The 57,671-nt window shown below is 65.6% G+C and carries 48 protein-coding genes, 1 tRNA gene and 1 pseudogene (1 of these 50 running past the window's edge); 20 read left to right on the top strand and 30 right to left on the bottom strand.

The genetic code is table 11. The features are described 5' to 3' along the window. The 20 genes from WC815_09345 to rpmH all read right to left on the bottom strand — a co-directional run. Positions 1-558: the beginning of an ABC transporter ATP-binding protein gene (locus WC815_09345; GenBank protein ID MFA5908966.1), read on the bottom strand. 801 nt of this gene lie to the left of the window's left edge; only the first 558 of its 1,359 coding nucleotides appear in the window; the start codon lies at positions 556-558; the stop codon falls past the left edge of the window. Continuing rightward, positions 555-1,349 (bottom strand): ABC transporter permease, encoded by a 795-nt coding sequence (locus WC815_09340; protein ID MFA5908965.1) that lies wholly within the window; start codon positions 1,347-1,349, stop codon positions 555-557. Before WC815_09340 ends, WC815_09345 begins: the two co-directional genes overlap by 4 nt. After that, positions 1,342-1,758 (bottom strand): F0F1 ATP synthase subunit epsilon, encoded by a 417-nt coding sequence (locus WC815_09335; protein ID MFA5908964.1) that lies wholly within the window; start codon positions 1,756-1,758, stop codon positions 1,342-1,344. The genes WC815_09340 and WC815_09335 overlap by 8 nt, the downstream gene beginning before the upstream one ends. A 3-nt stretch (positions 1,759-1,761) precedes the next feature. After that, the gene (gene atpD / locus WC815_09330) at positions 1,762-3,210 is read right to left on the bottom strand and encodes a F0F1 ATP synthase subunit beta (protein MFA5908963.1); all 1,449 of its coding nucleotides are present in this window, start codon (positions 3,208-3,210) and stop codon (positions 1,762-1,764) included. Positions 3,211-3,308: 98 nt separating this feature from the next. Further along, positions 3,309-4,220, bottom strand: a complete 912-nt coding sequence (gene atpG, locus WC815_09325) for an ATP synthase F1 subunit gamma (protein ID MFA5908962.1) — start codon at positions 4,218-4,220, stop codon at positions 3,309-3,311. Position 4,221: 1 nt separating this feature from the next. Continuing rightward, positions 4,222-5,757: a F0F1 ATP synthase subunit alpha gene (gene atpA, locus WC815_09320; GenBank protein MFA5908961.1), complete on the bottom strand. Its 1,536-nt coding sequence runs from the start codon at positions 5,755-5,757 to the stop codon at positions 4,222-4,224. Between the two features lie 73 nt (positions 5,758-5,830). Next, a complete protein-coding gene (gene atpH / locus WC815_09315; protein ID MFA5908960.1) occupies positions 5,831-6,376 on the bottom strand; it encodes an ATP synthase F1 subunit delta in 546 nt (181 codons plus the stop codon). Between the two features lie 2 nt (positions 6,377-6,378). Next, positions 6,379-6,852: a hypothetical protein gene (locus WC815_09310; GenBank protein MFA5908959.1), complete on the bottom strand. Its 474-nt coding sequence runs from the start codon at positions 6,850-6,852 to the stop codon at positions 6,379-6,381. 219 nt (positions 6,853-7,071) lie between these two features. Beyond that, a complete protein-coding gene (locus WC815_09305; protein MFA5908958.1) occupies positions 7,072-7,497 on the bottom strand; it encodes an ATP synthase F0 subunit B in 426 nt (141 codons plus the stop codon). 108 nt (positions 7,498-7,605) lie between these two features. Next, entirely contained in the window at positions 7,606-8,652 is a 1,047-nt protein-coding gene (selD, locus tag WC815_09300; protein ID MFA5908957.1) for a selenide, water dikinase SelD, read from the bottom strand. Between the two features lie 4 nt (positions 8,653-8,656). After that, on the bottom strand, positions 8,657-9,553 hold the full coding sequence (locus WC815_09295; GenBank protein ID MFA5908956.1) for a ParB/RepB/Spo0J family partition protein: 897 nt from the start codon (positions 9,551-9,553) through the stop codon (positions 8,657-8,659). A gap of 3 nt (positions 9,554-9,556) precedes the next feature. Further along, complete coding sequence (locus WC815_09290; protein ID MFA5908955.1) at positions 9,557-10,492, bottom strand: ParA family protein; 936 nt, start codon at positions 10,490-10,492, stop codon at positions 9,557-9,559. Positions 10,493-10,581: 89 nt separating this feature from the next. Further along, positions 10,582-11,241 carry a 16S rRNA (guanine(527)-N(7))-methyltransferase RsmG gene (gene rsmG / locus WC815_09285; protein MFA5908954.1) on the bottom strand — a complete coding sequence of 220 codons (660 nt, stop codon included), beginning with the start codon at positions 11,239-11,241 and terminating at the stop codon, positions 10,582-10,584. Positions 11,242-11,351: 110 nt separating this feature from the next. Next, a complete protein-coding gene (gene mnmG, locus WC815_09280; protein ID MFA5908953.1) occupies positions 11,352-13,196 on the bottom strand; it encodes a tRNA uridine-5-carboxymethylaminomethyl(34) synthesis enzyme MnmG in 1,845 nt (614 codons plus the stop codon). 720 nt (positions 13,197-13,916) lie between these two features. Beyond that, positions 13,917-15,320, bottom strand: a complete 1,404-nt coding sequence (gene mnmE / locus WC815_09275) for a tRNA uridine-5-carboxymethylaminomethyl(34) synthesis GTPase MnmE (protein ID MFA5908952.1) — start codon at positions 15,318-15,320, stop codon at positions 13,917-13,919. Positions 15,321-15,403: 83 nt separating this feature from the next. Then, positions 15,404-15,847, bottom strand: a complete 444-nt coding sequence (locus WC815_09270; GenBank protein MFA5908951.1) for a R3H domain-containing nucleic acid-binding protein — start codon at positions 15,845-15,847, stop codon at positions 15,404-15,406. A gap of 10 nt (positions 15,848-15,857) precedes the next feature. Continuing rightward, entirely contained in the window at positions 15,858-17,624 is a 1,767-nt protein-coding gene (yidC, locus tag WC815_09265) for a membrane protein insertase YidC (protein MFA5908950.1), read from the bottom strand. Positions 17,625-17,656: 32 nt separating this feature from the next. Further along, positions 17,657-17,920 (bottom strand): membrane protein insertion efficiency factor YidD, encoded by a 264-nt coding sequence (gene yidD, locus WC815_09260; GenBank protein MFA5908949.1) that lies wholly within the window; start codon positions 17,918-17,920, stop codon positions 17,657-17,659. Continuing rightward, positions 17,917-18,279 (bottom strand): ribonuclease P protein component, encoded by a 363-nt coding sequence (gene rnpA / locus WC815_09255; protein MFA5908948.1) that lies wholly within the window; start codon positions 18,277-18,279, stop codon positions 17,917-17,919. Before rnpA ends, yidD begins: the two co-directional genes overlap by 4 nt. A 36-nt stretch (positions 18,280-18,315) precedes the next feature. After that, entirely contained in the window at positions 18,316-18,480 is a 165-nt protein-coding gene (gene rpmH / locus WC815_09250) for a 50S ribosomal protein L34 (protein ID MFA5908947.1), read from the bottom strand. A 232-nt stretch (positions 18,481-18,712) separates the two neighbouring features. Here rpmH and dnaA point away from each other — a divergent pair, with 232 nt between their 5' ends. The 5 genes from dnaA to WC815_09225 all read left to right on the top strand — a co-directional run bounded on the left by dnaA (position 18,713) and on the right by WC815_09225 (position 27,322). Beyond that, on the top strand, positions 18,713-20,110 hold the full coding sequence (gene dnaA, locus WC815_09245) for a chromosomal replication initiator protein DnaA (protein ID MFA5908946.1): 1,398 nt from the start codon (positions 18,713-18,715) through the stop codon (positions 20,108-20,110). 232 nt (positions 20,111-20,342) lie between these two features. Beyond that, a complete protein-coding gene (gene dnaN / locus WC815_09240; GenBank protein MFA5908945.1) occupies positions 20,343-21,452 on the top strand; it encodes a DNA polymerase III subunit beta in 1,110 nt (369 codons plus the stop codon). Positions 21,453-21,488: 36 nt separating this feature from the next. Next, positions 21,489-24,083 carry a DNA topoisomerase (ATP-hydrolyzing) subunit B gene (gyrB, locus tag WC815_09235; protein ID MFA5908944.1) on the top strand — a complete coding sequence of 865 codons (2,595 nt, stop codon included), beginning with the start codon at positions 21,489-21,491 and terminating at the stop codon, positions 24,081-24,083. A gap of 6 nt (positions 24,084-24,089) precedes the next feature. Further along, positions 24,090-26,627: a DNA gyrase subunit A gene (gene gyrA / locus WC815_09230; protein ID MFA5908943.1), complete on the top strand. Its 2,538-nt coding sequence runs from the start codon at positions 24,090-24,092 to the stop codon at positions 26,625-26,627. After that, the gene (locus WC815_09225) at positions 26,624-27,322 is read left to right on the top strand and encodes a hypothetical protein (protein ID MFA5908942.1); all 699 of its coding nucleotides are present in this window, start codon (positions 26,624-26,626) and stop codon (positions 27,320-27,322) included. Before gyrA ends, WC815_09225 begins: the two co-directional genes overlap by 4 nt. Here the strand turns inward: WC815_09225 and WC815_09220 are convergent. From WC815_09220 to rsmI, 4 genes are read right to left on the bottom strand one after another with little or no spacing between them, the layout of a single operon-like run. Further along, a complete protein-coding gene (locus tag WC815_09220) occupies positions 27,319-29,619 on the bottom strand; it encodes a UvrD-helicase domain-containing protein (GenBank protein ID MFA5908941.1) in 2,301 nt (766 codons plus the stop codon). The genes WC815_09225 and WC815_09220 overlap by 4 nt on opposite strands. A 5-nt stretch (positions 29,620-29,624) precedes the next feature. Continuing rightward, on the bottom strand, positions 29,625-31,469 hold the full coding sequence (gene glmS / locus WC815_09215; protein ID MFA5908940.1) for a glutamine--fructose-6-phosphate transaminase (isomerizing): 1,845 nt from the start codon (positions 31,467-31,469) through the stop codon (positions 29,625-29,627). Positions 31,470-31,474: 5 nt separating this feature from the next. Continuing rightward, entirely contained in the window at positions 31,475-32,860 is a 1,386-nt protein-coding gene (gene glmU / locus WC815_09210) for a bifunctional UDP-N-acetylglucosamine diphosphorylase/glucosamine-1-phosphate N-acetyltransferase GlmU (GenBank protein MFA5908939.1), read from the bottom strand. Beyond that, the gene (rsmI, locus tag WC815_09205; protein MFA5908938.1) at positions 32,853-33,824 is read right to left on the bottom strand and encodes a 16S rRNA (cytidine(1402)-2'-O)-methyltransferase; all 972 of its coding nucleotides are present in this window, start codon (positions 33,822-33,824) and stop codon (positions 32,853-32,855) included. Before rsmI ends, glmU begins: the two co-directional genes overlap by 8 nt. Between rsmI and WC815_09200 the strand changes: the two genes are divergently transcribed. Both WC815_09200 and WC815_09195 read left to right on the top strand, forming a co-directional pair. Continuing rightward, on the top strand, positions 33,823-35,481 hold the full coding sequence (locus tag WC815_09200) for a DUF885 domain-containing protein (protein ID MFA5908937.1): 1,659 nt from the start codon (positions 33,823-33,825) through the stop codon (positions 35,479-35,481). The two genes, rsmI and WC815_09200, sit on opposite strands and share 2 nt — an antisense overlap. Positions 35,482-35,485: 4 nt before the next feature. Next, positions 35,486-35,821: an FmdB family zinc ribbon protein gene (locus tag WC815_09195; protein ID MFA5908936.1), complete on the top strand. Its 336-nt coding sequence runs from the start codon at positions 35,486-35,488 to the stop codon at positions 35,819-35,821. Positions 35,822-35,831: 10 nt separating this feature from the next. Here the strand turns inward: WC815_09195 and galU are convergent, their stop codons facing one another. Beyond that, the gene (galU, locus tag WC815_09190) at positions 35,832-36,722 is read right to left on the bottom strand and encodes a UTP--glucose-1-phosphate uridylyltransferase GalU (protein MFA5908935.1); all 891 of its coding nucleotides are present in this window, start codon (positions 36,720-36,722) and stop codon (positions 35,832-35,834) included. A 58-nt stretch (positions 36,723-36,780) separates the two neighbouring features. Between galU and serS the strand changes: the two genes are divergently transcribed. The 12 genes from serS to WC815_09130 all read left to right on the top strand — a co-directional run bounded on the left by serS (position 36,781) and on the right by WC815_09130 (position 52,996). Continuing rightward, a complete protein-coding gene (gene serS / locus WC815_09185; protein MFA5908934.1) occupies positions 36,781-38,073 on the top strand; it encodes a serine--tRNA ligase in 1,293 nt (430 codons plus the stop codon). A 117-nt stretch (positions 38,074-38,190) separates the two neighbouring features. After that, complete coding sequence (locus tag WC815_09180; GenBank protein ID MFA5908933.1) at positions 38,191-40,353, top strand: PQQ-binding-like beta-propeller repeat protein; 2,163 nt, start codon at positions 38,191-38,193, stop codon at positions 40,351-40,353. Positions 40,354-40,361: 8 nt separating this feature from the next. Further along, entirely contained in the window at positions 40,362-41,447 is a 1,086-nt protein-coding gene (locus WC815_09175; GenBank protein ID MFA5908932.1) for a methyltransferase domain-containing protein, read from the top strand. Positions 41,448-41,672: 225 nt separating this feature from the next. Further along, positions 41,673-42,656 carry a 2-oxoacid:acceptor oxidoreductase family protein gene (locus WC815_09170; GenBank protein ID MFA5908931.1) on the top strand — a complete coding sequence of 328 codons (984 nt, stop codon included), beginning with the start codon at positions 41,673-41,675 and terminating at the stop codon, positions 42,654-42,656. A 12-nt stretch (positions 42,657-42,668) separates the two neighbouring features. Further along, complete coding sequence (locus tag WC815_09165) at positions 42,669-44,972, top strand: thiamine pyrophosphate-dependent enzyme (GenBank protein ID MFA5908930.1); 2,304 nt, start codon at positions 42,669-42,671, stop codon at positions 44,970-44,972. A gap of 13 nt (positions 44,973-44,985) precedes the next feature. Further along, the gene (locus WC815_09160) at positions 44,986-45,852 is read left to right on the top strand and encodes a sulfide/dihydroorotate dehydrogenase-like FAD/NAD-binding protein (GenBank protein MFA5908929.1); all 867 of its coding nucleotides are present in this window, start codon (positions 44,986-44,988) and stop codon (positions 45,850-45,852) included. Continuing rightward, entirely contained in the window at positions 45,833-47,227 is a 1,395-nt protein-coding gene (gene gltA / locus WC815_09155) for an NADPH-dependent glutamate synthase (GenBank protein ID MFA5908928.1), read from the top strand. The genes WC815_09160 and gltA overlap by 20 nt, the downstream gene beginning before the upstream one ends. A 30-nt stretch (positions 47,228-47,257) precedes the next feature. Then, positions 47,258-47,347, top strand: a tRNA-Ser gene (locus tag WC815_09150). Positions 47,348-47,689: 342 nt separating this feature from the next. Further along, complete coding sequence (locus tag WC815_09145) at positions 47,690-48,145, top strand: FKBP-type peptidyl-prolyl cis-trans isomerase (GenBank protein ID MFA5908927.1); 456 nt, start codon at positions 47,690-47,692, stop codon at positions 48,143-48,145. A 69-nt stretch (positions 48,146-48,214) separates the two neighbouring features. After that, positions 48,215-49,342, top strand: coding sequence for a 23S rRNA (uracil(1939)-C(5))-methyltransferase RlmD (rlmD, locus tag WC815_09140; protein ID MFA5908926.1), 1,128 nt, complete (start codon positions 48,215-48,217; stop codon positions 49,340-49,342). Continuing rightward, a complete protein-coding gene (locus tag WC815_09135) occupies positions 49,339-51,354 on the top strand; it encodes an O-antigen ligase family protein (GenBank protein ID MFA5908925.1) in 2,016 nt (671 codons plus the stop codon). Before rlmD ends, WC815_09135 begins: the two co-directional genes overlap by 4 nt. Before the next feature lie 25 nt (positions 51,355-51,379). Further along, positions 51,380-52,996, top strand: a complete 1,617-nt coding sequence (locus WC815_09130) for a hypothetical protein (GenBank protein ID MFA5908924.1) — start codon at positions 51,380-51,382, stop codon at positions 52,994-52,996. A gap of 16 nt (positions 52,997-53,012) precedes the next feature. Here WC815_09130 and WC815_09125 read toward each other — a convergent pair whose 3' ends face one another. Together WC815_09125 and WC815_09120 are read right to left on the bottom strand one after the other, a co-directional pair. Next, a complete protein-coding gene (locus tag WC815_09125) occupies positions 53,013-54,329 on the bottom strand; it encodes a methyltransferase domain-containing protein (GenBank protein MFA5908923.1) in 1,317 nt (438 codons plus the stop codon). Positions 54,330-54,368: 39 nt separating this feature from the next. Then, the gene (locus WC815_09120) at positions 54,369-55,121 is read right to left on the bottom strand and encodes an enoyl-CoA hydratase/isomerase family protein (protein ID MFA5908922.1); all 753 of its coding nucleotides are present in this window, start codon (positions 55,119-55,121) and stop codon (positions 54,369-54,371) included. 35 nt (positions 55,122-55,156) lie between these two features. Between WC815_09120 and WC815_09115 the strand changes: the two genes are divergently transcribed. Continuing rightward, on the top strand, positions 55,157-55,888 hold the full coding sequence (locus WC815_09115; GenBank protein ID MFA5908921.1) for an NUDIX hydrolase: 732 nt from the start codon (positions 55,157-55,159) through the stop codon (positions 55,886-55,888). 27 nt (positions 55,889-55,915) lie between these two features. Here the strand turns inward: WC815_09115 and WC815_09110 are convergent, their stop codons facing one another. The 3 genes and pseudogenes from WC815_09110 to WC815_09100 form a co-directional block, all read right to left on the bottom strand. Continuing rightward, on the bottom strand, positions 55,916-56,788 hold the full coding sequence (locus WC815_09110; protein ID MFA5908920.1) for a M55 family metallopeptidase: 873 nt from the start codon (positions 56,786-56,788) through the stop codon (positions 55,916-55,918). A gap of 90 nt (positions 56,789-56,878) precedes the next feature. Beyond that, positions 56,879-57,088, bottom strand: a pseudogene (locus WC815_09105) (thioredoxin family protein). Positions 57,089-57,100: 12 nt separating this feature from the next. Continuing rightward, a complete protein-coding gene (locus WC815_09100; protein MFA5908919.1) occupies positions 57,101-57,532 on the bottom strand; it encodes a hypothetical protein in 432 nt (143 codons plus the stop codon). Positions 57,533-57,671 lie beyond the last annotated feature (139 nt).

Raw genomic sequence — 57,671 nt, 5'->3', positions numbered from 1 at the left:
GCCCTGGTCGCCCACCGCCAGCACCTCGTCCACCAGCAGCACTTCGGGATCGACGTGAATGGCCACCGCGAACCCGAGGCGCATGTACATGCCCGACGAGTAGGTCTTCACCGGCGCGTCGATGAAGTCCTGCATCTCGGCGAAGTCGACAATCTCGTCGAAGCGGCGCTGGATCTGCTTCTTGGTGAGGCCCAGCATGATGCCGTTGATGAAGATGTTCTCGCGGCCGGAGATCTCGGGGTGGAAGCCGGCGCCCAGTTCGATCAGCGCCGAGATGCGGCCGTCAACGACCACCTTGCCCTCGGTCGGCCGGGTGATGCCGGCCACGCACTTGAGCAGCGTGCTCTTGCCGGAGCCGTTGCGGCCAATCACGCCGTAGGTGCAGCCCTTCGGCACCGAGAACGACACGTTCTTGAGGGCCTGGAACGTCTCGTCCGGCTTCAGGTCGCCGAGCAGGCTGCCGTCAAGCAACGCCGACTTGAGCGTGGCAAACTGCCGCCGCCGCGCGTAGCGCCGGTAGACCTTGGAGACGTTGATGACGTCGATTGCCGGCTTCATACTTCTTCCGCGAAGCTATCCCGCAACCGATCGAATACGAAATACCCGGCCAGGAACACCACGATCGAGCCGAGGCCGAGCGCGGCCAGCCATTGCTGGTGGCCGAACGGCCCTTCGAAGAACAGCACTTCCTGGTACGACCGCATCAGGTGGGTCATCGGGTTGATGTTCAACCACCACCGCATGTCGGCCGGCGCCATGTCCACCGAGTAGATGATCGGCGTGGCGAAGAACCACAGCGTCAGGATGTTGCCGAGCAGGTCCTTCAGGTCGCGGAAGTGCACCGTCAGTGCCGACAGGAACAGCGCCAGCCCGGTGGTCAGGACCAACTGCACCAGCACGATCACCGGCAGCCACAGCAACTCCAGCGGATCAACCGGCCGCTGGTAGTAGAGGACAAACGCCGCGAGGATCGGCAGGCCCAGGAAGAAGTGCACCATGTTCGCCAGCACCGTGACGATCGGCAGCACCTCCGCCGGGAACAGCACCTTCTTGATCAGGTTGCCGCCGGCGATCAGCGTGTTGGACGACTCGAGCAGCGAGGAGGAGAACCACGTCCACGGCAGGATGCCGCAAAACATGAACAGCGCGAACGGCTCCATGCTGGGCGGATGGCTCGACGGCAACACCTTGGTGAAGACGAAGGTGTAGATGAAGAGGAGGAGGGCCGGGTTGAAGAACGACCAGAAGAAACCGAGCACCGAGCCGCGGTAGCGCGCCTTGAGATCGCGGACGACCAGCGTCTGGATCAGCCCGCGGTAGCGAACGAGCTTCGCGAGACTGCTAAACACCGCCTCTGCGGCTTTCCGCCTGCAGTTGCTGCAACGTGCGGAGCATGGCCAGCCGCGCACGCTCGAAGTCGATCTCGTGGGGCACGGCGCCCATCACTTCTTCCGCGCGCTTCATGCCGGCCTCGGCGCGCGCCTGGTCGAGATCCTCGGCGCGCTCGGCCACCTGCGCCAGCACCGACACCTTGTCGGGCAGCACTTCCACGAACCCCACCGACACCAGCAGGCTGTGCTTCGCCGTGCCCTGCCGATACGTCATCGCGCCGGTGCGGATCGCGGTGAAGAACGGCGTGTGCCCGGGCAGCACGCCGAAGTCCCCTTCCACGCCCGGCAACGACACCTCGTCCACTTCCTGCGAGAAGGAGTGGTCGGGCGAGACGATGTGCAGCGTGATTTTGGTGGGTAGTGCCATGGGTTACCCCTGCTTCGCCTTGGCGATCACGTCGTCGATGGTGCCGACCAGGTAGAAGGCCTGCTCGGGCAGCGCGTCGTGCTTGCCTTCGACAATTTCCTTGAAGCCGCGGATGGTCTCGGCGATGGTGACGTACTTGCCTTCCAGGCCGGTGAACTGCGACGCCACGAAGAACGGCTGCGACAGGAAGCGCTGGATCTTGCGCGCCCGCGACACGGTGAGCTTGTCTTCTTCCGACAGCTCGTCGATGCCGAGGATGGCGATGATGTCCTGGAGGTCCTTGTAGCGCTGCAGGATCTGCTTCACCGAACGCGCCACGTTGTAGTGCTCGTCGCCGATCACGCGCGGGTCGAGAATGCGCGAAGACGACGCCAGCGGATCCACCGCGGGGTAGATGCCGAGTTCGGCAATCTGGCGCGACAGGTTGGTGGTGGCGTCGAGGTGGGCGAACGTGGTCGCCGGCGCCGGGTCGGTGTAGTCGTCGGCGGGCACGTAAATGGCCTGCACCGAGGTGATCGAGCCCTTCTTGGTGGAGGTGATGCGTTCCTGCAGCGCGCCCATTTCCGACAGCAGCGTCGGCTGGTAGCCGACCGCCGACGGCATGCGGCCGAGCAGCGCCGACACTTCAGAGCCCGCCTGCGTGAAGCGGAAGATGTTGTCGATGAACAGCAGCACGTCCTTGTTCTCGGCGTCGCGGAAGTACTCGGCGACGGTCAGCGCCGAGAGGCCGACGCGCAGGCGCGCTCCTGGCGGCTCGGTCATCTGTCCGTAAACCAGCGCGGCGCGGCTCTTCGACATGTCTTTCATGTCGATCACGCCCGACTCCTGGAATTCCAGCCACAGGTCGTTGCCCTCGCGGGTGCGTTCGCCGACACCGCCGAACACCGACACACCGCCGTGCTTCATGGCGATGTTGTTGATCAGCTCCATGATGATGACGGTCTTGCCGACGCCGGCGCCGCCGAACAGGCCGATCTTGCCGCCCTGCAGGTAGGGCTCGAGCAGGTCGATGACCTTGATGCCGGTCTCGAACATCTTCAGTTCGGTGGACTGCTCCTCGAGCGAGGGCGCGGGGCGGTGAATCGGCCAGCGTTCCTTCGACTTCACCGGCTGGTCCGGGAAGTCGACCGGCTCGCCCAGAACGTTCAGCACGCGGCCGAGCGTCTCGGGACCGACCGGCACCGTAATCGGCGCGCCGGTGTCGATCACGCGCATGCCGCGCTGCAGGCCGTCGGTGGGCTTCATCGCGACGGTGCGCACGCGGCCTTCGCCCAGGTGCTGCTCGACTTCCGCGATGATGTCCACCTTCTCGCCACCGGTTGACCCGTCGTCGAAAATGCGGACCGCGTTGTAGATGGCCGGCAGGTGCCCGCCCTCGTATTCCACGTCGATGACGGGCCCGATGACCTGGATAACCTTGCCGACTTTTTGATCTGCTGCTGCTGTAGCCATATGTTCTCGCTGCCGGTCCGGCTAAAGCCGGACACTACAATCGAACCTGCTGGTCCGGTTTGTGCCGGACATCAATGTGGCGTCCGGCTTTAGCCGGACTACGTTGCCTGGGCTCCCGAAACCACTTCAATAATCTCGCGCGTAATCGCGGCCTGACGAACCTTGTTCATGTAGAGCGTCAGCCGGTCCACCATTTCCTTGGCGTTCCGGGTGGCGCTGTCCATCGACTGCATGCGCGCCGCATGTTCGGCGGCGGACGACTCGAGCAGCGCGCGATTGACCTGTACCGCCACGTGCAACGGCAGCAGCGTGTTCAGCAACTCCTGCGGGTCGGGCTCGAACAGGTAATCCACCGCCGGGGAAGCCGATGCGTCCGGCGTAGCCAAGGCGGAAGCGCCGGAGTTCGTGTCTTCGGCGCGAAGACGGGGAATCGGCAGCAGCTTTTCAATCACGACGCGCTGCGAAATCACCGACCGGAACTCGTTGTAGACCAGGTAAACGGAGCTGATCTCGGGCCCCAGGAATTCCTTGATCGCAGTCGAGGCGATCGCCTGCGCGTGCGCCCACTTCACCTGCTGGAACAGGCCGACTTCCTCGTAGAGCACGTCGAAGCCGCGGCGCATGAAGAAGTCACGGCCCTTGCGGCCGACCAGCGCCATGGCGACGTCGCGGCCGTCGGGCGACTTCGGCTGGTCGATCGAGAACTGCAGCGCCGCCTTGGCGACGTTGGTGTTGAAGCTGCCGCACAGCCCGCGGTCGGCGGTGATCACGATCAGCAGCGTGCGCGCGGCCAGCGGATCGTCGTTCAGCAGCGGGTGCTTCGCGCTGTCGGTCCGCGTCGCCAGGTTGTTGAACACCCGGAGCATCTCCTGCGCGTACGGACGCCCGCGGAGAATGCGTTCCTGCGCCCGGCGCAGCTTCGACGACGAGACCATTTTCATGGCCTTCGTGATCTGCTGCGTCGACTTGACGGCGCGGACGCGGCGGCGAATGTCGATAAGTGACGGCATGCTAGGCCTTCGCCAGGCTGCCCTTCATCGCCACGAAGTGTTCACCGAATTCCTTCAACGCCGCGTTCAAGTCGGCCTTGAGCCCGTCGTCCAGGGTCTTCTTTTCGCGGATCGCCTGCAGCACGTTGCCGTAGCGGGTCTGCATGAACTTGACCAGCTCGTCCTGCGCGGCGCCGACGTCGGCCACCGCGATGCTGTCGAGGAAGCCGTTGACGCCGGCGTAGAGAATAGTCACCTGCTGCTCGACCGCGAGCGGCGCGTACTGCTTCTGCTTCAGCACTTCAACGAGACGGGCGCCGCGGTTCAACTGGTTCTGCGTCGCCTTGTCGAGGTCGCTGCTGCCGAACTGCGCGAACGCCGACAGCTCGCGATACTGCGCGAGGTCGAGTCGCAGCGTGCCCGCCACCTGGCGCATCGCCTTGATCTGCGCCGAGCCGCCGACGCGCGACACCGAGTTGCCGACGTTGATGGCCGGGCGCACGCCCTGGTTGAACAGGTCGGCTTCCAGGAAGATCTGGCCGTCGGTGATCGAGATCACGTTGGTCGGGATGTACGCCGACAGGTCGCCCGCCTGGGTTTCGATGATCGGCAAGGAGGTCAGCGAGCCGCCGCCCAGCTTGTCGTTCAGCTTCGCCGCTCTCTCCAGCAGCCGCGAGTGCAGGTAGAAGACGTCGCCGGGGTAGGCCTCGCGGCCGGGCGGACGGCGGAGCAGCAGCGAGATTTCACGATACGACTGCGCGTGCTTCGAGAGGTCGTCGTAAATCAGCAGCGCGTGCTTGCCGCTGTCGCGGAAGTACTCACCCATCGCCGTCGCCGAGTACGGGCTGATGTAGAGCATCGGCGCCGGGTCCGACGCGGTAGCGGCGACGACAATGGTGTAGCGCATCGCATCGGCTTCTTCCAGCGTGCGCACGACCTGCGCCACCGTGGACTGCTTCTGGCCGATGGCGTTGTAGATGCAGATGACGCCGGTGTCTTTCTGGTTGAGGATGGTGTCGAGCGCCACCGCGGTCTTGCCGGTCTGGCGGTCGCCGATGATCAACTCGCGCTGGCCGCGGCCAATCGGCACCATGCCGTCAATCGATTTGAGGCCGGTCTGCATCGGCTCGCGCACCGGCTGGCGATCGACCACGCCGGGAGCAATGCGCTCGATCGGCGACAGCTTCTTGGTCAGGATCGGACCCTTGCCGTCAATCGGCTGGCCCAGCGCGTTGACGACACGGCCGAGCATTTCCTCGCCCACCGGCACCGAGATGATGCGTCCGGTGCGCTTGACGGGGTCGCCTTCCTTGATCGCCGTGAAGTCGCCCAGCAACACGGTGCCGACGCTGTCTTCTTCAAGGTTGAGGGCGATGCCGAATACCCCATGCGGGAATTCGAGCATCTCGCCCGCCATGGCGCGCTGGCAGCCGTGGACGCGCGCGATGCCGTCACCCACTGAAACCACGGTGCCGGTCTCGGCCACGTCTACGGCGACGGCAAAGCTGCCGATCTGTTCGCGGATGATCTTGGAAATCTCGTCGGCTTTTATGCTCATAAGCTTCTTTGGTCCGGCTAAAGGCGGACGCTACATTCCCACCAATGTGGTGTCCGGCTTTAGCCGGACCTTCCTATTTCTCGACCAACTGCTGGCGCATCCGCGTCAACTGCGTCCTGACGCTTCCGTCATACACCGTGCTGCCGATCTTCGCGACGACGCCACCGAGCAGCTCGGGGTCAACGCTGACCGACAGTTCCACTTTCTTGCCCGTGACCTTGCCGAGGCTCGCGGCCAGTTCCTGCGTCTTCTCCGCCGACAGCGGCGCCGCGCTGGTCACATCGGCGCGCACGATGTTCTGGTGCGCGAGCAGCCGTTCCTGGTAGGCGGCCGACAGGTCCGGGATGAGGTTCAGCTTGCGGCTCTCGGCGAGCAGCACGAGAAGCTTCTTCACCGGCGTGGCCAGGCCCATCTTGTCGGCCACCGCCTCCATCAGCGACTTGCGCGCGGCTGCGGTCACGCCGCTCCGGCCGGCGGCGCTCGCCAGCTCGGGGCTCTCGTGCATCATCGCCACGACGGCCTGCAGATCGCGGTCGACCTGGGCGAGGTCGTTCTTTTCTTCGACGACGACGTCGAACAGGGCCTTGGCGTAGCGGTTGGCGGAGGTGCGTAGCGACATGGCTAGTTCTTCTTCACCTGATCGAGATAGCGATCGACCAGGCGATCCTGATCCGCCGGCGTGGTTTCTTTCTTGATGCGCTCGGTGGCGAGCTGCACCGACAGGTCGGCGGCGTGTTCGAGGATCTCTTTTTTGGCCAGCCGCACCTGCAGGTCGATCTCGCGGCGCGTCTGCTCGAGCAGGCGTTCGCGATCGGCCTCGGCGGCGGCGGCAATCCGCTTCTCTTCCGCGACAATCTCTTCGGCGCCGCGGGTGCGCAGCGCATTCAGCTCGCCCGGCAGCGCCTGGAGCTTCTGTTCGATGGTGGCGAGTTGCGCGGTGGCGGCGGCCTTGAGCGCGGCGGCCTCGACCAGGTCCTTGCGGATGGCGGCGCTGCGCGTGGCGAGGTAGTCCTTCAGCGGGCCGTTGCCGAAGTAGTAGATGACGCCGACGAAGATGATGAAGTTGGCGATGGGCCAGCCCATGCCGAGGATCATGTCGGTGATGCTGTGCTCAGCGGCATGCTCCGCTTCCGGCGCATGCGCTTGTTCCGCCGAAGCCGGCGTAGCCGGCGAAGGCGAATGCTCTCGGGTCGTGGCGAGGGCGGGCGCCGAAAACGCCATCAAAGCGGCGACAAGAAGCGCCGCTGATAGTTTGCGCTTTAATTCACAAGCGGCGAGGAATGTGCTGGTCACTTCTATTTCCGGCCTTGTTGCTTAGGAGGCGCGACCCAGCACACGCGACACGATGGCGCCGGCCAGGTTGTTTGCGTCACGGTCGAGCGTGTCGCGGGCAGCTTGCGATTCCTGCTGCACGCGGGCGGTGGCGGTCTTCAGTTCCTGTTCGACGGTCGCGCGGGTGTTGCCGAGCAGCGTGGCGCGCTTGTCGAGCGCGGCCTTGCGCATGTCGTCCATCTGGCCGTACACCTCGGCGCGCGCGGCGTTGAGTTTCTGGTCGTATTCAGCGGCGGCGGCGGTGGCCTTATGGGCCGCGGAATCCGCCAGCTCGCGGGCGCCGCGAACGGCGCCGCTACGCTGGTCGATCACCTGGAGAATCGGCTTGAACACGAGGGTGTTCAGCAGATACGTGCACAGGAGGAGGAACGCGACGACCCAAAGGGTGGTGATGTCTGGTGTTAACAAACGGTTAATCGTATCACGCGGAAAGTAGGGTGCCTAGGGGGCCTAAGGTGCCTAAGGGGCCTAGGGTTAAGACCTGGACGGCCGTCAGACTTGGGCAAACGCCAGAACTTAGGTGACTTTCAGTCGCGAACCGCCTTCGACCTCGACCACCCCAACAAAACAGGCCGGAACTCCCGCCTTCGTCAGAAGGTCAAGCGCCAGGCCGGCTTGGGACTGGTCCACCGACAGGAACAGTCCACCGGAGGTCTGGGGGTCGAAGATGAGGTCTCTAAGCTCTGCCTTGACGTCCGGACCGAACTCGACGCCGCCCGCGAAGTACTCACGGTTGGTGCCCATGCCGCCGGACTTGTTGCCGCTCACCAGCTCCAGGACCCCGGGGATCAAAGGGAGCGCGGCGGCGTCAAGCGCCAGCGTGACGTGGCTGGCTGCCGCCATTTCGGACCCGTGGCCAGCCAGGCCGAAGCCGGTGATGTCGGTGCACGCGTGCACGCCATCCAAATGAGCAATGGCCTCCGCTGCCGCCCGGTTAAGGGTGAGCATGGACGCCACGGCGTGGTCCACCACCGCGCCCGGGGCGCGGCCGAACTTGATGGCGGTGCCGACAATGCCGGTGCCGATCGGCTTGGTGAGGATCAGGCGGTCCCCGGCCCTGGCGCCGGCGTTGGTGAGGATGCGTTTCGGATCAACGGAGCCGGTCACTGAATAGCCGAACTTGATCTCGCGATCCTGCACGGTGTGCCCGCCGAGCAGCGCCACCCCGGCCTCGCGCAGCTTGTCGAAGCCGCCGCGGAAGATCTGCGCGATGTCTTCGGTCGGCAGGCCGTCTTGAGGGAACGCGCCGATGGCCAGCGCGGTCAGCGGCCGCCCGCCCATGGCGTAGACGTCGCTCAGCGCATTGGCCGCCGCGATCTGCCCGTAGAGATAGGGGTCGTCCACGATCGGCGTGAAGAAATCCACCGTCTGCACCAGCGCCGGACCGCTCTCCCACGCGTACACACCGGCATCGTCCGCAGTCCTGTAGTCAACCAGGATACGTGGGTCGGTTTGAACTGGTATGCCGCTCAGAACCTGAGCGAGCTCGCCCGCGGCGAGTTTGCTCGCTCAACCAGCGCAGCTGACCATCTCGGTCAGCCGGCGCCTTTGTTGTTCAGTCATGTGTTTACTTCCGTGTGTTCTCGGTCAAGTACTCGTACAGTCGCTGCAGTTCGGTTTCGTTGGTGAACGTAATGGCGATCGTGCCGCCCTTGCCGCGGCGCTTGATCTCCACCGGCGTGCCGAGCGAGAGGCGCAGCTGATCTTCGGCCGCGCGCGTGTGCACGTCCTTCTTCGACGCGGCCTTCTTCTCGGGCTCGGGCTCTTTCTTCGCGAGCGCGTGCTTGACCAGCGCCTCGGTCTCGCGCACCGAAAGGCCGCGCGAGACGACGTCGCGGGCCAGGCGCAGCTGGTCGACGTCGGTCGCCAGCGCCACAATCGCGCGGGCGTGTCCCATTGACAGCGCCCCGGACGCGACGTTGCCGCGCACTTCCTCGGGCAGCTTCAGCAGGCGCAGGTAGTTGGCCACCGTCGCGCGGTCTTTGCCGACCTGCGCGGCGATGTCTTCCTGCTTCAAGTGAAATTCGTCCACGAGCCGCTGATACCCGGCCGCGGCCTCCATCGGGTTCAGGTCTTCGCGCTGGATGTTCTCGATCAGCGCCATCTCGAGCAGTCGCTTCTTGTCGCCGCTCGCGACCTCCTTGACGACGATCGGGACTCTTGAGAGCTGGGCGCGCTGCGCGGCGCGCCAGCGGCGCTCGCCGGCGATGATCTGGTAGCGATCGCGGCCGGTGCCGGCGTTGGCGAGCTTGCGGACGACAATCGGTTGAATCACGCCGTTGGCGCGAATCGATCGGGCGAGATCCTCCAGCCGCTCGTCGTCCATGTGGCCGCGGGGCTGGTAGGTGTTGGGCTCGAGCAGGTCGATGTCCACGTCGAGGGACGCGCGCGGCGTGTTCAGCGCGTCGGCGGCGTCGGGAATCAGGGCGCTCAGGCCCTTGCCGAGTGCGGGTCGTTTCTCCATGTCTTAGCCTTCTGCCTTCACGGCCGCGGTCTCGGTGTTCCGGTCGAGCAGCTCGGTGGCGAACGAGAAATACGCCTCGGCGCCGCGCGACCTGGCATCGTAGGTGACCGCGGGCAGGCCGTGGCTGGGCGCTTCAGCGAGGCGCACGTTGCGCGGAATCACGGTGCGGTAGACCTTCTCCTTGAAGAACTCGCGCACATCGCGCGCGACCTGCTGCCCGAGGTTGGTGCGGTCGTCGTTCATGGTGAGCAGCACGCCCTCGATGTCGAGCGCCGGGTTGAGCGAGGCGCGCACGCGGCGCATGGTGGAGACGAGATCGGCCAGACCTTCGAGCGCGAAGTACTCGCAGTGCAGTGGAATCAGCACGCGATCGGCGGCGACCAGCGCGTTGAGCGTGAGCAGACCGAGCGACGGCGGCGAGTCGATGATGATGAAGTCGAACTGATCGCGCAGCGGATCGAGCAACCGCTGCAGCCGGCGCTCGCGATCGGGAAACGAAATCAACTCGATCTCAGCACCCGAGAGATCTCTCGTCGCGGGGATCAGCGAGAGACGCTCGACCGTGGTGGACAGAATGTATTTGTTGGCAACCGCTCTTGGATTGCGATCTGCGTCATCCGCGTAATCTGCGGCCCTGGTTTGATCTGCGTCATCCGCGTAATCTGCGGCCCTGGTTTGATCGGTGTAATCTGCGTTATCTGTGGCCCTGGTTTGTTCTACGTTGTCTTCGGCGTGGTCCCGTGTGATCGCCTCGTAGAGCGTCCCGGCGTCTCTGTGTTCCCCCTTGCGGCCGATGCCGCTGGTCGCGTTGCCCTGGGGATCGCAGTCCACGAGCAGGACGGTGCGCCCGGCAATGGCCAGGGCGGCGGCGAGGTTGATGGCCGTCGTGGTCTTGCCGACGCCGCCTTTTTGATTGGTAACGGCGATGATCTTGGCCATTATTGGTCGATTGCCCTATACAACTAGTTACCGCGGCCGGAACTAGAGATTATCACTTCCTCAAGCCGTAAGCCCCACGCCACAAGTCGTCATACGCGAGTTTTGCTGAGCACAACCAGTTTGCTGTGAAGCGAATCGACGAGCGGATAGGTGGCCATCCACGTCAGCGGTGTGGGCGGAGCAGTTTCCACTGCGCTCGAGCCCTGGCCGCGGAAGAGGAAGATCTTCCCACCTGGCCTCAGGAACGCCTGGAGCGTGAGCAGCGTGCTCTGCTCGACTCGTACGGCTCGAATGGTCACCAGGTCGAGCGCCTCATGGAGCTCGGCGCGCGGGAGGAGCTCTTCGAACCGCGACGTCTCCACTTCGGCGTCGCGAAGGCCGAGGGTCCGCACCGCTTCGCGCAGGAACACCGCCTTCCGCGTTTTCACTTCCACCATTCGCAGGTGGAGGAAAGGGCAGGCGAGCTTCATGGGGATGGCCGGCGAACCGCCGCCGGAGCCAGCGTCGAGCAGTGTGCGCGCGTTCTCCGGCACGTAGCGCGCCGCGACCACTGGCTCTATCAGCAACCGATCCACCGCATCGTCTTCACCGGAGGAGGTGAGCCGGAACGCGGTGAGGTTGATCTTGGAATTCCACTTGGTGAGGAGCTGGTAGTAGGTCTCGAGGCCGTCCATCAGCGTGGCTTCGAGGGTGATTCCGGCCGACTTGGCCCGGCGTTTCAGCCGGTCCCTGAGTTCCCGATTAGCCACACCGGGATTTCAACACAGTTCGCACAGGAGGGCAGGAGTTTTGAGACAGGAGATTAGGAGATCAGTAGAAAACATGTCTCCTGGCCTCCTGTAATTCTCCCAGGCTCCTGTCAAAAGCGATCCAGGTATGCCCCAACAACCGCGACGGCGGCGGGGGTGACGCCCGGGATGCGCTGCGCCTGGCCGAGGGTTTCCGGGCGTGTTTCTGAGAAGCGCTGGACCATCTCCCTGGAGAGGCCTGGCACCCGTTCGAAGGGGAACGCCTCCGGAATCCGCCGGCGTTCGGCGTGCTGAGCCCTGGCAACGGCCTGCTCCTGACGGACCAGGTAGCCCTCGTATTTGACCGTGGTCTCGACCGACGACACGTCCAGAAGGTGGTCCTCAGGGATGGTCTTGATGGCGACTTCCCCGCCGTCCATCAGGCTGCTGAGGGTCAACTCCGGGCGCCGCAGGGCCTGGGCGGCCGGCACCCTGGCGCCACCTTCCACCCGGACCCAGTTCCGCTGTAGATGGTCTACGTTCACGTCGAATCGCGCCTTCCGCGCTGAAAACCTCTCCCAGCGTGCCTCGTCTACCAGACCGATGGCGCGGCCTTTCGGGGTCAGGCGGAGGTCGGCGTTATCGGTGCGAAGCAGGAGCCGGTATTCCGCGCGCGACGTGAACATCCGGTAGGGCTCGAGGCAGCCCTTGGTGACGAGGTCGTCCACCATGATGCCCAGGTAGGCCTCGTCCCGGCCCAGCACAAGTGGCGGCGCTCCGCTGACCGACTGCGAAGCGTTGATGCCAGCCAGCAGGCCCTGCCCGGCGGCCTCTTCGTAGCCGGACGTGCCGTTGATCTGCCCCGCGAAGAACAAGCCGGCCACCCGGTGCGTTTCGAGCGACGACCGCAGTTCCGTAGGCTGGACGAAGTCGTATTCGACGGCGTAGCCGGGCCTGAGCATTTCGGCCGACTCGAGGCCGGGAAGGGCATGGATGAGCTCCCGCTGTGTTTCCGTGGGGAGGCTCATGGAGAAGCCGTTTACGTAGATTTCCTCGACGTCCAGGCCCTCAGGCTCGAGGAAGAGTTGGTGGCGCTCCCGGTCCGGGAAGCGCATGACCTTGTCTTCAAGGGACGGGCAATACCGCGGGCCAATGCCGGCGATCTGGCCGTTGTAGAGCGGCGAAGCGGCGATGTTGGCGCGGACCAGTCCGTGGACCCGATCGGTGGTGTGGAGCAGGTAGCAGTTGGCCTGGTTCACCGGCCGTTCGGTGGCGGTGAACGAGAACGGGATGGGCTCGGCATCCCCATGTTCCACGTGGAACACGCCTGTTTTCACACCGTTCTCAAAGTCGATGGACTTCCTGGCCAGACGTGGCGGCGTGCCGGTCTTCAGGCGCCCCCACCGGACGCCGAGGTCCTTGATGGACTCCGCCAGGTCGCGCGACGGCGGCTCATCCGCTCGTCCGGCCGGCCGCTGCTCGCGGCCGACGTGGATCAGGCCGTTCAGAAAGGTCCCGGTGGTGATGACGAGCGCCCGGCAGCGGTAGACCGTTCCGTCCTCGAGCGCCAGACCGGCGACCCGGCCGCCGTCCATGACAATTCGCCCGGCGCGGCCGATAATCCAGTGGATATTCGGCTCCGCCTCGAGCGCCGCCCGAACCCAGGCGGAATACCGGGGCTTGTCGGCCTGCGCCCGCGGGGACCACACGGCCGGACCGCGGCTGCGGTTGAGCAACTTGAATTGTATGCCTGTGGCGTCGATAGCGCGGCCCATCAATCCGCCCAGCGCATCGATCTCGCGAACCAGATGTCCTTTTGCCGTCCCGCCTACGGCGGGATTGCAGGGCATATGCGCGACGGTTTCTCGACTGAGCGTGCACAACCCCACGCTACGCCCCAACCGTGCCGCCGCCCACGCCGCCTCGACGCCAGCGTGCCCTGAGCCGACGATTATTACATCTAATTCACTTATCATTACTATCTAATTAACAACTTATAGTTATCGATAAGTCGCTGCCATATTTTCTCACGTCGGCGGTGCGCTCGCCGCAGGCCCTGGATTCCCTGCTGACGTCGCGCAGGGCGGCATGGGTTGGCGTTCGCTCTCCTTCGCCGGTCAAACCTCGGTCGGCGAGCTGTGCGCTCCGCCGATGACCAACCAGACCCCGCCGCGGCCAGTTGTGGCCTACCCTCGGTTTGTCTGTCACTAAACCTGCGTCGGCTCAGTCGAACGCTCACGCCAACCCATACCGCCCCGCGCGACGCCAGCGCGATGGGCCGCTCGCCGTCAGCTGGAGCACGAGCGAGAGCGGGCGGGAGGAGGGGCGACCGCGCAGTATGAGATCAGGGGTATCAACAGCGCCCCGACGGGCAGGTTTGTGGCAGACAACCTCGCAGCGAGCGTTAGGGCGTGAGACAGACCGAGCTGCGAGTTGACAGCCCTCTCGAGCGAGTGCGGAAGCTGGCGGCGAGCGGCCCTGAGCGCACAGCTCGCCGACCGAGGTCCGCCGTAGCCCGCCGGATTACTGGGCGGGCGTAGGCGGTTTGACCGGCGAAGGAGAGCGAACGCCGAGCCACACCGCCGCGCGCGACGCCGGGGCACCTGTTGCTCGGGGCGACCTGAGCCCAGCCGTAAGGTCGGAAGCTGATGGCGAGCGGCCCTGAGCGCGCCTCGCTCCCAGAGCGCAGGCGCGCGCTACTTGCCGATGCAGAAGCGCTCGAAGATGTGACGCAGCAGATCGTCGCTCGTGCGGCGGCCCGTGATCTCCTGTAGAGCGTGCCCGGCTTCCTGGAGATCGAGCAGTGGAAACTCCTCGGAGATCTTGCCCTCGAGCGCAGACGCGGCTTGCAGAAGCGCGGCGCGCGCGCGCTCGAGCAGCAGCGTGTGGCGGACGTTGGTGACGGCCGGCTGATCGCGCAACGCGTCGCCCTCGCCTAACACTCGCGCGATGGCGGCGATCAGATCGTCGAGGCCGGCGCCGGTGCGGGCGGATATTTCGACCACATGTTCTGCGGAAACGTCGGCGGCAATTTGGGCGGCGGTCTCGGCGGCACCAAAGTGCCGCCCTTCTGGCGCGGCAGTGAAGAGATCTGACTTGTTTAACACCACCACGCGCGGCTGCGAGGCGGTCTCCGCGAGAATCGTCCGGTCCTCGTCATTCATCGCACGCGAGCGATCCAGGACGACGAGCGCCAGGTCGGCCACGCGCAGTGCCTCGCGCGTGCGGCTGACGCCCTCCCGCTCCACCACGTCGGTGGTCTCGCGCACGCCGGCCGTGTCGATGAGCGCCAGCGACAGGCCGCCGATGTCGGCGCGCTCGGTCAGCATGTCGCGCGTCGTGCCGGGGATGGCCGTGACGATGGCGCGGTCGCTGTTCAGGAGCGCGTTGAACAAGCTCGACTTGCCGACGTTGGGCGCCCCGACGATGGCGACCTGCGCGCCTTCGCGGACCAGCCGCCCTCGCGCCGACTGCATCAGCAACCGTTCGATCTCCCCAATCAGCGTCGCCAGCGACGCCCGCGCTTCGGCCGGGCCCACGAAATGGTAGCCCTCGTCCGGGAAATCGAGCGACGCCTCGAGGCGCGCGATCACATCGAACAGCCCGCGCTCGATGGCGCCAATCGCCTGCGTCAGCGTGCCCTCGAGCTGATCGAACGCCGCCCTCGCCTGGAGCGGCGTGACCGCGTCGATCAGATCCGCCACTGCCTCCGCCTGGATCAAATCGAGCTTGCCGTTGAGAAAGGCGCGCAGCGTGAACTCGCCGGGCTCGGCGAGCCGGGCGCCGGCGTCGATGGCGCGGCGAAGGATGGAGGAGAGGACGACGGGACTGCCGTGCGCCGACAGCTCGACGACGTCTTCACCGGTGTAGGAAGCAGGTGCCGGAAACGAAGTGATGACCACCTGGTCCCCGGTCCGGCTAAAGCCGGACGCCACATTCACCTTGGCGAAGGTGGCGTGGCGGGGCTTGAACGGTTTCTCGCGGCCGACGAGTTCGCCGGCTACTCGAGCGGCGTCGGGTCCGCTGATTCTGATGACACCAAGGCCGCCGCGTCCCGCCGGAGTGGCGATGGCGACGATCGTGTCGCTGGTCGAAAACATCACCAACTCACGAGATTACCAACTCACAAGATTATCAACTCACAAGATCACCAAATCGCCAAATCACCAGATCCCTTGGCTGGTTACTTGACAGAGATGATCACCGTCTTCTCGAACGCGTCGCCGATGCTCTCCGACGTCACCTTGTCCACCTCGGCGACCGCGAGATGGACAATGCGGCGTTCGTAGGGGTTGAGCGGGCCGATCTCCTGCGCCAGGCCGCTGTCTTTCGCCTTGCCGGCCAGGAAGCTCGCCATCTGCTTCAACTCATCGTCCTTGCCCTTGCGGTAGCCCATGCAATCCACCACCAACCGGCGGCCCTCCGAGGCCTCGTGCCGGTAGATGGCGGCGACGATGTGCTGCAAGGCGGCGAGGGCCTCGCCCTGGCGGCGGATCAGGACGTTGCCGTCTTCGCCGTTCAGGTTGATGCGGACGCCGTCGGGCATCTCTTCGGCGGATGCGGTGAGGTCGAGGTCCATCGCGTCAACGACCTTCTGGACGAATTCAGTGATCTCTGCTGTGGCCATAATCGGTTGCCTATTTTGCAATGCGCTTCGCCGGCGCGCCAATCAAATAGTTGGTCGCGTACTGCTGCCCGATGGTCCACACCGTGCTCACCAGCCAGTAAATCACCAGGCCGCTCGGGAACGACAGCGACATGAAGGTGAACATGAGCGGCATGAACATCATGATCTTCTGCTGCGCCGGGTCCGCGGTAGTCGGCGTCATCTTGGTCTGCCAGAACTGGGTCAGGCCCATCAGCACGGGCGTGATGTAGAGGGGGTCTGGCGCCGACAGGTTGGTGATCCAGGCAAAGAAGTTGGCGCCGCGGATCTCGATCGACACCGACAGCATGGCGTAGAACGCAAACAGGAACGGCATGGTGAGCAGCATCGGCACGCAGCCGCTGGCCGGGTTCACGCCCTTCGACTTGTAGAGCTCCATCACCTCGGTGTTCATCTTCTGCCGCTCAGGGTCGGTGACCTTGTACTTGGCGTAGCGATCCTGGATGGCCTTCATCTGCGGCTGGATCTCCTGCATCTTCCTCATCGAGACCACGCTCTTGTGCCGCAGCGGGAACATCGCGAGGTTGATGAGGATGGTCAGGACGACGATGGCCCAGCCCCAGTTGCCGACGTAGCCGTGCACCCACTTCAGGGCGCCGAGCAGCGGCACCGCGAGCCACGAGAACATGCCGAAGTGGATCGACTTCGACAGCTCGCTGTCGATGGCGCGCAGGTCTTCGAAGGCCTTCGGCCCGAAGAAGAACCGCGAATGATCGGGCGGCGCCGGGAAGCGCACCGAGTAGGTCGCGTAGTTGGCGACGCGCGCGGCGTCGGTCGCCATCGGCACGTGCACCGGCGCGTAGTCGATGCGGAACGGCGGCAGGGTCGGCTCGTTCAGCAGCAGCGACGCAAAGTAGTGATCCGAGGTGCCGGCGTAGCGGAACGGCCCTTCCTGCGAGCCGCTGACGGTCGCCGCCACCCGCTCGACCGAACCGTCCTTGTAGATCATCGCCTGCGCCGGCACGATGCTGTTCGGCGAGAAGAACGAGGACGGCGGGCGCTGCGCGATGTCGTCGCCGAGGCCGGGGCCCCAGTGGATCACGGGATTCAGCCGCGCCGGCCCGAGCTGGACCACCGCGCTGAACGTGATCAGGTAGCCGTGCGGCTCCATGACGAACGTCTTGGTGACGCTCAGGCCGTCGGACCCCGCCATCTCGAAGGTGATCGTCTGCGGCGCGGTCGTCGCGTCAACCGGCCCCGAGGCGCTGGCGCGGTAGAAGCCGCCGTTGATGCGCTCGGTGACGGCCGGGTCGTCCACCACCAGCGAGAACGGCTTCACCGCATCATCGCCGACGCCCGACGGCACCAGGTCGAGCGGCGTGCCGGCATCCGACTTGTAGTCTTTCAACACCCAGTGCAACAACCGCCCGCCGCGATTGGTGAACGTGGCGCGCACGGTCGTGGTCTCGACGACAATCTCGCGATCGGCCGTCTCGCCGACGGTGACGGTCGGCCCGGCAGGAGCGGCAGGGGTCGCGTTGCCCATCTGCGCCGCAGGCAGCCCTGAAGGGTTGCCTCCACCGGCGACTGCCGGCGCGGCAACAGCGGCAGGGGCCGACTGATTTGACGACTGCGTGATTGCCGCCATGCTCCCCGGCGCCGGAGCTGCAGGGGCTTGCCCCGCCGTAGCACCCGGCTGAGAGGTAGCGGGGGCGGAGGCGGGGGGCATCACGAAGCGCTGAAACAGGAACAGCACCAGGAATGACAGGGTGATCGCTATGAGAACTCGACGTTCCATCTTGTGATTTCTTGATCTCGTGATCTGGTGATCTAGTGAGCTGGTGATTTGGTGATTTGGTGATCGATCGGGTGATTTGGTGAATGGGGGACGGGATCGTAGCCGTGGCCGCCGAACGGGTGGCAGCGGCACAGCCGCTTGGTGCCCAGCCAGCCGCCGCGGACCAGGCCGAAGCGCGTGATCGACTCCGTCATGTAGTCGGCGCAGCCGGGCATGTAGCGGCAGCTGCCGGCAAAGAGCGGCGAGAGCACGATCTTGTATACGCGAATCAGGGTGAGTGCGATGCGCGCGGTCATGTCACTTTACGCGGCCTGTCCTGAGTCGAAGGGGCCATCCTGTTGAGCAGGGAGCGAAACTCGGCCTCGACGCGGGTATAGGGTGCGGCGAGCATTTCGCGGCGCGGCACGACGACCACGTCCACCGCGCTTTCCGGCTTGTGATGGCGGAACAGCTCGCGAACGAGCCGTTTCGCCCGGTTGCGCTCGACCGCCGCGCCCATCTTCCGGGTCGCGGCAATGCCGAGACGCGCGTTCCCTGCCTCGCGATCCCTCGTGAACATCGTCATGAGGCGGCCGGAACGCTTGAAACCCGTCTTGTAGATGAGTTCGAAGTCTGCCCGCTTCCGAACGTGCTCAGATGGTCGGAAAACGGGCATGGGATCGGCCCACAGGCGAGTCTACGAGACCCGCCCCTACTTCTCGTCGGAAACCGTGAGCCGCTTGCGGCCCTTGGCGCGGCGGCGCTTGAGAACCTGCCGGCCGTCTTTGGTTGCCATACGAACCAGGAACCCGTGCGTTTTCGCTCGGCGCCTGGTGTTTGGTTGAAACGTACGCTTGCCCTTCTTGGATCTCGCCATATTTCTCCTCGGTCGAACCTACGATTATGTTCCGCTAAGTTACTGGCTGTAAAGCCCGGAAGCTGAAACGACCCGGGCGCAAGAGGGCGCGACAACCGAAGCGGTGGCCGCATGTTAGAGTGGGCCTTCGCCCGGAGGCCTCCTCGGGGAGATTTCCACACCTGTGGAAAAGCTTGTGGAAAAGCCCGGCAATCCGAAATACTAAGTCTTTTAGAATCAAGTTCTTGCAGTGATGCTAAGCTCGACCATTTGGGACCAGGTCCTCACCCGTATCGAAGGCCAGGTAGGCCGGCATAGCTTCTCGACCTGGTTCAAGCCCACCTCGCTCATGGTGGACGGCGGGCAGACGCTTTCCGTTCGCGTTCCCAACCTGTTGTTCGTCGAATGGCTCCCCAAGCACTACTCGGTGGTGCTGGCCGAGGCCATGCGGGAAGTGGGGCGGCCGGACGCCAAACTGGTCTTCATTCCGGACGCCTCGACCCAGGCGGCCCCTCCTGACGGGGGACGCCGCTCCCCGGGATCCCCAGCGCCAGACGATGGCGGCGGCAACGCTGCAAGGGCGCCTGAGATGCCCGACGTCAGCGTGGTCAACCGCGAGCCAGAACCGCTTCGCGCCGGCAGCCTGATCCCGCGCTACACCTTCGACTCGTTCATTGTCGGGCCCTCGAACCAGTTCGCGCACGCTGCCTGCCGCGCGGTGGCGGAGACGCCGTCGCGCTCGTACAACCCGCTGTTCATCCACGGCGGTGTCGGCCTCGGCAAGACGCACTTGATGCATGCTATCGGCCACTACGTGGTCCAGCACCATCCCAGCCTGGTGCTCACTTACATCTCGTCGGAACGGTTCATGAACGAGATGATCAACGCGGTGCGCTTCGACCGCATCCTCGACTTCCGCTCGCGCTATCGCAGCGTGGACGTGCTGCTGGTGGACGACATCCAGTTTGTGTCGGGCAAGGAAGGCACGCAGAACGAGTTCTTCCATACCTTCAACGCGCTGCACGACGCGCAGAAGCAAATCGTCATCAGCAGCGACCGTCCTCCCCATGAAATTCCCGCCCTTGAAGAGCGCCTGCGCTCTCGTTTCGAGTGGGGATTGATCGCCGACATCCAGTCGCCTGATCTCGAGACCAAGGTGGCCATTCTCAAGAAGAAGGCCGAGGGCGAAGCGCTGCAGCTGCCCGATCACGTGGCGATGTACATGGCGAGCCGGATCAAGTCGAACATCCGGGAACTCGAAGGCTCGCTGATCCGGTTAATCGCGTATGCCTCGCTCACCAGCAAGCCGCTGACCATCGAGCTGGCGCAGGACGTGCTGCGCAACGTGCTCGATCACGATGAGAAGGCCGTGACCATCGAGCAGATCCAGAAGTTTGTGGCCGACTACTACCAGATGAAGCCGGCTGAAATCCGGGCGCGCAACAACTCGAAGTCAGTGGCCATGCCGCGGCAGATCGCGATGTATCTCTGCAAGGCGCTGACGCACGCCTCGCTACCCGAGATTGGCCGCAGCTTCGGCGGCAAGCACCATTCGACGGTGATCCATTCGATCAAGAAGATCGAAGAAATGCGCAAGAACAGCCCTGAATTCGACCACCAGGTGAAGAACCTGCTGGACCAGTTCAAGTAGCGGGCGCGCTTTTCCACAACACCACCTGTGCACCGTTTGTGCACGCCTGCGGATGGGGCGAAAGACCCCTGTTGCGGCGTCGGAAGTCCCGCACTTTACCCACAGAAGAATCCACAGTTTAAATATTTGATTAGAAAGGGTTTACGCTGGCTGGAAATTTTGTAGACAGGACCTATTTCCTGTATACTTTATTGTCCTTCTCTCTTCCTTATTTACAGAGGTACGCCGCGCCATGGAACTGGTCGCCAGGAAAGCCGATCTTGTGCGGGAACTGCAATTTTTTCAGCAGATCGTCGAGCGCAAGAACACCATCCCCATCCTGGCGAACGTGCTGCTCGAAGCCACGGGCAACGAGGTGACGCTGCTCGCCACCGACCTCGAAGTCGCGCTACGCAGCCGCTGTGAAGCTGCAGTGGCCAAGCCTGGCTCGGTCACGCTCCCCGCGAAGAAGTTCTACGAAGTAGTCCGCTCGTTGCCGGACGGCGACGTCAACATCGAGACCGACAAGGGCGGCACCACGGTAAAGGTTTCGGGCGGGCAGTTCAGCTCGAAAATGCCGACGCTGCCCCGCGAGGATTTTCCGAGCCTGCCGGAAGCCGGCGCGGGCGCCAAGGCGACCATTAAGGGCAAGTCGCTCCTGCAGATGGTGCAGAAGACGCAATTTGCCATCACTGGTGAAGACACGCGGTATTACCTCAACGGCGCGCAGTTCGTGCTCCGTCCCGACTCGATGACGTTTGTCGCCACCGACGGCCACCGGCTGGCGCTGGTGAACGTGCCGCACGAAGGTGCCAAGGGCGACGACATCAAGGCCATCCTGCCGCGCAAGACGCTGGCGGAGCTCGGCCGCCTGCTCGCCGACAGCGACGTCGACGTCAAATACGAACGCGGCGAAAACCACCTGTTCTTCGAGATCGGTCCGCGGCTGCTGATCTCGCGGATGATCGACGGGCAGTTCCCCGCCTACGAAAAAGTCATTCCTAAGGGCAACGACAAGCACATCGAGTTCGAGCGCGACCGGCTGACGCAGGCGGTGAAGCGCGTCGCCATCCTCTCGAACGAACGCTCGCGCGCGGTGAAGATGGTGCTCGACAAGGGCAAGGTCGAGGTCACCTCGAGCAGCCCGGAGTTTGGTGAGGCGCGCGAGCCGATCGCGATCGAATACAGCGGCCCCTCGCTGACCATCTGCTTCAACGCCCAGTATGTCCTCGACTTCCTGGGTGTTGTCGAAACGGAAGTGGTGGCGCTCGAGCTCAAAGACGAGGTGAGCCAGGCCGTGATGAAACCCGTGGGAGCCGACGGCTACGACTACACCTACGTGATCATGCCGATGCGCGTGTGAGCAGCCGGCGCCCCGTAAAGGGGCGCCCTACAAAAAATGTCCCAAACGGAACAACCAGAAAACCAGGCCGGTCTCGGCGGCGCCAACGGCAACGCGAGCAACGGCCACGCCGACTACGGCGCCGAAAGCATCAAGGTCCTCGAAGGCCTCGAGGCGGTCCGCAAGCGCCCGGCGATGTACATCGGCTCGACGGGGCCGGCCGGCTTGCACCACCTCGTCTACGAAATCGTCGATAACTCGATCGACGAAGCGCTGGCTGGTTACTGCACCGAAGTCAACGTCACCATTCACCTCGACAACTCGGTCACGGTCATCGACAACGGCCGCGGCATTCCCACCGACATGCACGAGAGCGGCCGTCCCGCGGCCGAAATCGCGCTCACGGTGCTGCACGCCGGCGGCAAGTTCGACAACACCAGCTACAAGGTGTCCGGCGGCCTCCACGGCGTCGGCGTCTCGGTGGTCAACGCGCTGTCGGAACGGCTCGAGCTTGAAATCTGGCGCAACCACCAGACCCACCAGCAGAGTTACGAGCGCGGCAAGCCGATGAACGATCTCGTCGTCACCGGGACGACGCAGCGCCGCGGCACCAAGGTCACGTTCAAGCCGGACGTGCAGATTTTCGAGATCACCGAGTTCAGCTTCGACACGCTGGCGCAACGCCTGCGCGAGCTGGCGTTCCTGAACGCCGGCCTCATCGTCACGCTCGACGATGAGCGGGAGAGCGGCAAGAACCACCGCTTCCACTACGACGGCGGCATCGCCTCCTTTGTCGAGCACCTGAACAAGAACAAGGGCGTGATCAACGAGAAGGTCGTGTTCATGCACGGCAACCGCGACGGCATCGACGCCGAGATCGCGTTGCAGTGGAACGACGGCTACAACCCGCAGGAATTCTCGTTCGCCAACAACATCAACACGCACGAAGGCGGCACGCACCTGTCGGGCTTCCGCGCGGCGCTGACGCGCACGGTGAACGCCTACGCCAACGGCAACAACCTGACGAAAGACCTGAAAGACGCGACCATCAGCGGAGACGACATCCGCGAGGGCATGACCGCCGTCATCAGCGTCAAGATTCCGAACCCGCAGTTCGAGGGCCAGACCAAGACCAAGCTCGGCAACACCGAGGTCAAGGGCATCGTCGAGGCGATCGTCAACGACAAGCTCGGCGCCTTTCTTGAAGAGAACCCGGCGCTGGCCAAGAAGATTGTCCAGAAGACCGTGGACGCGGCCCGGGCGCGCGATGCGGCCCGCAAGGCGCGCGACCTGGTTCGCCGCAAGGGCGCGCTCGACGGCCTGTCGCTGCCCGGCAAGCTGGCCGACTGCCAGGAACGCGACCCCGCCCAGGCCGAGATTTACATCGTCGAAGGCGAGTCGGCAGGCGGTTCGGCGAAGCAGGGCCGCGACCGGCGCTTCCAGGCCATCCTGCCGATCAAGGGCAAGATCCTGAACGTGGAGCGGGCGCGGCTCGACCGCATGCTCAGCTCCGACGAAATCAAGACGATGATCGCGGCGCTCGGCTGCGGCATCGGCACCGACGATTTCGACATCGACAAGCTGCGCTACCACCGCGTCATCATCATGACCGACGCCGACGTCGACGGCTCGCACATCCGCACGCTGCTGCTGACGTTTTTCTACCGGCAGATGCCGATGCTGGTGGACCGCGGGCACATCTACATTGCCCAGCCGCCGCTGTTCCGCGCCAAGCGGGGCAAGTCGGAGACGTTCATCAAGGACGAGCGCGCGCTCGAGAACTTCCTGGTCCACCGTGCGGTTGATTCGCGCCTGGTCCGCTCGGCCGACGGCATCGAATACAGCGGCGCCGAACTCGAGAAGCTGCTGCACGGCATCATCGCCTACCGCAACGTGCTGTCCACGATCGAGCGCCGCGGGCACGCCCGCGACCTGGTCGAGGCGCTGCTCGATCGCGAGGTCCGCGAGCGATCGTTCTTCGAACAGCAGCCGGGCCTCCAGGGGCTGGCCGACCAGGTGACGACGCCGATCCGCGACGTCACGCTGGAGCGGGACGAGGAACACAACACCTGGTCGCTGCGCATCGACGACCGCGCCTCCGGCTACTCGCGCATCGACAAGATTGGCTACGAGTTCGTGACTTCCGGCGAGTACCGCACGCTGGCGGCCAGTTATTCGGAAATCAAGAACGTGGTCCGCGCCCTGCGTATCGGCCCGGTCGAAGCGCGCGTGACCGCCGGCGCCAAGCCGGTGGAGGACGTCGAGGAGGCCGAAGCCGATGAGGGCTTGAGCGCCGACGAGAAGGACGCGCTCGGCGCCATTGGCCTCACGCCCGGCGCGACACCGCCGCCCGCGCCCGCGGCCAAGGGCGGCCCGGTGGCGATTCGGTCGATCGACGAGTTCATCGAGCACTTCATCACGCTGGGCCGCAAGGGCGTGGCCATCAACCGCTACAAGGGCCTCGGTGAAATGAATCCCGAAACGCTCTGGAGCACGACGATGAACCCGGAGATCCGGACGCTGTTGCAGGTGCGGGCCGAAGATCACACCGAAGCGGATTCGATGTTCACCACGCTGATGGGCGACCAGGTCGAGCCGCGGCGCAAGTTCATCGAAGACAACGCCCTCGACGTCAAGAACCTGGATATTTAACGCCGCATGCCGCAGACCGAGCAGAACCGCACGCCCGTCAACATCGAAGACGAGATGAAACGCTCGTACCTGGATTACGCGATGAGCGTAATCATCGGGCGCGCGCTGCCAGACGTCCGCGACGGCCTCAAGCCCGCCCATCGCCGCGTGCTCTACGCGATGAGCCAGATGGGCCTGGCCTCCAACCGCGCTTACCGCAAGTGCGCGAAGGTGATCGGCGAAGTCATCGGTAATTACCACCCGCACGGCGACCAGCCGGCCTACGACACGCTGGTCCGCCTGGCGCAGGACTTCAACATGCGCAAGACCCTGGTCGATGGCCAGGGTAACTTCGGTTCGGTTGACGGCGACCCGCCGGCCGCCTATCGATACACCGAAGCCAGGCTCGAGGCGCTTGCCGAAAGCCTGATGGAAGACCTCGATAAGGACACGGTCGACTACGTCCCGAACTTCGACGAGACGACGACCGAGCCGACGGTGTTCCCGGCGACCTATCCGAACCTGCTGGTGAACGGCTCGACCGGCATCGCCGTGGGCATGGCCACCAACATCCCGCCCCACAACCTGGGCGAGGTGATCGACGGCGTGATCTGGATCATCGAGAACACGCTGATGGGCGGCGAGGTCACCTTTAGCCGCGAGCAGAAGGTCAAGGAACTGATCCGGCTGATCCCCGGCCCCGACTTCCCGACCGGCGGCAGCATTGTCGGCAAGCGCGGCATCCACGAGGCCTACCTGACCGGCCGCGGCTCGATCCAGGTGCGCGCCAAGACTGAGATCGAGACCACCAAGAAGGGCGATCGCCAGCAGATCATCGTCCACGAGATCCCGTATCAGCTGAACAAGACGCGGCTGCTCGAGCGGATCGCGGAACTGGTGCGCGACAAGGCGATCGAAGGCATTTCGGACCTGCGCGACGAGTCGGACCGCGACGGCATGCGCATCGTGATCGAGCTGAAGCGCGGCGAAGTCGGCGAGGTGGTGCTCAACAACCTCTACAAGCACACCCAGCTGCAGCAGTCGTTCGGCATCATCACGCTGGCCATCGTCGCCGGCCGCCCGAAGGTGTTGAGCCTGCTCGAGGTGATCGAGCACTTCATCGACTTCCGCCGCGAGGTGGTGCGCCGCCGCATCGCGTTCGAGCTGCGCAAGGCCGAGGCCCGCGCGCACATCCTCGACGGCCTGAAGATCGCGCTCGACCACCTCGACGCGGTGATCAAGCTGATTCGCGCGTCGAAGAACCCGCCCGAAGCCAAGGCCGGGCTGGTCACGCAGTTCGGGTTGTCGGAGGTCCAGTCGCAGGCGATCCTCGACATGCAGCTGCAGCGCCTGACCGGCCTCGAGCGCGACAAGATTCTCGGCGAGCTGGCGGAACTCAAGGAGCTGATCGCCCGGCTCAAGAACATCCTCGCCAACCAGCCGCTGCTGCTCAAGATCATCCTCGACGAGCTGCGGGCGGTGAAGGCGAAGTTCTCCGATCCCCGCCGCACGCAGCTGATCGAGGACGAGAGCGAGCTGAGCATCATGGACCTGATCGCCGACGAAGACGTCGCGATCTCGGTCACCGACACCGGCTACATCAAGCGCACGCCGATCACGACCTACCGCACGCAGAACCGCGGCGGCAAGGGCCGCATCGGCATGCGGACCCGCGACGAGGACGTGGTCAATCACCTGTTCGTCGCCTCGACGCACTCGTTCCTGCTGGTGTTTTCGGATCGCGGCCGCGCTTATTGGCTGAAGGTCCACGAAATCCCCGACGTCGGCGCCGACAGCAAGGGCAAGTCGGTGGCCAACCTGGTGCAGATGGAGGCCGGCGAGAAGATTGCCTCGCTGCTGGCGGTGCGCGAGTTCGACGACACGCACTTCATCGTGATGGGCACGCGCAAGGGCACGATCAAGAAGACCGAGCTGTCGGCCTACTCGAACCCGCGCGCCGGCGGCATCATCGCCATGGGCATCGACGAGGGCGACGCCGTGATCGACGTCCAGCTGTCGGACGGCCTGAGCGAGATCTTCATCGGCACCAAGGACGGCAAGGCCATCCGCTTCGCGGAAGGCGACGTCCGCGGCATGGGCCGCACGGCGTATGGCGTTCGCGGCATCCAGTTGCGCGAAGGCGACGAAGTGGTCGCGATGCAGGTCGCCAAGGCGGGCGGCACGCTGCTGACGGTCACCGAAAAGGGCTACGCCAAGAACACCTTGATCGACGAGTATCGCGTCACCAACCGCGGCGGCCTGGGCGTCAAGAACGTCGAGGTGACCGACAAGAACGGTCCCGTGGTGGCGATTACGCAGGTGCACGACAACGAAGAGCTGCTCGTGATCACCGAACAGGGCAAGATCCTGCGCACGCCCGCCAACGAGATTCGCACCATCGGCCGCGCCACGCAGGGCGTGCGCCTCATGGACCTTGAGGGCGAAGACAAGATCGTGTCGGTCGCGCTTGTGGAGAAGGCTGAAGAGGTTCAGAACGGTTCTGGAGAAGTTCAGGACGGTGCTGAAGAGGTTCCGAAGGGTTCTGATCCAGGAGAAACAGAATGAAGAAGCTGGCCGCCGCGCTCCTGCTCGTCCCGGCGACGATGCTCGTGGTCGGCTGCTCGAAGCCGCCCGAGCAGCAATTCCTGACGCAGTACTTCCGGGCCGCGAAGGCCCGCGACAACACCACCGTCGGCCGCATGTCGGCGGTGCAGATCGATCCGCGCACGCAGGGCTCGGTCGACGACTTCTCGATCACCAGCATCGGCGAGGAGCAGCGCACGCCGCTCAGCTTCAAGCCGCTGTTCGAGGCTGAGGTGAAGGCGAGTGAGGAAGAGAACGCCTTCCTCAAGACCAAGATCGAATACCAGAACGCCAACATCAAGGTGATCGAGGAAGTGCTGAAGATCGAGCAGATGAACCCGTCCGCGAAGCTGACGCCCGCGCAGGAGAAGATCAGGCTCGAATGGAACAAGTGGCGCGAGGGCATCTCGGCTCACGCCAGGGCGACGGCGTCGGCAGCCACCGCGATCAAGACCTCCACCGGCCTGGCCGAGGCGTCGCTGACCCAGCCCGGTCAGCCGGCGCTCGACCCGAAGACGTTCGAGGGCGAGACGATCAGGAAAGACGTGGTCGTGGCCGCCACCATGAAGACGCCAGACGGTGCCAGCGCGCAGAAGACGCTGACCATCACCATCGAGCGCGTCGCCGGCAACGGCCGCGAAGGGCGCCCGATTATTACGAAGATTTCCGGGCTCTAAGCTCGCTCGAGCTTCGCGTACTTCGCGCGGAGTGTCTTCGTTCCCACCGTATTGAACCGGACGACCAGCTTCTGGTCGTCCTCCAGATCCTCGACGCTTACCACCGTGCCGGCGCCGAACTGCGCGTGCTTCACGCGCGCGCCTGGGCGTAGCCCCGGCGACTGGTCCTCTTCCTCGTACTTGAAGTTCTGCGTCGGGACCTTTGCGTCATCGTCCTGCCGTCCCGCTCGATAGCCGGCCGCCGGTTGACGGGGACGCCCGTATGGGTTGGCGCGGTACTCACCCCACTGACTGCGTGAACCCGACGAGTAAGACGACTGCACTGCCGGCAGGTCCTGCTCGACCAGATCCAGCGGTATCTCGTCGATGAACCGAGACGCCTCGGTGTTTTGATACTCACCGAAGACGCGCCGCCGGGCGGCGCTGGTGATCACCAACTGCTTTCGCGCGCGCGTGATGCCGACGTAGAGGAGGCGCCGCTCCTCTTCCATTTCCGCCTCGTCCTCGCGCGAGCGCGAATGCGGAAACAGACCCTCTTCCAATCCGGCGAGGACGACGGTCGGGAACTCGAGGCCCTTGGCGGAGTGCAAGGTCATCATCATCACGCGCGGGTCGATTTTGCCCTGTTCCTTGTCGACGTCGGACAAAAGCGAGAGGCGATCGACGAAGCCGCCGAGCGACGGTTCGTGCTCGCGTGACTCGTACTCGCGCGCGGCCGACACCAGCTCCATCAGGTTCTCGATGCGGCCTTCCGACTCTTCGCTGCGGTCGTCGCGCAGGTCCCGGAGGTAGCCGGACTGGTCGAGCACCTTGCCGAGCAGGATCGAGACCGGCTCGTTCCGGGCGACTTCCGCCAGCGCGGTGATCATGTCCTTGAAGGCGCCCAGCGAGGCCCCCTGGCGCGGGGTGAGCCGCCGGCCCTCCACGGCCACCACGAGCCTGGTCCACAGGGAGTTGGTCGCGACCATCGGCGCCAGGCCGGCAAAGAGCGGCGGCAGGTTGGCGTCTTCTTCCGACACGTCCACGGCCTCGAGCGCATCCATGACGCCTTTGCCGATGCCCCGGGTCGGCGTGTTGATGACGCGGCGCAAGGCGATGTCGTCGTGCGGGTTGAGGATCAACTTCAGGTAGCCGAGCGCGTCCTTGATTTCGCGCCGCTCGTAGAAGCCGACGCCGCCGAGCACCACGTAGGCAATACCCGCGGCCCGCAGCGAGTCTTCCACCGCCCTCGACTGCGCGTTGGTGCGGTAGAGAACGGCGGTCAGGGAATTGGCGTCCTCGTGAATTGCGGCCCGCGCCACCTTGGTGATGTATTCCGCTTCGTCCAGCTCGTCGGCGCCGCGGAAGTAGCGAATCTTGTTGCCGCCCTTCTGGTCGGTCCACAGCGCCTTTTCCTTGCGATTGCGGTTGTTGGCAATCACGGTGGAGGCGGCCTTCAGGATCACTTCCGTCGAGCGATAGTTCTGCTCGAGACGGACGATCACGGCCTCCGGAAAATCGGTTTCGAAGTCGAGGATGTTGCGCAGGTCGGCGCCGCGCCACTTGTAGATCGACTGATCCGGGTCCCCCACCACGGCCAGGTTGCGGTGGGCGCCGGCCAGCTGCTTGATCAGCAGGTATTGCGGCCGGTTGGTGTCCTGGTACTCGTCCACCATCACGTACTTGAACCGCCGCGCATAGCGCTCGCGAACCGCCGGGGCCTGGTCGAACAGTTCCACGGTCTTGAGCAGCAGGTCGTCGAAGTCAAGCGCGCTCGCGTCCTTCAGGGCCTTCAGGTAGCCCTCGAACAGCTTGCCGATCTCGCGATCGCGGGGGTTCCAGGTGCCGGCAAAGGTGTCCGGCCCCTCCATGCGGTTCTTCGCTGCCGAGATGCGGCTCAGCACCATGCGGGGCTGATAGGTCGCATCGTCCATGTGGTATTCACGGAGCAACTGCTTGATCACCGATTGCTGGTCGGCGGAGTCGTAGATGGTGAAGTCACGGCTGAGGCCAATGGCCGGGGCCTCGCGCCTGAGCAGGCGCGCGCACAGCGAGTGGAACGTGGACACCCACATCGAACGGCAGTCGGTGTCGAGCAGCTTCTCGACCCGCTCGCGCATCTCCTGCGCCGCCTTGTTGGTGAAGGTCACGGCCATCACCTCGTCCGGGTGCGCCAGCCGCTCCGACACGAGATAGGCAATGCGATGCGCGATCACGCGCGTCTTGCCCGAGCCCGCTCCGGCCAGGATGAGGAGCGGGCCGTCCGTCTGTTGTACTGCTTCTTGCTGAGCAGGGTTTAGCGAGGAGAGAAGATCCAACCCCTCTATTCTACCGTGACACTCTTGGCGAGGTTCCTCGGCTGATCGACGTCGCATCCGCGGCGCACGGCGATGTAGTACGACAAGAGCTGCAACGGGATCGACAGCACCACCGGCATCAACAGCGGACTGGTCGCAGGAACTGCCACCAGCGAGTCCGTCTCCGGGCTGAGCACCTGCTGGAGCGTGGTGTCACCCGCCGTGGTGATGGCGATGATCGAGCCGCCCCTGGCCTTGGCTTCCTGGATGTTGCCCTGCATCTTCTCGAACACGTGGTCGTGGGTGGCCAGCGCCACTACCGGCATCTGCTCGTCGATCAGCGCGATCGGCCCGTGCTTCATCTCGCCCGCCGGATACCCTTCGGCGTGGATGTAGGAGATCTCTTTCAGCTTGAGCGCGCCCTCGAGCGCGATTGGATAGTTGATGCCGCGGCCGAGGTAGAGGAAGTCCGACCGGTTGTGGAACCGGACCGCGATCTCTTCAATCTCCCGGGCCGACTTCAGGGTGTCTTCGAGAATCTGCGGCAGCTGCATCAGCGCCTGGATGTGCGCGCACCGCTCCGCCTTGGTCAGGGTCTCGCGGACTTCCGCCAGCTTCAGCGCGAACAGGTAGAGCGCCACCAGCTGCGTGGTGAAGGCCTTGGTGGAGGCGACGCCAATCTCGGGGCCCGCGTGCGTGTAGATGGTGCCTTCGGCCTCGCGCGTGGCCATGCTGCCGACGACGTTGCAAATCGCCAGGCTGCGGGCGCCCTTGCCCTTGGCCTCGCGCAGCGCCGCCAGCGTGTCGGCGGTTTCGCCAGACTGCGTGATGGCGACGGCGAGCGTCGTGGTGTTGATGATCGGGTTGCGGTAGCGGTATTCGGAGCCGTAGTCCACTTCCACCGACAGCTTGGCGAGTTCCTCGATCATGAACTTGCCGACCAGCGCCGCGTGCCACGACGTGCCGCAGGCGAGCAACGTGATCTTGTCGATGGCGCGCAGGTCCGCGTCGGAAATGGCCATCTCGGCGAGGTGGACCTGGCCGGTCTCCACGGAACAGCGCCCGAGCACGGTGTCGCGCACGGCATGCGGCTGCTCGAAGATCTCCTTGAGCATGAAGTGCTTGTAGCCGGCTTTTTCCGCGGAGATCGGATCCCACGTGACGCGGGTGGGCTGGCGCTCCACGACCGTGCCGTCGAGCGTCATGAAGGTCACGCCCGCCGGCGTGAGCACGGCCATCTCGCGGTCTTCCATGAAGACCACGTTGCGCGTGTGGCTCAGGATCGCCGGCACGTCCGACGCCACGAAGTACTCGCCCTCGCCAATGCCGACGACGATGGGCGGGCCGTTGCGCACCGTCACCAGCTTCAGGGGATCGTCGGCCGACAGCAGCACCAGCGCGAACAGGCCGCGCACGCGCTTCATCGCCCGCAGCACCGCGTTCTCCAGGCCGTCGCCCTGCCATTCCTTCTGGACCAGGTGCGCGACCACTTCGGTGTCGGTCTCGGACTCGAACTTGTGGCCTTCGGCGATTAGCTCGCGCTTGATCTCCAGGTAGTTCTCGATGATGCCGTTGTGGACCACGACAATGCGGCCGGTGCCGTCGCGGTGCGGATGCGCGTTCTCCTCGGTGGGACGGCCGTGGGTGGCCCAGCGCGTGTGGCCCAGGCCATACTCGCCCACCATCGGCTTGGCCTGGATCGAGGCCTCCAGGTTGATCAGCTTGCCGGCGCTGCGCCGGATGTCGATCACGCCGTCGTGCACCACCGCCACGCCTGCGGAGTCGTAGCCGCGATATTCCAGCCGCCGCAGGCCGTCAAGAATGACGGGGACGACGGGTTTGGGACCGATGTATCCAATGATGCCGCACATAGCTGCTACTGACTGCCCTTCTGTTTCCGCCTGACGACCCAACCCGGCTTGTTTTCCTGCCGCGCGCGGCCGATGGCCAGCGTGCCGGCGGGCACGTCCTTCGTCACCGCGGACCCGGCTGCAATGTACGATCCATCGGCGAGCGTGATCGGCGCGACCAGGGTGCTGTTGCTGCCGATGAACACGTTGTTGCCGATCACGGTCTGGTGTTTCTTCTCGCCGTCGTAGTTGCAGGTGATGGTGCCGGCGCCGACGTTGGTGGCCGCGCCGATGGTGGCGTCGCCCAGGTAGGCCAGGTGGTTGGCCTTGGCGCCCTTGCCGATCGCGGTCTTCTTCAGCTCGACGAAATTGCCGATGTGGGCGTCCTCGCCCACCTGCGATCCCGGCCGGATGTGGGCGAACGGACCGAGAAAGGCGCCCGCGTCAATTGTGGAATCCGTGACCACAGTGTGGTTTCGCACACACACCCGGTCGCCGAGCGTGGAGTTGACGATGCGCGACCCGGAGTGGATTTCACAGGCGGCGCCGATCTCCGTGGACCCCTCGAGAAAGACGCACGGATGGATGACCGTGTCGGCCCCCACGACCACGTCGCTGTCCACATAGGTGGTGGCGGGGTCGATGAGCGTGACGCCCGCGGCCATCAACTCTTCGTTCTTCTGCTGGCGAACCATGGCACTGACCTCTGCAAGTTCTGTGCGGCTGTTGATGCCGCGAATCTCTTCTGCGCGCTCGACCGTCCAGGTGGCAACGGTGCGCTTCTGCTTCCGGAAAATGGCGACGAGATCGGGCAGGTAGTACTCGCCCTGGTTGTTCGAGGTGCCGATCGAATCGAGCGCGGCGAACAACGGTTCCAGGTCGAAGGCGTAGATGCCCGAGTTGATCTCGGTGACTTTTCTCTGCGCCGGTGACGCGTCACGTTCCTCGACGATGCGGGTGATGCGGCCGTTGGTGCGGATGATGCGGCCGTAGCCGAACGGCCGGGGCATCTCGGCGGTGACCACCGTGGCGGCGGCCTCCGACTGCACGTGCGTGTCGATCAGCGACTTCAGGGTGTTGCGGGTCAGCAACGGCACGTCGCCGGACAGGAGCACGACCACGCCGGACTTCCCTTCCAGCAACGGGCGGGTCTGCAGGAGCGCGTGGCCGGTTCCGAGCTGTTTCTCCTGAACAACAAACTGAAGGTTCCGGCCGGATCCCAACAACGCCCTGACTTCATTCGCGCCGTGGCCGACCACCAGGGTGATGCTCGCCGGCGCCAGCGCATCCGCGGCCCGCAGGACGCGCTCGATCAGGGTGAAGCCGGAGATGTGGTGCAGGACCTTGGGCACCTGCGACTTCATCCGCGTGCCCTTGCCGGCGGCGAGCACGACGACGTGAATGTCAGCCACGAGTAATCTTGACCCGTTCCAGGGCGTCGTAGACGACCTTTGTAGTGAGGCCCAGGCGTTCCGCCACCAGTCTGGCGGTATCGCGTTTGGTGGCGCCCGCTCCATTTTCTGTCAATTGACCAAATAATTCAGCGATGTCGTCATCCGTAGCCGCAATTGGTGCGTCGTCGGCCCGCAATCCAGGGGGAATGACGAGGGTGAACTCGCCTTGGGGCGAGGAGAAGCGCGCCAGAAGCTCGGCCGGCGTGCCGAATACGCACTCCTCGTGAATCTTCGTCAGTTCCCGGGCGACCATTATTGGTCGTGTGACCAATAAACTAAGCTCCTCGAGGGTCTTCTGCACCCGGTGAGGGGCCTCGAAGAAGACCACGGCCCGGTGTCGACTGGCCTCAACCAGGGCCAGGAACCACAATTTTCTGTCTTTTGCCTTAATTGGAGCAAACCCATGAAAACAAAAGCCTTCCGACTTTATACCTGCCGCTGATATGGCCGCCACGACCGCGCTCGGACCTGGAATGGGCTCCACCCTGAAGCCGGCCGCCCTGACTGCGGCGACCAGAGTCGCACCAGGGTCAGAAACGCCCGGCGTGCCGGCATCCGTGACCAATGCGATGGAGTCTCCGGCCGCCAGCCGGTCCACCAACCTGGCGACCCGGGCCAGCTCGTTGTGTTCGTGGACGCTGAGGACGGGCGTCTCTATCTGATAGTGCCGGAGCAGGTTTCCGGTCCTCCGCGTGTCTTCGGCGGCGACCAGCTGAACAGTTTTGAGAATGCGGAGGGCGCGAAGCGTGATGTCTTCGAGGTGGCCGATGGGCGTGGCGACGACGTACAGCGTGCCCTTCGACTCGCGGCGCGACCCTGACGCGTCGTGCCGCTCGCTCAGGACAGGGCCCTTCATCAGCCGCATTTTATTGTACCATTGCGAGATGGCCGCTTTCCCGTGATCGCGGCCGTTGTCATTCATGCACGCCGCTGAACCACTACCCCACTTCGTCGACGACTATCTTGCCTATCTCTATGAGGTCCACCCGACAGGGGCGACCATGGACGGTGTTCACGTCCATGACGACCTGATCGAGGACTACCGGCGTACGGCCATCGACTCCCACACCAGCGCCCTGTCCGGGTTCGCCCGGCGGCTGGACGCCATCCCGCACGCGGCCTTGCCGCTTCGGGAACAGGTCGAGCACCAGATTGTAGGCGCCAACATCCGCGCCCGGCAGTTCGAGCTGGAGGCGACGCGGTCGTGGGAACGCAACCCGCACGTCTACGCCGACACGCTCGCGTCGAGCCTCGCCGCGCAGGCGATCTTCAACTATGCGCCCGAAACCGACCGGGCCCGCCGCGTGCTGTCGAAGCTCCGCCAGGTCCCGCGCCTGGTGCAGGCGGCGCGCGACAACATCAAGGATCCGCCCGCCATTTTCGTGAAGGTGGGCATCGACACCTGGCGCGGCGCGATGTCGTTCATCGACACCGATCTGCCCCGCGCCTTCTCGAACGTGGACGACATGCACCTGCTCGGCGACCTCGCTGACGCGTGCACCGAGGCGGTGCAGACCATTGGCGCCTACGCCAACGACCTCGAGACCGAGATCCGGCCCAAGGCCAAGGGCTCGTTCCGCCTGGGCCGCGACAAGTTCGAGCAGAAGCTCCGGCTCGAGGAAGGCATCACGCTTCCGGTCGATCGCCTCCTCGCCATCGCGACCCGCGAATTAGTCGCCACCCAGGAAGAATTCCGGCAACTGGCCGGACGCCTCAACGGCGGCGATCCGATCGAGGCGTGGCGCAAGGCGAAGCAGCAACATCCCGCGGCGGGCGAGCTCATCTCCACCGCGCGCGCCCAGGTTGACGAGCTCCACACGTTTCTCTCGCGGAACCCGGTGGTGGGCATTCCCGACGGCGCCGGAATCACGGTGGCGCCCACGCCAGAATTCTTCCGGTGGTCGGGGGCCAGCATGTGGACGCCGGGCCCGTACGAATCCAAGCCATCGCGGGCGCTCTACTACCTGACCGACGTCGACCCGAAGTGGGAACCGGAGCGGAAGCTCGAGCACCTGCGCGACCTGAACACGCCCACGCTCTGGACCATCTCGATCCACGAGGTCTACCCTGGCCACTTCCTGCACTACCAGCACCTCCGCCGCGTCGAGTCGAAGGTCCGCCGTTCGACGATGTTCGCGCCGGCGTCGTACATGGAGGGCTGGGCGCACTACTGCGAGCAGATGATGCTCGAGGCCGGCTTCGGCCGCGGTGACCACTCGCTCAAGCTCGGCCAGCTGGCGGAGGCCCTCGTTCGCCTCGCCCGCTTCATCGTCGGCATCCGCCTGCACACCGAGGACTGGTCGGTGGAGCAGGGCGTGCGGTTTTTCCGCGACGAGGCGTTCCTGGAAGAGGCCAACGCCCGGCGCGAAGCCGAGCGCGGCACCTTCGATCCGACGTATCTTGTCTACTCGGCAGGGAAGATGATGTTGTTGAAGCTACGCCGCGACTGGTACGAGCAGCAAGGCGGCAAGCCCTCGCTGCGCGCGTTCCACGACGCGCTCCTGTCCCAGGGCTCGGCGCCGTTCTGGGCGCTGAGGCGCCTCATGCTTGATGGATCGTCCGACGTGGTGCTGGAGTAACGACATGCCATTGTACGAATACGAATGCAACGCCTGCGCGCACCGCTTTGAAGTGATCCAGAAGTACTCGGACGCGCCGATCGACATCTGCCCGAAGTGCGGCGCGGCGGTGACCAAGCTGTTCTCGTCGCCGGCGATCCAGTTCAAGGGGTCGGGGTTCTACCTGACCGACTACGGTCGCGGCGGCAAGAGCGACATCGGCACGGAGACAGCGAAGGCCGCCAAGGAATCGTCGGGTTCGAGCGGAACGACGGCTGAGACCAAAACCTCGGAAACCAAGACCGAGACCAAGGCCGAAACCAAGACCGAGACGAAGCCGGCCGCAAAACCTGCCGATTGATTTGGCGGAACTAAAGTTCCGCCCTTCTGGTGACCTCTTTCAAATACTCCAGGAAGGGGCCGGCGAGCTCGGGCCGCTTCATCGCGAAGTAGACCGTCGCCTTCAGGAAACCCAGCTTGTTCCCGGTGTCGTGGCGGACGCCATCCACTTCATAGGCATAGATCGGCCGCGTCTGCAGGAGCTTGCGCAGGCCGTTGGTCAGCTGAATCTCGCCTGACTTGTCCTTGGCGGTGTCGTGGAGGGCGGCGAAGATGTCGGGCGTGAGGATGTAGCGCCCGATGATGGCGAGGTCCGACGGCGCGTCTTCGCGGGCCGGCTTCTCGACCAGGTCGGTAACGCGGTAGACGCCCTTGCCGAATTCCGGCGCCGGCACGCCGGCGATCACGCCGTAGCTCGACACCTGATCCATCGGCACCCGTTCGACGGCAAGCACCGGTCCGCCCGCGCGCTCGAACACCGCGATCATCTGCGCCAGCGCCGGCGGCGTCGCGTCAATCACGTCATCGGCGAGGATCACGGCGAAGGGCTCGTTGCCGATGATGGTCTCGGTGACGAGCACGGCGTGGCCGAGGCCGAGCGGCTCGCCCTGGCGCACGTACGAGACGTTGATCAGGTTGGTGATCTTGCGGATTTCCTCGGCCAGGTCGCGCTTGCCGCGGCTTTCGAGAAACGACTCGAGCTCCTTCGAGACATCGAAGTGATCCTCGATGGCGTTCTTGCCCCGGCCGGTGACCAGGATGATGTTCGGCACGCCCGACAACACGGCTTCTTCGACGCCGTATTGAATGGTCGGTTTGTCCACCAGGGGCAGCATTTCCTTGGGCTGCGCCTTGGTGGCTGGGAGAAATCGCGTTCCGAGGCCCGCGGCGGGGAACACGACCTTGCGAACAGCAGCGCTCATAGCCATTAGAATAGTTCACTGGCGGCGCTAAAGTGCCGCCCTCCTGGATACCCACACCATGCTTGACCCCATCTACGTGCGCGACAACATCGAAGCGGTGCAGCAAGGCCTCGGCAACCGCGGGCTCGACGCCAAGGCGGAACTGCAGCAATTGGCGACGTTCGAGACGCAGCGCCGCCGCCTGATTCCGGCCATCGAGGGGCTCAAGCGTGAGCAGAACGCGTCGGGCGACCAGGTGGCGCGGGCCAAGCGCCAGGGCGAGGAAGTGCAGCACCTCTACGAGGCGAGCAAGCTGCGCAGCCAGAAGATCAAGATGATGGAAGTGGAGCTCGACGCGGCCGAGCGCCAGCGCACGCTGATTCTCGAGACGCTGCCGAACCTGCCGCACGCCAGCGTGCCGGTGGGGAAGAGCGCCGCCGACAACGTGGTGGTCAGGACGTGGGGTGATCCGAAGCGGTTCGACTTCGAGCCGAAGGCGCACTGGGACCTCGGCCCGCAGCTGGGCATCATCGATTTCGAGCGCGCGACCAAGATCTCCGGATCGCGGTTCGCCATCCTGATGGGCGCCGGCGCGCAGCTCGAGCGCGCGTTGATCAACTTCATGCTGACCCTGCACACCACGGAGCACGGCTACACCGAGGTGCTGCCGCCGTTCCTGGTGTCGTCGGCGACGTTGTACGGCACCGGGCAGTTGCCGAAGTTCGAACCGGACCTCTTCAAGATCGCCGGCGAATGGGACCTCTACCTCATTCCCACCGCCGAAGTGCCGGTCACCAACCTCTATCGCGGCGAGATCATCGACGGCCGGCTGCTGCCGCTGAAGTACACCGCCTACACGCCGTGCTTCCGCAGCGAAGCCGGATCGTACGGCGCCGACGTGCGCGGCCTGATTCGCCAGCACCAGTTCGACAAGGTGGAGCTGGTCAAGTTCGCGTCGCCTGACACCTCGTACGACGAGCTCGAAAGCCTGACGGCGAACGCCGAGCGCGTGCTGCAGCTGCTCGGGCTGCCGTACCGCACGGTGGCGCTGTGCACCGGCGACATGGGCTTCTCGTCGGCGAAGACCTACGACATCGAAGTGTGGCTGCCGAGCCAGAAGACCTACCGCGAGATCTCGTCGTGCTCGAACTGCGAGGGCTTCCAGGCCCGCCGCGCCAACATCAAGTTCCGATTGGGCGGCACCGGCAAGGCGGAGCACGTGCACACGCTGAACGGGTCGGGCCTCGCGGTGGGGCGCACGCTGATTGCCGTGCTCGAGAATTACCAGCAGGCGGATGGCAGCGTGCGGATTCCCGAGGCGCTCAAGCCCTTCATGGGCGGGCGCGAAGTGATCGAGGCAAAGCAGGGGTGAGCGGGGAATAGTCCCCGCTTTTTCCCGCTCAATCCGAAAAAGGGCCGTAAAACGCGGCCTCGTCACTGGCGCGATCGTTGCACTCCGGAGGAGAGTCCTCTCCAAAGGAGTCGCAATATGCCGCGGACCGTCACCCACATCGCGCGTAGCCTGGCATTACTCGTTGCCGTCTTTGTTCTCGCCGGGCTCACGCCCGGGTTACTCGGACAGACCCCCGCCCCTGGTTTTCCCAGCAAGTCGAACGGCGAGTGGGCGAGCTACAACAGCGACATCACGGGCAGCCGCTACATGCCCTTCGACCAGATCAACGCCTCCAACTTCAACCAGCTCGAGGTTGCCTTCCGGTTCAAGACCGACAACCTGGGCCCGCGCCTCGAATACAAGCTGGAAGGCACGCCGCTCATGGTGAAGGGCACCCTTTACATGACCGGCGGCACGCGTCGATCGGTGGTTGCGCTCAACGCGAAGACCGGCGAGCAGAAGTGGGTGTACAGCATGGACGAAGGCCGGCGCGCGGAAATGGCGCCCCGAGTGCTCTCGGGCCGCGGCCTGTCGTACTGGACCGACGGCAAGGGCGACGAACGGATCATCTACGTCACCATCGGGTATCGCCTGGTGCAGTTGAACGCGCGGACCGGCCAGCCGATTCCGGGCTTCGGCAAAGGCGGCGTGGTTGATCTGAAGGAAGGCGTCCTCTACGGCAAGAAGGTCAACGGCAAGTGGCAGCAGGTGCAGATCCCCCTCGTCGAGGGCGAAATCGGCACCAACTCGACGCCCCTCGTGGTCGGCGACATCATCGTCGTGCAGTCGGCGATGGCCGAAGGGTTGCGCTACGAGTTCTCGAACAATTCCAAGGGCCTCGTGCGCGCCTATGACGCGCGGACCGGCAAGCAACTGTGGCGGTTCGACACCATGCCGGGCCCGGGCGAGCCCGGTCATGAGACGTGGGAGAACGGCTCGTGGCACTGGACCGGCAACACCGGTGTGTGGACAGAGATGTCGGCGGATGCGGAAGCGGGCCTGTTGTACTTGCCCGTCGAGTCGCCGACGATCGACGCCTACGGCGGCAACCGTCCCGGCAACAACCTGTATGCCGAGAGCCTGGTGGCCGTGGACGTGAAGACCGGCAAGAAGAAATGGCACTTCCAGATCACGCACCATCCGCTCTGGGACTACGACCTGACCGGCGCGCCGCTGCTGATGAACGTCACCATTGACGGCAAGGCCCGCAAGATCGTGGGACAGCCGAGCAAGCAGGGCTGGCTCTACGCGTTCGACCGCATCACGGGCGAGCCGATCTGGCCGATGCCGGAGAAGGCAGTGGCGCAGTCCGACGTGCCCGGCGAGAAGACCTCGGCGACTCAGCCCTTCCCGTCCAAGCCCCCGGTCTACTCACGCAACTACCTGGCGACCGACGACGTGATCGATTTCACTCCGGAGTTGCGCGCCCAGGCGCTGTTGAACCTGAAGAAGTTCCGGTGGGAGCAGGCACCGTTTGCTCCATACGTGGTTCCGAATGACAAGGTGTTCGGCAGTGTCCAGGTCGGCAACACGATGGGCGGCGTCAACTGGCCGGGTTCCTCGTTCAACCCTGAGACCGGCGTCTTCTACACGCAAGCCAACAATTCATCCATCGGCACGGGGAGCCTCGGGCCCGAGTACCACGAGAAGATCAAGCCCGAGACCAATCCCGATCACATTGCGATTTGGGAAGCGGCGGGCTTTGCCCAGCCCGGCTTCGAGGCGCCCTCGACCAGTGGATATCGCGCGCCGGCCCAGGCCGGCGGCGGTGGCGGTGGCGGCGGCGGCGCCAACCCCATGAGCACGGGTCTTGGCGGGCTGCCGATCGTCAAGCCGCCGTACGGCGTGATCACGGCGCTCGACATGAACAGCGGCACGCTCAAGTGGCAGGTGCCGCATGGCGACACACCCGACGCCGTGCGCAACAGCCCGCTGCTCAAGGGCATGACCATCCCCAAGACCGGCCAGACCGGCATTGTCGGGGTGGTGCTCACCAAGTCGCTGGTCATCGCCGGCGACCCGCAGGTGACGGCCTCGCCGGATCGGCCGCGTGGCGCGATGCTGCACGCGTACGACCAGCAGACGGGCAAAGAAGTCGGCGCGGTGTGGATGCCGGCGCAGCAGAGCGGGAACCCGATGACCTACATGGTCGACGGGCGCCAGTACATCATCGTGGCGATCGGCGGCGGCATCTACTCGAGCGAGTACATCGCGTTCGCACTGCCGCAGAGCGAGCTCAAGAAGACGACGGAGCGGTAGCCATGACAATGGGCCGACGGAGCAGTGCGGGTTTTGTTGCCATCTGGGCGGCCGGGATCTTCTCGGCCGCCCTCGGCGCCCAGCCGCCGCGAACGGTGTGGGACGGCGTCTACACGGTGGAGCAGGCCAAGCGCGGCGCGGTGTTGTTCGACGAGCGCTGCGCGGAGTGCCACGGGCCCTCGGGTGCGGGCGGCGGCATGGCCGGAGCGCTGGCGGGGGCCGCCTTCTCAGCCAACTACGACGGCCAGACGGTGGGTGACCTGTTCGACAGGAACCGCACCACGATGCCTCCAGGCAGGGAAGGACAGCTGCTGGGGCCCGACAACGCCGCCATCATTGCGTTCATGCTGCAGTTCAACGATTTCCCCGCGGGGCAGACCGAGCTGCCGAGCCAGGGCATGGCGCTCAAGGCGATCAAGTACGTCGCGCAAAAACCCGTGGCGGCCGGCCCCCAGCAGGGCGACAGGCCGCCCGGCACGCACCAGGACAACACCGGCGGCCAGGAGTGGATCCGGCGGCTGGAACGGCCCGAGCGAATCCCCGGGCTCAAGATCGACGAGGTCGTCGCGACGCTCAAGCTGAAGCCAGGCGACGTCGTCGCCGACATCGGGTCCGGCACCGGCGCGTATACGCTGCCGTTTGCGAAAGCGGTCGCGCCGACGGGGAAGGCGTTGGCCGTGGACATCTGGCCCGAGCTTCTCGGTTACATCAAGCAGAAGGCGGCGAACGAGAACGTCACCAACCTCCAGACCGTGCTCGCCGCGCTTGATGATCCCAGGCTGCCTCCCAATGTGGTTGACGTCGCTTTCTTCCACGACGTGTTCCACAACACGAACGATCGCCAGGCCTACCTTCGCGTGCTCGCCTCGCAGCTCAAGCCGAGCGGCCGCATCGTGATCGTCGAGCAGGAATTCGACGATCCCATCGCGAAGAAGTGGGACAAACCCGAAGACCGCATTACCCGCGAGCAGGTGAAGGGCTGGATGGCCGCGGTGGGGTTCGCGCTCAATGCGGAGTTCGACATCTTCAAGGGCGCCAGCAACCCACAGGGAACGGGCATGCCAGAGAGGTGGTTCGTCGTCTACGCGCGCTGACTAATGGGGTGATGCCATGGATGAAGCTTCCAGCGTCGAATCGTGCCGGTGGGCCAGTATGACCGTCCTCCTGCCATACCCGTTGTGGCTGGATAGCGAAGACAAGCCATGGGCATGCCTTCGCGATTCTGAGCCGCGTCCCCTCGACGACACGGCCGTCTGCCACGGCTGCCCGCGGTGGGAACCGCGTCCCGTCCCGGTGACCGCGAACTGAAAGGATGCATCGTGTCCTTACCCAGCGAAGGCTTCTTCGAGTTGCGATTCGAGTCGATTGGCGGCCTCGGCGCCCATGGCGCTGGACAGATCCTGGCCACCGCCGCGGTGCTGCGCATGGGGCTCAACGGCGCGCAGTTCTCCTCGTACGGATCTGAAAAGAAAGGGTCAGTCGTTCGATCGTTCGTGCGGCTTGGGGCGGCCGGCCGCCCGGTCCGCACGAGCGCCCCGGTCGAGGCGCCAGACGGCATTATCGTCTTCCACGCCGCGCTGCTGCGCAATCCGGCGACGTTTGGCGGCCTCCGGAAAGACGGCTTCCTGATTTACAACGCGCCGGCGGGCGCGGTGCCCGACGCGCTGACCGCGCTGCCTCGTGAGGCCCTGGCGATTCGTGTGGACGCGCTCGGGATCGCCGTCGAGGAGAAGTCGCGGCCGAACGCGGTGCTGCTCGGCACGCTGTGCGCGGTAGTCCCGTTCCTCGACGCCGCCCACGTGCGCGGCGCGCTCGCGGACGAGTTTGCCGGCAAGCATCCCGAAGCGGTGGCGTCCAACGATCGGGCGTTCCGGCGCGGCGCGACCGAGTTCGAAGTGCACGAGGGTGTCGGCCGTGCGGAGGGCGACCTGCCCATCGCCCGGTTCGAACCCGCCTGGGGCTACGAGACACAGCCGGTGGGCGGGATCATCCCGGAACCGGGCAACACCGCGTGGAACGACCTCTCGCTGTCTCGCACCGGATGGATGCCGGTGCTGCATCACGACCAGTGCATTCACTGCGGCACCTGCGATCTCGTGTGTCCCGATCTGTGCCTCGTGTGGCGAGACGGCGCGCCCGACAGCACCTACGAGCGCCAGTTGACGGGCATCGACTACCGCTACTGCAAGGGCTGCATGCGCTGCGTCGAGTCGTGCCCGGCCACCGCCCTCACGCGGGAGGCCGAGACGCCTGGCCTCGCCGATCGGCTGCGGGTGCCACAGTTCCCGGGTTTCATCAGCTAGGCGGAAGAATCCATGGCGACCCAGACCCTCACGCCACCCATCGACGGCGCCCGCGCACCGGGTGTCATCAAGCAGACGGTCGACTTCAAGAGCGGCAACGAAGCCGCCGCGATGGCCGCCCGCGACATCGGCTTTCACGTGATGGGCTACTTCCCGATCACGCCGTCCACCGAGGTTGCCGAGAACCTCTCGAAGATGCAGGCCGACGGTGAGCACGAGATCGTGATGATCGCCGGCGACGGTGAGCACGGGGCCGCCGGCATCTGCTACGGCGCCGCGCTCGGCGGCGGCCGCGTGCTGAATGCCACGAGCGCCAATGGACTGCTGTTCTCGCTCGAGCAACTGCCGGTGCAGGCGGGCACGCGCGTGCCGATGGTGCTCAACGTCGCCGCCCGGGCGGTGTCGGGCCCGCTCGACATCCGCGGCGATCACTCCGACATCTACTTCGCGCTCAACACCGGCTGGATCATGCTGTGCGCGCGAGATCCGCAGGCCGTTTACGACCTGAACTTCGCGGCCGTGCGGATCGGCGAGCATCCCGACGTGCGGCTGCCGGTGATGGTGTGCTACGACGGCTTCGTCACCAGCCACCAGAAACGCCGCATCGAGGTCTTCGACGACCGCGACGCCGTTCGCGCGTTCCTCGGCACCCGGCCGGACTATCCGACGCCGTTCGACCTCGAGCACCCCAAGACCTTCGGGCCGTACATGAACGACCCGGACCTGATCAACAACAAGGTCCAGCTGTCGCGGGCCATGGACGCCGCGCGCACCGTGATTCCCGCCGTGTTCGCCGAACTGGAAGCGCTGAGCGGCCGCCCGTATCCGGTGCTCGATGCTTATCGCATGGCCGATGCGGATGCGGCCGTCGTGCTGCTGAATTCGGCGGCCGAGACGGCGAAGGAAACCGCCGACGAGCGGCGGGCGCTCGGCGAGCGCGTCGGCGTGCTCTCGCCGAACGTGTTGCGGCCGTTTCCAACCGAGATGTTCCGCCAGGCCCTGGCGTCAGTGAACGCCGTGACGATCGGCGACCGCGCGGACTCGTACGGCGCCGACGGCGGCAACCTGTCGCTCGAGGTGCGGGCGGCGCTGCAGGTCGATCGCCGTAACGACACGCTCGTGGTGTCGCGAATCTACGGCCTCGGCGGCAAGGACTTCGTCGCCGCCGACGCCCGCGCCTTCTTCGCCGACGCCGTCGCCGCGGCGAGCAGCCGGCAGGTTGACACCCCGTTTGCCTATCACGGCGCCACCCCCGGCCAGCCCGGTCGTGGTCCGCGCCCGGGACTGCCGCCAATCCCGCTCGAAGCGACGCGCGGAATGGCGCACGTGCATCGGGACGAGGCCACCGGCAAGCTGCGGGTGGAACTCGAGCCGATCTGGAAGATGACCTCGGTGCCCAGCCGCATCGCGCCGGGCCACGGCGCCTGTCCGGGCTGCGGTTACTTCCCGACCTTCCACCAGATCAGCCGCGTCCTCGAGGGCGACATCGTCGTCCTCTACCAGACCGGCTGCGCCATGGTGGTGACGACGGGATATCCGGCCACGGCGCACCGCGTCAACTACGTCCACAACCTGTTCCAGAACGGCGCCGCCACGCTCTCGGGACTGGTGGAGATGTATCACGAGCGCGTGCGCCGCGGTGAGCTTCCAGAGGGGAAGGACGTCACCTTCGTGATGATCTCGGGCGACGGCGGCATGGACATCGGCATGGGGCCGGCGCTCGGCGCCGCGCACCGCAACCACCGGATGATGATTCTCGAGTACGACAACCAGGGCTACATGAACACTGGCGCGCAGTTGTCGTACTCGACGCCCTTCGGCCACCGCACGTCGACCAGCGAGGTGGGGGGGGCGGCGACGGGCAAGCGATACCACCACAAGGACACCGCTCAGATCTTTGCCGCGTGCCACCTGCCATACGTGTTCACCGCGAGCGAAGGCTACCCGGAAGACCTCATGCGCAAGGTGGCCAAGGCGCAGTGGTACGCGAAGCACGAGGGCCTCGTCTACGGCAAGATCCTCTCCTTCTGCCCGCTCAACTGGAAGACGACGGACGACGCCGCGGAGCCGGTGCTGCAGGCCGCCATCGACACCTGCTTCTTCCCGTTATACGAGGTCGAGCACGGACACACCGCCCTGACCTACGACCCCGACGCCATCGGCCGCCGTCAGCCGGTCTCCGAATGGCTGAAGCTCATGGGCAAGACCCGTCACCTGGTGAAAGCCGAGCAGGCGGGCGTGGTCGCCGGCATCCAGGACGAAACCGATCGCCGGTGGCGTCGGCTCAAGGCGATGCACGAGCACCCGGAGCTGTGAGGAAGGGAATCGCATGACACGCATCATCGACGCCCGCCAACTGACGCCCGTCACCAAGCTGTTCCGGCTCGACGCGCCGCTGATTGCCGCGTCGGCCAGGCCGGGCCAGTTCGTGATGCTGCGCGTCCGCGAGGGCGGCGAGCGAATCCCGATCACCATTGCCGACTACGATCGCGCCGCCGGCACCATTACCATCGTCGTGCAGGAAGCCGGCGCGACCACGCGGCGGGTCTGCGCGCTCGAGCCAGGCGATTCGCTGCTCGACGTGGCCGGCCCGCTCGGCAGCGAGATCGACCTTCCCGCCGGTGGTCACGTTTGCGGCATCGGTGGCGGGTTCGGATCCGCCGCGCTGCTGTGCTTCATGCGCGAGCGGAGTGCCCTCGGCGACCGCACGACAGCCATCCTCGGCGCGCGCAACCGGGACCTGGTCATCCTCGCCGATGAGCTCGCTCGCGTCGCGGACCGCGTCGAAGTCTGCACCGACGATGGCTCGGCCGGCTTCCATGGCTTCGTCACCCAACGGCTGGCGCAGTTGATCGATGGCGGCGGCGCCGGCCGCCCCGACGCGGTCGTGGCGATCGGTCCGATGGCGATGATGCGGGCCGTGGCCGAGACCACGCGCCCTCACGGCATCAGGACGCTCGTGTCGATGGACCCGCTGATGGTCGATGGCACCGGCATGTGCGGCGGGTGCCGCGTGACGGTGGGCGGGCAGGCGCGGTTCGCCTGCGTGGACGGCCCGTGCTTCGACGCCCACGAGGTGGACTTCGATACCGCGATGCGGCGCAACAAGGCCTACGTGCGCGAGGAGGGGATCGCCTCCGAACGCGCCGCCTGCCAATCGGGAAGGAGTGGGGGCCATGCCAGTCAGGCGCACTGACAAGACCGCGATGCCGGTGCAGGACGCGCAGGTGCGCGCCCACAATTTCTTCGAGGTGAACGGCGGCTATTCCGCCGCGCACGCGGCCTTCGAGGCCGAGCGCTGCCTGCGCTGCCAGCATCCCCTCTGCATGGACGGGTGCCCGGTCCACATCCCCATTCGCGACTTCATCCACGCGGTGGCGGCCGGCAACCTGCCCGACGCCGCGCGGATTCTGCGAACGGCCAACCCGATTCCCTCGATTTGCGGACGCGTGTGCCCCCAGGAATCGCAGTGCGAAGCCGAATGCAGCATGGGCGGTCGATTCAACCCGGTGGCCATCGGACACCTGGAACGGTTCGTGGCGGATTGGGAACGGACGCAGGCGCTGTCGATCGAACCCGCGATCACCAGGACGCAGAAGGTCGCGGTCATTGGCGCCGGGCCCTCCGGTCTGGTGTGCGCGGGCGAGCTGGCGCGGCTCGGATACGCGGTGACGATCTACGAGGCGCTGCACGCGCCCGGCGGCGTGCTGCGCTACGGCATCCCGGAGTTCCGGTTGCCGAAGGCGATTCTCGACTGGGAAATCGACATGCTCAAGGCGATGGGCGTCGAGATTGTCTGCAACGTCATCATCGGCAAAACGCTGACGCTCGACGATCTCACGGGAAAGCTGGGCTACGCCGCGGTCTTCATCGGCACCGGCGCCGGGCTGCCGCAGTTCCTGGGCATCCCCGGCGAGAACCTGAACGGCGTCTACTCGGCCAACGAATTCCTCACCCGCATCAACCTGATGCGGGCCTACGACTTTCCCAACACCGACACGCCGGTGCGGGTCGGCAAGCGGGTCGCCGTGATTGGCGCCGGCAACACCGCGATGGATGCCGTGCGCACCGCGCTCCGCATGGGCGCGGACGAGGCGATGATCGTCTACCGCCGCAGCGACGAGGAGATGAGCGCGCGCGTCGAGGAATACCACCACGCCATCGAGGAAGGCGTCACGTTCCACTGGCTCACCAGCCCGCTCGAAGTAATCGACGACGGCAGCGGGTGGGCGGCGGGGCTGAAGTGCCAGCGGATGCAGCTTGGCGAGCCGGACGCGTCGGGCCGCCGCCGGCCGATCCCGATTCCAGACTCGGAGTTCGTGCTTCCCGTGGACAACGTCGTGCTGGCCATCGGCACCACCCCGAATCCGCTCCTGACCCGCACCACCTCCGGCCTGGCCGTCACCGCGAAGGGGTGCCTGCTGGCGGATGACGCAACCGGACTCACCTCGAAGACGATGGTCTTCGCGGGTGGCGACGCCGTCACGGGCGCCGCCACGGTGATCCTCGCGGCCGGCGCCGGCAAGCGGGCCGCCCATGCGATCCACGCCAATCTTCAGCCCTCGGCCTAACCACCCACACGTTAGAATATTGGACGGCGCGGAGGGATGGCCGAGTGGTTGATGGCGGCGGTCTTGAAAACCGCTGTACCTGAAAGGGTATCGGGGGTTCGAATCCCTCTCCCTCCGCCACTCTCTCGACTTAGTCTCGTTCGGGCGGAGGGCGAGGGACTCGGGTTCAATCGCCGGCGCGTTGCGCCGGCGACAGTGCGAATCCCCGAAGTGTGGGTACCACACGTTCGCCTTCGGCTCACTCGGGCGGAGGGAGAGGGCGTTCGGGTTCAATCGCCGGCGCGTTGCGCCGGCGACAGTGCGAATCCCTCGAGTCCGGTTACGCGCTCGGCTTCGCCTTCGCTGGGCGTATTACCGGTGACGCGCTCGGCTTTCGCCTTCGCTGGGCATATTGCCGGTTACGTGCTCGGCTTCGCCAGGCAGAGTGCCACATCTAGACAGATTGACAGGTAGAGACATCAGATGAAGAAACTCACGTTCGCGTCGCTGCTCTTGTGCGTCACCATTGCGTGCGGCGGCTCCACTCCGAAATCCGAGACCACTGAAGGGGCACCCATGGCTGAGACCGGCATCACGCAACTGCAGATCGTTGACACCAAGACCGGCACCGGCGACGAGGCGCGGCCCGGCCGCGTGGTCCGCGTGCACTACACCGGCTGGCTCTACGACACCTCGAAGGCCGACAAGAAGGGCAGCAAGTTCGACAGCTCGAAGGACCGCAACGATCCGTTCGAGTTCCCGCTCGGCGGCGGCCAGGTCATCCCGGGATGGGACCAGGGCTTCGCCGGCATGAAGGTGGGCGGCTCGCGCGTGCTGACGATCCCGCCCGACATGGGCTACGGCGCGCGCGGCGCCGGCGGCGTGATTCCGCCCAACGCGACTCTGCTGTTCGAAGTCGAACTTCTGGAAGTGAAATAGAGATCACACCAACAGGCCACAGAGGCGCAGAGGTGTCTCTGTGCCTCTGCGGCCCGTAAGTGACAAGCAATGCAGTGCCAACATTTCGGCGTTTGCGGGGGCTGCACGCTGCCGGGCGTCGAGTACGCCGAGCAGCTGGTCCAGAAACAGGCGCGGCTGGCGCGCCTGCTGGGCATGCCCGTGCCGCCGCTGCTGCCGTCGCCGCGCGAAGACCGGTTCCGCACCAAGGTGGCGTTCGTGTTCGGTCCGGAAGGGCAGGGCCGCGGCCTGGTGATGGGCCATTACGCCCGCGGCTCGAAGCAGATCATCCGCATCAACGAATGCCCGGTCCACAGCGATCGCGGCAACCGCATCGCGTTCGCGCTGCGCGATAGGCTCATCCGCGCCCGCATCTACGGCGCCGGCGCCCAGCGCAACGGCCTCGTCCGCCACATCATCGTCCGCACCACCGAGGACGATCGCCAGGCGGTAGCCATGCTGGTGGTGACGAAGAACGACAAGGCGCTGCGCACGCCCATCCGCGGGCTGCTCGCATCGCCGGATCGCCCGGACGGCTTCTTCGTCAACATCCACGACAAGCCGGGCCCCTACATGGTCGGGCCGGAGACGATCCGCATCGACGGGCACAGCCACGTCAAGCAGGACGGGATCCTGGAGACCTCGTTCCTGGTGTCGCCAACGGCGTTCTTTCAAACCAACATCGGCGTGGCCCGCGAGATCGTCAAGCTGGTGATCGAAGGGGTCGGTTCGTCGCCACACATCCTCGACCTTTATAGCGGCAGCGGCTTGTTTGCCTTGCCGCTGGCGAAGGCCGGCGCCCGCGTCACCGCGGTGGAAGAGAACCGGCAGGCCACCAAGGACGCGGAAGCCAACATTCGCCTCAACCGCATTCCCGACGGCCGGGTCCGGTTGATGACCTCGTCGGTGGAAGACGCGCTGCCGCGCGTCGGCCGCGACCCGTGGGACGCCGTCATCCTCGATCCGCCGCGCCAGGGGTGCCCGCCGGAGGTGCTGGCCGCCGTGTTCGAAGGGATCGTGCCGGCTCGCGCGGTCTACGTGTCCTGCAACCCGGAGGCGCTGGCGGCGGAATTGCCGGTTATCCTCAAGGCCGGTTACCGCGTGACGCGCATCCAGGCCGTTGACATGTTCCCCCACACCGACCACATTGAAACCGTGGTGGCCCTCGCGCGCGGATGAATCAGCTCACCAAGGGCGTGGTGATCGCCTCGACGCTGGCCGCGGCGTTCGTCCAGTTGTACCTGTCGACACGGCTCATCTATCCGCAACTCATCGTCGCCACCGCCGCCGTGTTTGTCGTCGTCGCCATCGTGGGCGCCTGGCGGCCCGGTCCCGCCACCGCCGTCCTGCTCGCGGCGTCGTACCTGGCTCCGGCGGCGTACGTGGTGTGGCCCGGGTTCGAGAACTACGGTTTCGAGATCCTGTGGTCGTTGCCGCTGCTCGGGCTGGCAGTGTCGGGCCGCGATGCGTGGCGCTGGCACCTGCCGGCGCGGTGGCGGTGGCCCCTCGTGTCGTGGGCGCTGGTGGTGGCCGCCTCGTGGCCTTTCGTGTTCCTGCGCGAGGTGGACTTCTACCCGGGCATCCTGCCGTTGTCAGGCGTGGCCAACACCAGCATCGGCATCACGCCGTGGGATGCCGTGACGGCGGTGACCTACTGGACGCTGGTCCATAACATCGGGCTACTGTGGTTCGATCGGCTGTTCGCGTGGTACGCGAACGGCCCCGCAGTCCGGCTGGACGCGTTTCGCTCGGCGGTGCTGCTCCCGGCCGGCCTTGCCATCGCGGTGGCGTGCCTGGTCGGAGGCTACCAGGGCTTCGTGGACCTGCGGTTCCTCAATCCCCACTTGTGGCCCCACATGGGCCGTGCCTCAGGCACGCTGGGCGACGCCAACACCTTCGGCATGATCGCCGCGTTCTGGGGCCCGGCGGCGGTCGTGCTCGCGCGCCGTTGGCCGGCACCATGGTCGATTGTCGCCGGCGTGGGCGGCGTCGCGCTGGCGATGATGGGCGTGCTGACCTCCGGATCGCGCACCGCGCTGATCGCCATCAGCATCGGCTTTGCGGCGATTGTCCTTGGAAGCGTGATGACCTGGCGCCGCGCCGATTCGGTGTCGCGGCCCTCCATCAAGCGGCTGGCGCCGGTGGTGGCAGGCGTGCTCGTGCTCGCCGCGGTGGTGCTGCTGGTGGCGCGCGGATCATCCATCACGAGCGTGGTCGGGCGCGGGAGCCTCCGCTACATCGGACTTGGCGAGATCTCACTGAGCCAGTCGGCGCGCGAACTGCTGTGGGACCGATTTGGCTACGGGCCCGCCGCCATCCTGATGCTGGAGGAACACCCGGTTGCCGGTGTTGGCGTCGGCAGTTTCCATACGCTCGTGCACGATTTCGCCAAGGCCGCGAGCGGCAAGGACATCGTCCCGGACAACGCGCAGAGCTGGTATCGCCACCACCTGGCTGAACTCGGGTTGCTCGGCAGCCTGCCGTGGCTCGCGTGGTGCGTGGTGTTCGCGTTCACGCTGTTCTCGCCAGCCACCGGCACCGGCGATCGATTCTCGGTCGGTGTGCTCCGCGGCGCGCTGGTCGCCTTCGGCGCCATTTCGTTGCTGGGCATGCCGGGCCAGTCCCTGCCGGTGGTGCTGACGTTCTGGACGTTCGCATTCTGGTTCGCCTGCATCAAGGGCGTGCCGTCATCGCCGTCAACGCCGTGGTCCACCGTTGGCTGGAGTGCCGCGCTGGTGGTCGTGATCCTCCACGCCGCCGTCACCTTTGCCGACGCGCGCGGCGACCTGCGGCCGCGAAATCGCTCGATGCGCTTCGGATGGGAGTATCAGTACGGCCTGGGCAACGTCGAGTTCGGTGCCGACGGCAAGCCGGAACGCCGGACCTCGCGGGACTACCGGTCGCTGGCGGTGAATCCGGTCCAGGGGAAGGTGTTGAAGTTCGTCGCGTGGATCGATCATCCCGACGGCGACGAGCACCCGGTGCACGTTCGGGTGTGGGCCGATTCACGGCTGGTACAAGAAACCGACTTGAAGCGCAGCGCGGCGATCTTCCTGGACATCCCGGCCACGCCTGGCCGCACGCACATGGTGATCGAGACCGAGATCAGCCGCTTGTGGCGGCCGAAGGATCTTGGCCGGAACGATCCGCGCACGCTTGGGCTGTCGATCCGCGATTGGGTGTGGGAATAACGTGGAGGGCGGCGTGGACCGGGGCGTGACCCAGGTTCCGGCGACCGTGGCCACCTGGATCGTGATCGTCGCGGCGACAGGTGTCGCCGCGTTGGGACTCTGGAAAGGGACTTATTCGGCCGGCGACGGCGATGCATTCGGGTACGTCAGCCAGGCCAACCTGATTGCCCATGGATCCCTCCACGTCGAGCAGCAATTCGTGCGCAGCCTGCCATGGCCGTTCGCGGACTGGTCGTTTGCGCCGGCCGGCTACCGCCCCGGCACCGCCCGAGGAACCCTCGTGCCGGTCTACCCCGTGGGTCTGCCGCTGACGATGGCCGGGTTTCAGCGAGTGGCCGGCCCGTTGGCGGTTTTCTACGTGGTGCCGCTGTTCGGGGCGCTCTGCGTGTGGATGACCTTCAAACTGGGGACGGCCGTTCACGGGCGGCTGACTGGCATGCTCGCGGCCGTGATGCTCGCCACCAGCCCGAGCTTCCTGTTTCAACTCGTGCAGCCGATGAGCGACGTGCCCGCCGCCGCCTGGTGGACGCTGACGCTGGTGCTCGTGTTGCGTCACAGCGGGCCCGCGGCGCTCGGCGCCGGCATGGCGGCCTCGGCCGCCATCCTGACGCGGCCGAACCTCGTTCCGCTCGCCGCGGTTGTTGGCGCCTACCTTGTGGTCTGCCTCGCGCGCCGAGACGGAGACCGCCGCCGAGCCGCCATCCAGTTGGCGTGTTTCGCGGCCGCCACCGTGCCGGGTTGCGTGGTGGTGGCGTTCCTGAACAGCAGGTTGTACGGCTCGCCGCTCGCCTCCGGCTACGAACCGTTCAGCGCGCTGTACTCGCTGGCCCACCTCGGACCAAATCTCGATCGGTTCCCGCGATGGCTGGTTCAGACCCAGTCGCCGTTCATCCTGCTGGCGCTGGCCGCGCCCTGGCTCGCCCGTCGCGGGCGTTCGCACGCCACGCAACCTCCGGTTGCCACCGCCCATGCCGGGCTGCTGCTCGCGTTCATCGCCGTGGTCTTCCTGTCGTACCTGTTCTACACGCCGTTCGGCCGTGAGGACTGGACTTACCTGCGATTCCTCCTGCCCGCATATCCAGCCTTGCTGGTCCTGGCCGTCGCGGTCGCGGTCGAGGCGGTGCGGCGCATGACGGCAGACGAGCGGGCCGCGGCCAGGGTCGCGGCGATCCTGTGCCTGGCGCTGTCAGCCTGGCTGATGCGCGAAGCGATCAGCGGCGGCGCCCTTCGCCTTCAACTGGTCGAGAGCCGCTATCGCGACGTGGGTCGATACGTGGCCGCGATCCTTCCGGCCAACAGTGTCCTGATCGGCCACCTCCACGCCGGCAGCATCCGGCACTATTCGGGACGTCTCACGATGAACTACCGGTGGCTCGAGCGCCGATGGCTTGATGCGGTCGTCAAGGAGCTGCGTGAGAGGGGCTACCATCCGCTAATCGCCCTCGAAGAAGGTGAGATCCCGTCGTTCCGAGAGCGATTCGCGGCGCAGAATGACCTCGGCCGCCTCGACTGGCCGCCGATGGCGGAACGTACCGAGCCGATTCAGGTGAAGATCTTCGACCCGGCGGATCGCATGCGGTTCCTGCGTGGCGAGACCATCCAGACACGGACCATCGAGCGAATGACCCTGAGCCGGCAGTAGGGCCCCTCGTAGTTGCTTACGGACGCTTGGCGACCGCGGCGTAGTCCTGGAAGGTAAACATGTGGCTGTTCAGCCGATCCATGTTCCGGTTGAAGGCCGTCACCAGCTCATCGACGCGGTCCGCCTTCACGCCCTCCGCAAACCGCTCGACGCCCGGCGTCACCTTCTGCAGCCGCGCCTCTTCCGCGATCGGCGCCCGATAGACGATGTTCGCGGAGCTGAAGCCGCTGGCGTGCAGCAGATACTGCAGCGTTTCGGGATGGATCGGGCGCACGTGCGTGAGGTCGCGGATGTAGCTCTCGAAGAACGCCACCCAGCACGCCGGATTGATGGTCTCGAGCACCATGATCCCGCCCGGCCGCATCTTGTAGAACGCCGTCTGCAGGAACTTCTGCAGGTACGCCGGCTCGAGATGCTCCACCACCTGGATGGCGAGCAGGCCGCCGAGTGATTCGTCAGGCAGTCCGGTCAGGTAACGGAGCGCGTCGCCGGCCGTGGCGTCGAGCCCACGCGCCCTGCAGACTTCCACCATCTCGGGGTTGAGGTCGAGGCCCCGCGCCGACACGCCGGCCTGCTTCATCAGATCGAGAAACTCGCCCCGGCCGCATCCGACATCGAGCACGTCGGACGCCCCGGCGAAGTACGGCACGTAGTCGGCAAGGCGTGAGCGGATCTCGTCCTCGGAGCCGCGGAAGCGATCTTCGAAGCCGACGTATTTGAAGGCGTCAACGGACGGTTCAGAGAGGTTCTGAACGGTTCTGACGGGTTCAGAGAGGTTCGACGGAGCCGGTGCGCTGCTGCCCAGCCGCTCGATCTCGCGCCGCGCCATGGCCGCCGCGCGTTGCGCCACCTCGGCGACATTCCGCAGTTCGTCCACCGCGTCGGCGATCGCGCGATTGCGCGTGTCCACGAACGGCGTGATGGTCTGCAGGAAGTGGACCGTGAGGTGCTCGAACAGGCACAGCCCGTTGAAGCCCTCGCGCAGGCCGGGGACGATCTGCGCGATCGCGTCGTTGGCCTGGCGGTGCGCCTCGATGTTGCGGTTCAGGTGATTGACGACGTTCGAGTTGAACTCGCGTTGTTGCCTGAGGATCGGCTCGAGGATCGGCCACACGGCGTCGAAGATCGGGCCTTTCAGCCCGTCAGGCCGCTTGACCGAGCCGTCGGGCAGGATGTCCCACTGCGTGTTGACGACGTGCAGCTTCTCTTCGTCGTAGCGCGGCGGCGCCTCGGGCCATTCCGGCGACTTCTGCCGGGCGCGGTCCACGAGATCGAAGGCCTCGTTGTATTGACGATGGGCTTCCGCGCGCTCGGTTTCGGCGCGGCTTTTCAACGGGGATTCCGGCTCGTCCGCCACAGGTGAATAGTAGCGTTATTTCTTGCCGACGGTCCGCTCCAGATACGCGCGGATGGTGTCGTAGGTGTGCGGCTGCAGCCACGCCTCCACGACGCGGGCGTTGAGGCCGGCGTGGCGGGCGGTGCCTTCGAGAATCGGCGTGGTGAACGCCTCCTTGGTGAGCGCGAACGCGCCCGCCGGGATCGCCGCCAGCCGCGTGGCCACGGCGATCGCGCGGTCGAGCAACGCGTCGGCACCGCACTTCTCGTCGATCAATCCCAACGCCAGTGCCTCGTCCACCTGGACGGTCCGGCCGCTGAACACCAGATCCCGTAGCGCGCCATCGGGCACCCGGGCCGCCATGATCTGCAGCGGCAGCGCCGGGAAGGGCACGCCGACCGCCAACTCGGGAATGCCGATGCGGCCGGCGCCATCCGCCATGATGCGGCGATCGCAGGTCGCCGCCAGGATGCATCCGCCGGCAATGGCGTGCCCGTTCACCGCCGCGACCAGCGGCTTGGGGAACGTCAGCGCGTCGCGCAACATGGTGTCGAGCCGGGGAAGAAAGCGCTGGCCGTACGCGGGACCGTCCTTGACCAGGCGGAACAGGTCAACGCCGGCGGAAAACGACGAGCCGGTCCCGGTGATCACCATCGCCCGCACCGACGGGTCGGCGGCGGCCTGGAGCTCGGCGATGAACGCCTCACCCAGCTCGATGTCCATGGCGCTGACCTTGCCATGCGCCAGGCGCAGGATGCGAATGCCGCCGAGATCCTCCCGTTCGATCATGGCCGCAGATTATCCTAAGAGCATCAGGGCCGCAGATGACACAGATTGCACAGACTTCAGGACAGCCAATTCCCGCCCGGCCCGCCTCCACGGTGATCGTGCTCCGCGACGGCGAGCCGTTCGAGCTACTGCTGGTCCGCCGCAACGACCAGGTCGCCTTCATGGCCGGCTCCTACGTGTTTCCGGGCGGGCGCGTTGATGACGCGGACCGCCCCGCCCCCGGGGCGCCGCTCGTGCCGGCCACGTTCGCGGACCTCAGCGACGAGGAGGAAGCCACCTACCGGCAGGCCGCCGTCCGCGAGTTGATGGAGGAGGCCAACGTCAGCGTGAGCCCCGCCGACCTCGCGCCCCTGGCACACTGGGTCACGCCGGAGATCGAGATTCGCCGCTACGACACGCGCTTTTTCCTGGCGCGCATGCCGGAGGGCCAGTTCCCGCGCCATGACAACAGCGAGATGACGGCGCTCGAGTGGATGTCGCCGCGCCACGCGATTGCGAAGTTCGAGCGGCGCGAGCTGCTGCTGCCGCCGCCGACGTGGACCACGATTCGCCAGTTGGAGAAGCTGGCGTCGATCGACGAGGTCTTCGCGTGGGCGCGGGCGCGGAAGATCGCGCGCGTGATGCCGGGCGTCGTCAAAGACGAGACGGTGACCATGCTGACGCTGCCGGGCGATCCGCTGTTCCCGACTATTCCCGATTGGGACGTGCCGGAAGAGACCCGGTTCGTGCTCGAAGAAGGCGCCCGCTGGCAGCCGCTCAAACCCTGACCGGGACCATCGATCGGGTGATCGCGCTCAGTCCGGATTGATGAAGCGGTAGAGGACGCGGATGATGCGGTAGGCGTCGGGCATCGACTCGCGCGTGAACTCCACCGTGTCGGGCGCCACGAGCTGGATCTCGCGGAACGCGGTGGCGACTTCCGGAATGGTGAAGTTGCGGAGCTGCATGCGCACCTTGTAGGTGGCCAGCCGTTCGCGCGCCACCTTGCGGGAACCCGACACGCCGTCTTTTGCCGCGGCCTGGATCTCGCGCCGCGCTTCCGCCGGCGACTTGCCCTCGACCGCGCGCATGTTGATCGCCCGCTTGACCACCACGCCGCGGATGCCGGGCGTCCACTCCTTCTGCTGCTCCACCGCCACGTCGTCGCCGGTAATCATCACCACGGGCACGCCGTACCACTGCGCCATCAGCGTGTTCAGCCCGCCTTCGCCGGCTGACTTGCCGTTCACCTGCACGTCTTTCACGACGCCGGAGCCGGTGTGCGCGAAGAGGCCGCGCGGCGAGTCGGCCTTGGCGTGGTAGCCAACAAAGATGACGGCGTCGAACGTTTCGTCGAGACCTTCCACCATGCCGTGGCGCTTGAAGCTGTGGCTGATCAGGCGGGCGCGAGGATCGAGGTCTTCGGGCAGCAGGTTGCGCTGGCTGCCATGCGAGTCGTTGACCACCACTTCGGTGGCGCCGCCCTCGAACGCGCCGCGGATGGCGGCGTTGGCGTCTTCAGACATCAGCTTGCGCGAGCGGTTGTACTCCGCGCCGCCGGCGCTGGTCTGGTCGTCGCCGACGACACCGCTGATGCCTTCCATGTCCACGGAGATGTAGACCTTCTTGCCCTGCGCGGAGGCGTCAAGAACAACCACGAAGGACACGAAGAGAACCACGGTGGACACGAATACGCTTTTCAAAGACCTCAAGGCCATTTCGGCTCCCCCCAAAGTTAGCTTCGCGTGCTTCGTGATTCTTCTTCGTGCTCTTCGTGGTTACAAACTGTCCGGCAGCTCCAGCGCGGCGCGGACGAAGTCCTGCTCCGGCAGGCCGCCGAGAATCTCGATGGTCTCGTTGACGATCGTCTTGGGGACGCCGGTGACGCGATACTTCCGGCTCAGGTCCATGAACTCGGTCGCTTCAACCGCGTCCGCCGTGATCATCTGGTTGGCTGCTGCCATCTTCAGTGCGAGGACGACCGCCCTCGGACAGTGCGGTCAAGTGGGTGTGGAAAACACCTGGATGTGCGTGGGCGTGTTGACCGCCTGGATCCACGCCATGGTCTCGGGCTCGAGGTCGATCTTGCCGGTGCCGGCAATGATGATCGCCTCGACCAGCCCCACGAACTCGTAGCCGGTCGGCGCGCCGTACATGCGCATCCGCGTGTCCACGCCGTCGCCGAGAATGACGATGGCGGGCGCCTTGTCGATTTTGTATTTCGCCTTGTCGTCGAGGTCGAGGACGAAGTTCTTTTCGACCACCGTGATCTTGTCGTTGAGCGACGCGATCTCGTTGAGGATCTGCTTGGCGACCGGGCCGCTTTCCGATCCCCCGAACGCCTGGGTGAACAGCAACAGCTCGACCGGTTGGGTGATGGCGGCGAGGTGTTGCTTGAGGACGACTTCGTCTTGCGGGGAGAGTAGGCCCATAGACAAATACTACCGGGAGTTTCCGGCGGGTCGGGAGGAAACCTCCTGCCGAGAGGGTGTTGCGGGCCGGGATCTAGAACTTGAACAGGTCGTCGAAGGCCTTTTTCGCGCCGGTGGGCTCTTTCGGGTTCTGGCTGAC

This window comes from Vicinamibacterales bacterium, from assembly GCA_041659285.1.
Classification (GTDB): Bacteria; Acidobacteriota; Vicinamibacteria; order Vicinamibacterales; family UBA2999; genus 12-FULL-67-14b.
This window is presented reverse-complemented; position numbering and strand designations above follow the sequence as displayed.

Bases quoted from the DNA above. Each gene is read 5' to 3' on its own strand.
- WC815_09295 (MFA5908956.1), bottom strand. From the start codon at position 9,553: ATGGAGAAACGACCCGCACTCGGCAAGGGCCTGAGCGCCCTGATTCCC.
- serS (MFA5908934.1), top strand. From the start codon at position 36,781: ATGCTTGACCCCATCTACGTGCGCGACAACATCGAAGCGGTGCAGCAA.
- yidC (MFA5908950.1), bottom strand. From the start codon at position 17,624: ATGGAACGTCGAGTTCTCATAGCGATCACCCTGTCATTCCTGGTGCTG.
- atpH (MFA5908960.1), bottom strand. From the start codon at position 6,376: ATGTCGCTACGCACCTCCGCCAACCGCTACGCCAAGGCCCTGTTCGAC.
- WC815_09290 (MFA5908955.1), bottom strand. From the start codon at position 10,492: ATGGCCAAGATCATCGCCGTTACCAATCAAAAAGGCGGCGTCGGCAAG.
- atpD (MFA5908963.1), bottom strand. From the start codon at position 3,210: ATGGCTACAGCAGCAGCAGATCAAAAAGTCGGCAAGGTTATCCAGGTC.
- WC815_09135 (MFA5908925.1), top strand. From the start codon at position 49,339: ATGAATCAGCTCACCAAGGGCGTGGTGATCGCCTCGACGCTGGCCGCG.
- WC815_09165 (MFA5908930.1), top strand. From the start codon at position 42,669: ATGGCGACCCAGACCCTCACGCCACCCATCGACGGCGCCCGCGCACCG.
- yidD (MFA5908949.1), bottom strand. From the start codon at position 17,920: ATGACCGCGCGCATCGCACTCACCCTGATTCGCGTATACAAGATCGTG.
- WC815_09145 (MFA5908927.1), top strand. From the start codon at position 47,690: ATGAAGAAACTCACGTTCGCGTCGCTGCTCTTGTGCGTCACCATTGCG.
- mnmG (MFA5908953.1), bottom strand. From the start codon at position 13,196: ATGATAAGTGAATTAGATGTAATAATCGTCGGCTCAGGGCACGCTGGC.
- dnaA (MFA5908946.1), top strand. From the start codon at position 18,713: ATGCTAAGCTCGACCATTTGGGACCAGGTCCTCACCCGTATCGAAGGC.
- dnaN (MFA5908945.1), top strand. From the start codon at position 20,343: ATGGAACTGGTCGCCAGGAAAGCCGATCTTGTGCGGGAACTGCAATTT.
- WC815_09195 (MFA5908936.1), top strand. From the start codon at position 35,486: ATGCCATTGTACGAATACGAATGCAACGCCTGCGCGCACCGCTTTGAA.
- atpG (MFA5908962.1), bottom strand. From the start codon at position 4,220: ATGCCGTCACTTATCGACATTCGCCGCCGCGTCCGCGCCGTCAAGTCG.
- gyrB (MFA5908944.1), top strand. From the start codon at position 21,489: ATGTCCCAAACGGAACAACCAGAAAACCAGGCCGGTCTCGGCGGCGCC.
- rpmH (MFA5908947.1), bottom strand. From the start codon at position 18,480: ATGGCGAGATCCAAGAAGGGCAAGCGTACGTTTCAACCAAACACCAGG.
- atpA (MFA5908961.1), bottom strand. From the start codon at position 5,757: ATGAGCATAAAAGCCGACGAGATTTCCAAGATCATCCGCGAACAGATC.
- gltA (MFA5908928.1), top strand. From the start codon at position 45,833: ATGCCAGTCAGGCGCACTGACAAGACCGCGATGCCGGTGCAGGACGCG.
- WC815_09120 (MFA5908922.1), bottom strand. From the start codon at position 55,121: ATGATCGAACGGGAGGATCTCGGCGGCATTCGCATCCTGCGCCTGGCG.
- WC815_09180 (MFA5908933.1), top strand. From the start codon at position 38,191: ATGCCGCGGACCGTCACCCACATCGCGCGTAGCCTGGCATTACTCGTT.
- rsmI (MFA5908938.1), bottom strand. From the start codon at position 33,824: ATGAATGACAACGGCCGCGATCACGGGAAAGCGGCCATCTCGCAATGG.
- rnpA (MFA5908948.1), bottom strand. From the start codon at position 18,279: ATGCCCGTTTTCCGACCATCTGAGCACGTTCGGAAGCGGGCAGACTTC.
- WC815_09115 (MFA5908921.1), top strand. From the start codon at position 55,157: ATGACACAGATTGCACAGACTTCAGGACAGCCAATTCCCGCCCGGCCC.
- galU (MFA5908935.1), bottom strand. From the start codon at position 36,722: ATGAGCGCTGCTGTTCGCAAGGTCGTGTTCCCCGCCGCGGGCCTCGGA.
- WC815_09225 (MFA5908942.1), top strand. From the start codon at position 26,624: ATGAAGAAGCTGGCCGCCGCGCTCCTGCTCGTCCCGGCGACGATGCTC.
- rlmD (MFA5908926.1), top strand. From the start codon at position 48,215: ATGCAGTGCCAACATTTCGGCGTTTGCGGGGGCTGCACGCTGCCGGGC.
- WC815_09310 (MFA5908959.1), bottom strand. From the start codon at position 6,852: ATGATCCTCGGCATGGGCTGGCCCATCGCCAACTTCATCATCTTCGTC.
- mnmE (MFA5908952.1), bottom strand. From the start codon at position 15,320: ATGTTTTCGACCAGCGACACGATCGTCGCCATCGCCACTCCGGCGGGA.
- WC815_09270 (MFA5908951.1), bottom strand. From the start codon at position 15,847: ATGGCCACAGCAGAGATCACTGAATTCGTCCAGAAGGTCGTTGACGCG.
- glmS (MFA5908940.1), bottom strand. From the start codon at position 31,469: ATGTGCGGCATCATTGGATACATCGGTCCCAAACCCGTCGTCCCCGTC.
- WC815_09175 (MFA5908932.1), top strand. From the start codon at position 40,362: ATGGGCCGACGGAGCAGTGCGGGTTTTGTTGCCATCTGGGCGGCCGGG.
- WC815_09100 (MFA5908919.1), bottom strand. From the start codon at position 57,532: ATGGGCCTACTCTCCCCGCAAGACGAAGTCGTCCTCAAGCAACACCTC.
- WC815_09160 (MFA5908929.1), top strand. From the start codon at position 44,986: ATGACACGCATCATCGACGCCCGCCAACTGACGCCCGTCACCAAGCTG.
- WC815_09335 (MFA5908964.1), bottom strand. From the start codon at position 1,758: ATGGCACTACCCACCAAAATCACGCTGCACATCGTCTCGCCCGACCAC.
- WC815_09200 (MFA5908937.1), top strand. From the start codon at position 33,823: ATGCACGCCGCTGAACCACTACCCCACTTCGTCGACGACTATCTTGCC.
- gyrA (MFA5908943.1), top strand. From the start codon at position 24,090: ATGCCGCAGACCGAGCAGAACCGCACGCCCGTCAACATCGAAGACGAG.